At 61.4% G+C, this 56,001-nt stretch carries 57 protein-coding genes and 1 pseudogene (2 of these 58 only partly in view); 35 read left to right on the top strand and 23 right to left on the bottom strand.

Features of this window, described 5'->3' with window-relative positions:
• The 5 genes from RhoBH5_RS24080 to RhoBH5_RS24060 all read right to left on the bottom strand — a co-directional run.
• Window positions 1–560 carry the 5' portion of a PaaI family thioesterase gene (locus RhoBH5_RS24080; protein WP_003940082.1) on the bottom strand. 367 nt of this gene lie to the left of the window's left edge, so 560 of the gene's 927 nt are visible here — the first part of the coding sequence; it begins with the start codon at window positions 558–560; its stop codon lies beyond the left edge, outside the window.
• A gap of 44 nt (window positions 561–604) precedes the next feature.
• Window positions 605–1,387: a pirin family protein gene (locus RhoBH5_RS24075; protein WP_270008877.1), complete on the bottom strand. Its 783-nt coding sequence runs from the start codon at window positions 1,385–1,387 to the stop codon at window positions 605–607.
• 131 nt (window positions 1,388–1,518) lie between these two features.
• Window positions 1,519–2,265, bottom strand: a complete 747-nt coding sequence (locus RhoBH5_RS24070; RefSeq protein WP_270008876.1) for a pirin family protein — start codon at window positions 2,263–2,265, stop codon at window positions 1,519–1,521.
• A 1-nt stretch (window position 2,266) separates the two neighbouring features.
• Window positions 2,267–3,232 (bottom strand): pirin family protein, encoded by a 966-nt coding sequence (locus RhoBH5_RS24065; protein WP_007731415.1) that lies wholly within the window; start codon window positions 3,230–3,232, stop codon window positions 2,267–2,269.
• 114 nt (window positions 3,233–3,346) lie between these two features.
• Window positions 3,347–4,069: an IclR family transcriptional regulator gene (locus RhoBH5_RS24060; protein WP_003939719.1), complete on the bottom strand. Its 723-nt coding sequence runs from the start codon at window positions 4,067–4,069 to the stop codon at window positions 3,347–3,349.
• Between the two features lie 138 nt (window positions 4,070–4,207).
• Between RhoBH5_RS24060 and RhoBH5_RS24055 the strand changes: the two genes are divergently transcribed.
• From RhoBH5_RS24055 to RhoBH5_RS24030, 6 genes are all read left to right on the top strand, one after another.
• Window positions 4,208–4,657 (top strand): nuclear transport factor 2 family protein, encoded by a 450-nt coding sequence (locus RhoBH5_RS24055; protein ID WP_228401302.1) that lies wholly within the window; start codon window positions 4,208–4,210, stop codon window positions 4,655–4,657.
• A gap of 49 nt (window positions 4,658–4,706) precedes the next feature.
• Window positions 4,707–5,543: an SDR family NAD(P)-dependent oxidoreductase gene (locus RhoBH5_RS24050; RefSeq protein ID WP_007731420.1), complete on the top strand. Its 837-nt coding sequence runs from the start codon at window positions 4,707–4,709 to the stop codon at window positions 5,541–5,543.
• Window positions 5,536–6,318: an SDR family NAD(P)-dependent oxidoreductase gene (locus tag RhoBH5_RS24045; RefSeq protein WP_270008875.1), complete on the top strand. Its 783-nt coding sequence runs from the start codon at window positions 5,536–5,538 to the stop codon at window positions 6,316–6,318. Before RhoBH5_RS24050 ends, RhoBH5_RS24045 begins: the two co-directional genes overlap by 8 nt.
• The gene (locus RhoBH5_RS24040; protein WP_270008874.1) at window positions 6,315–7,772 is read left to right on the top strand and encodes an FAD-dependent oxidoreductase; all 1,458 of its coding nucleotides are present in this window, start codon (window positions 6,315–6,317) and stop codon (window positions 7,770–7,772) included. Before RhoBH5_RS24045 ends, RhoBH5_RS24040 begins: the two co-directional genes overlap by 4 nt.
• Window positions 7,773–7,848: 76 nt before the next feature.
• Window positions 7,849–9,162 (top strand): MFS transporter, encoded by a 1,314-nt coding sequence (locus RhoBH5_RS24035; protein WP_270008873.1) that lies wholly within the window; start codon window positions 7,849–7,851, stop codon window positions 9,160–9,162.
• A gap of 26 nt (window positions 9,163–9,188) precedes the next feature.
• Window positions 9,189–9,677 (top strand): nuclear transport factor 2 family protein, encoded by a 489-nt coding sequence (locus RhoBH5_RS24030; RefSeq protein WP_030535188.1) that lies wholly within the window; start codon window positions 9,189–9,191, stop codon window positions 9,675–9,677.
• A 68-nt stretch (window positions 9,678–9,745) separates the two neighbouring features.
• On the opposite strand, the gene RhoBH5_RS24025 is transcribed toward RhoBH5_RS24030, so the two are convergent.
• Window positions 9,746–11,386 (bottom strand): ABC-F family ATP-binding cassette domain-containing protein, encoded by a 1,641-nt coding sequence (locus RhoBH5_RS24025; RefSeq protein WP_058226218.1) that lies wholly within the window; start codon window positions 11,384–11,386, stop codon window positions 9,746–9,748.
• Between the two features lie 208 nt (window positions 11,387–11,594).
• On the bottom strand, window positions 11,595–12,152 hold the full coding sequence (locus RhoBH5_RS24020) for a TetR/AcrR family transcriptional regulator (RefSeq protein WP_003940110.1): 558 nt from the start codon (window positions 12,150–12,152) through the stop codon (window positions 11,595–11,597).
• A gap of 51 nt (window positions 12,153–12,203) precedes the next feature.
• Here RhoBH5_RS24020 and RhoBH5_RS24015 point away from each other — a divergent pair, with 51 nt between their 5' ends.
• The 11 genes from RhoBH5_RS24015 to RhoBH5_RS23965 all read left to right on the top strand — a co-directional run bounded on the left by RhoBH5_RS24015 (window position 12,204) and on the right by RhoBH5_RS23965 (window position 23,697).
• The gene (locus tag RhoBH5_RS24015; RefSeq protein ID WP_228401301.1) at window positions 12,204–13,163 is read left to right on the top strand and encodes a DMT family transporter; all 960 of its coding nucleotides are present in this window, start codon (window positions 12,204–12,206) and stop codon (window positions 13,161–13,163) included.
• Complete coding sequence (locus RhoBH5_RS24010) at window positions 13,160–14,755, top strand: amidohydrolase (RefSeq protein WP_151098190.1); 1,596 nt, start codon at window positions 13,160–13,162, stop codon at window positions 14,753–14,755. Before RhoBH5_RS24015 ends, RhoBH5_RS24010 begins: the two co-directional genes overlap by 4 nt.
• Before the next feature lie 722 nt (window positions 14,756–15,477).
• On the top strand, window positions 15,478–16,419 hold the full coding sequence (locus RhoBH5_RS24005; RefSeq protein ID WP_003939877.1) for an Ig-like domain-containing protein: 942 nt from the start codon (window positions 15,478–15,480) through the stop codon (window positions 16,417–16,419).
• A gap of 218 nt (window positions 16,420–16,637) precedes the next feature.
• Window positions 16,638–17,147 carry an alternate-type signal peptide domain-containing protein gene (locus RhoBH5_RS24000; RefSeq protein ID WP_019745196.1) on the top strand — a complete coding sequence of 170 codons (510 nt, stop codon included), beginning with the start codon at window positions 16,638–16,640 and terminating at the stop codon, window positions 17,145–17,147.
• A 15-nt stretch (window positions 17,148–17,162) separates the two neighbouring features.
• Window positions 17,163–17,705 carry a hypothetical protein gene (locus RhoBH5_RS23995; RefSeq protein WP_019745195.1) on the top strand — a complete coding sequence of 181 codons (543 nt, stop codon included), beginning with the start codon at window positions 17,163–17,165 and terminating at the stop codon, window positions 17,703–17,705.
• 65 nt (window positions 17,706–17,770) lie between these two features.
• On the top strand, window positions 17,771–18,442 hold the full coding sequence (locus RhoBH5_RS23990; RefSeq protein ID WP_223304718.1) for a signal peptidase I: 672 nt from the start codon (window positions 17,771–17,773) through the stop codon (window positions 18,440–18,442).
• Between the two features lie 9 nt (window positions 18,443–18,451).
• Window positions 18,452–19,057: a SipW-dependent-type signal peptide-containing protein gene (locus RhoBH5_RS23985; RefSeq protein WP_021332053.1), complete on the top strand. Its 606-nt coding sequence runs from the start codon at window positions 18,452–18,454 to the stop codon at window positions 19,055–19,057.
• A gap of 8 nt (window positions 19,058–19,065) precedes the next feature.
• Complete coding sequence (locus RhoBH5_RS23980) at window positions 19,066–19,665, top strand: signal peptidase I (protein WP_042453547.1); 600 nt, start codon at window positions 19,066–19,068, stop codon at window positions 19,663–19,665.
• A gap of 1 nt (window position 19,666) precedes the next feature.
• A complete protein-coding gene (locus RhoBH5_RS23975) occupies window positions 19,667–20,731 on the top strand; it encodes a hypothetical protein (RefSeq protein WP_270008872.1) in 1,065 nt (354 codons plus the stop codon).
• Between the two features lie 297 nt (window positions 20,732–21,028).
• The gene (locus RhoBH5_RS23970) at window positions 21,029–22,312 is read left to right on the top strand and encodes a hypothetical protein (protein ID WP_270008871.1); all 1,284 of its coding nucleotides are present in this window, start codon (window positions 21,029–21,031) and stop codon (window positions 22,310–22,312) included.
• A complete protein-coding gene (locus RhoBH5_RS23965; protein WP_442972472.1) occupies window positions 22,312–23,697 on the top strand; it encodes a lipase family protein in 1,386 nt (461 codons plus the stop codon). Before RhoBH5_RS23970 ends, RhoBH5_RS23965 begins: the two co-directional genes overlap by 1 nt.
• A gap of 6 nt (window positions 23,698–23,703) precedes the next feature.
• On the opposite strand, the gene RhoBH5_RS23960 is transcribed toward RhoBH5_RS23965, so the two are convergent.
• Window positions 23,704–24,927, bottom strand: coding sequence for a cytochrome P450 (locus RhoBH5_RS23960; RefSeq protein WP_270008869.1), 1,224 nt, complete (start codon window positions 24,925–24,927; stop codon window positions 23,704–23,706).
• 186 nt (window positions 24,928–25,113) lie between these two features.
• On the opposite strand from RhoBH5_RS23960, the gene RhoBH5_RS23955 reads away from it, so the two are divergent.
• The 4 genes from RhoBH5_RS23955 (at window position 25,114) to RhoBH5_RS23940 (ending at window position 29,186) form a co-directional block, all read left to right on the top strand.
• Window positions 25,114–25,668 (top strand): TetR/AcrR family transcriptional regulator, encoded by a 555-nt coding sequence (locus tag RhoBH5_RS23955; protein WP_270008868.1) that lies wholly within the window; start codon window positions 25,114–25,116, stop codon window positions 25,666–25,668.
• Window positions 25,669–25,790: 122 nt separating this feature from the next.
• Window positions 25,791–26,939 carry a TetR/AcrR family transcriptional regulator gene (locus RhoBH5_RS23950; protein WP_172403437.1) on the top strand — a complete coding sequence of 383 codons (1,149 nt, stop codon included), beginning with the start codon at window positions 25,791–25,793 and terminating at the stop codon, window positions 26,937–26,939.
• A gap of 58 nt (window positions 26,940–26,997) precedes the next feature.
• Window positions 26,998–28,125 (top strand): acyl-CoA dehydrogenase family protein, encoded by a 1,128-nt coding sequence (locus tag RhoBH5_RS23945; protein WP_021332062.1) that lies wholly within the window; start codon window positions 26,998–27,000, stop codon window positions 28,123–28,125.
• A complete protein-coding gene (locus tag RhoBH5_RS23940; protein WP_083056759.1) occupies window positions 28,122–29,186 on the top strand; it encodes an acyl-CoA dehydrogenase family protein in 1,065 nt (354 codons plus the stop codon). The genes RhoBH5_RS23945 and RhoBH5_RS23940 overlap by 4 nt, the downstream gene beginning before the upstream one ends.
• A 19-nt stretch (window positions 29,187–29,205) precedes the next feature.
• Here the strand turns inward: RhoBH5_RS23940 and RhoBH5_RS23935 are convergent, their stop codons facing one another.
• Window positions 29,206–30,744: an acyl-CoA synthetase gene (locus RhoBH5_RS23935; RefSeq protein ID WP_270008867.1), complete on the bottom strand. Its 1,539-nt coding sequence runs from the start codon at window positions 30,742–30,744 to the stop codon at window positions 29,206–29,208.
• Between the two features lie 190 nt (window positions 30,745–30,934).
• Here RhoBH5_RS23935 and RhoBH5_RS23930 point away from each other — a divergent pair, with 190 nt between their 5' ends.
• Window positions 30,935–31,972, top strand: a complete 1,038-nt coding sequence (locus RhoBH5_RS23930) for a phosphatidylinositol-specific phospholipase C domain-containing protein (RefSeq protein ID WP_270008866.1) — start codon at window positions 30,935–30,937, stop codon at window positions 31,970–31,972.
• Between the two features lie 75 nt (window positions 31,973–32,047).
• Window positions 32,048–32,824: a trans-aconitate 2-methyltransferase gene (locus RhoBH5_RS23925; RefSeq protein ID WP_030535206.1), complete on the top strand. Its 777-nt coding sequence runs from the start codon at window positions 32,048–32,050 to the stop codon at window positions 32,822–32,824.
• Between the two features lie 27 nt (window positions 32,825–32,851).
• On the opposite strand, the gene RhoBH5_RS23920 is transcribed toward RhoBH5_RS23925, so the two are convergent.
• From RhoBH5_RS23920 to RhoBH5_RS23900, 5 genes are all read right to left on the bottom strand, one after another.
• Window positions 32,852–33,847 (bottom strand): glycine betaine ABC transporter substrate-binding protein, encoded by a 996-nt coding sequence (locus RhoBH5_RS23920; RefSeq protein ID WP_065455243.1) that lies wholly within the window; start codon window positions 33,845–33,847, stop codon window positions 32,852–32,854.
• Window positions 33,844–34,662, bottom strand: coding sequence for an ABC transporter permease (locus tag RhoBH5_RS23915; protein WP_442972471.1), 819 nt, complete (start codon window positions 34,660–34,662; stop codon window positions 33,844–33,846). Before RhoBH5_RS23915 ends, RhoBH5_RS23920 begins: the two co-directional genes overlap by 4 nt.
• Before the next feature lie 2 nt (window positions 34,663–34,664).
• Complete coding sequence (locus RhoBH5_RS23910) at window positions 34,665–35,876, bottom strand: ATP-binding cassette domain-containing protein (RefSeq protein ID WP_007731456.1); 1,212 nt, start codon at window positions 35,874–35,876, stop codon at window positions 34,665–34,667.
• Entirely contained in the window at window positions 35,873–36,520 is a 648-nt protein-coding gene (locus tag RhoBH5_RS23905; RefSeq protein ID WP_019745160.1) for an ABC transporter permease, read from the bottom strand. The genes RhoBH5_RS23910 and RhoBH5_RS23905 overlap by 4 nt, the downstream gene beginning before the upstream one ends.
• A 300-nt stretch (window positions 36,521–36,820) precedes the next feature.
• Window positions 36,821–37,441 carry a malonic semialdehyde reductase gene (locus RhoBH5_RS23900; protein WP_007731458.1) on the bottom strand — a complete coding sequence of 207 codons (621 nt, stop codon included), beginning with the start codon at window positions 37,439–37,441 and terminating at the stop codon, window positions 36,821–36,823.
• Between the two features lie 109 nt (window positions 37,442–37,550).
• Between RhoBH5_RS23900 and RhoBH5_RS23895 the strand changes: the two genes are divergently transcribed.
• The 6 genes and pseudogenes from RhoBH5_RS23895 to RhoBH5_RS23870 all read left to right on the top strand — a co-directional run bounded on the left by RhoBH5_RS23895 (window position 37,551) and on the right by RhoBH5_RS23870 (window position 41,519).
• Window positions 37,551–37,904, top strand: coding sequence for a winged helix-turn-helix transcriptional regulator (locus RhoBH5_RS23895; RefSeq protein WP_007731459.1), 354 nt, complete (start codon window positions 37,551–37,553; stop codon window positions 37,902–37,904).
• Between the two features lie 155 nt (window positions 37,905–38,059).
• On the top strand, window positions 38,060–38,227 hold the full coding sequence (locus tag RhoBH5_RS23890) for a hypothetical protein (protein ID WP_270008865.1): 168 nt from the start codon (window positions 38,060–38,062) through the stop codon (window positions 38,225–38,227).
• A 23-nt stretch (window positions 38,228–38,250) separates the two neighbouring features.
• A pseudogene (locus tag RhoBH5_RS23885) lies at window positions 38,251–38,595 on the top strand (transposase); the annotation flags it as partial.
• 175 nt (window positions 38,596–38,770) lie between these two features.
• Window positions 38,771–39,733, top strand: a complete 963-nt coding sequence (locus RhoBH5_RS23880) for a DUF389 domain-containing protein (RefSeq protein WP_021332068.1) — start codon at window positions 38,771–38,773, stop codon at window positions 39,731–39,733.
• 543 nt (window positions 39,734–40,276) lie between these two features.
• Complete coding sequence (locus tag RhoBH5_RS23875; RefSeq protein ID WP_020970664.1) at window positions 40,277–41,125, top strand: alpha/beta fold hydrolase; 849 nt, start codon at window positions 40,277–40,279, stop codon at window positions 41,123–41,125.
• Between the two features lie 190 nt (window positions 41,126–41,315).
• Window positions 41,316–41,519 carry a PspC domain-containing protein gene (locus RhoBH5_RS23870; RefSeq protein WP_003939828.1) on the top strand — a complete coding sequence of 68 codons (204 nt, stop codon included), beginning with the start codon at window positions 41,316–41,318 and terminating at the stop codon, window positions 41,517–41,519.
• A 9-nt stretch (window positions 41,520–41,528) separates the two neighbouring features.
• On the opposite strand, the gene RhoBH5_RS23865 is transcribed toward RhoBH5_RS23870, so the two are convergent.
• A complete protein-coding gene (locus RhoBH5_RS23865) occupies window positions 41,529–42,188 on the bottom strand; it encodes a TetR/AcrR family transcriptional regulator (protein WP_080712681.1) in 660 nt (219 codons plus the stop codon).
• 99 nt (window positions 42,189–42,287) lie between these two features.
• Between RhoBH5_RS23865 and RhoBH5_RS23860 the strand changes: the two genes are divergently transcribed.
• Window positions 42,288–43,784, top strand: coding sequence for an MFS transporter (locus tag RhoBH5_RS23860; protein WP_003940566.1), 1,497 nt, complete (start codon window positions 42,288–42,290; stop codon window positions 43,782–43,784).
• Window positions 43,785–43,833: 49 nt separating this feature from the next.
• On the opposite strand, the gene RhoBH5_RS23855 is transcribed toward RhoBH5_RS23860, so the two are convergent.
• A complete protein-coding gene (locus RhoBH5_RS23855) occupies window positions 43,834–44,541 on the bottom strand; it encodes a TetR/AcrR family transcriptional regulator (RefSeq protein ID WP_007731468.1) in 708 nt (235 codons plus the stop codon).
• Between the two features lie 141 nt (window positions 44,542–44,682).
• Here RhoBH5_RS23855 and RhoBH5_RS23850 point away from each other — a divergent pair, with 141 nt between their 5' ends.
• Window positions 44,683–45,120 carry a GtrA family protein gene (locus RhoBH5_RS23850; protein ID WP_020908979.1) on the top strand — a complete coding sequence of 146 codons (438 nt, stop codon included), beginning with the start codon at window positions 44,683–44,685 and terminating at the stop codon, window positions 45,118–45,120.
• A 50-nt stretch (window positions 45,121–45,170) separates the two neighbouring features.
• Entirely contained in the window at window positions 45,171–45,941 is a 771-nt protein-coding gene (locus RhoBH5_RS23845; RefSeq protein ID WP_007731470.1) for an ABC transporter permease, read from the top strand.
• A gap of 523 nt (window positions 45,942–46,464) precedes the next feature.
• Here RhoBH5_RS23845 and RhoBH5_RS23840 read toward each other — a convergent pair.
• Window positions 46,465–47,946, bottom strand: a complete 1,482-nt coding sequence (locus RhoBH5_RS23840) for a flavin-containing monooxygenase (RefSeq protein ID WP_270008864.1) — start codon at window positions 47,944–47,946, stop codon at window positions 46,465–46,467.
• A gap of 76 nt (window positions 47,947–48,022) precedes the next feature.
• Window positions 48,023–48,481 (bottom strand): DUF5990 family protein, encoded by a 459-nt coding sequence (locus RhoBH5_RS23835; RefSeq protein WP_042452701.1) that lies wholly within the window; start codon window positions 48,479–48,481, stop codon window positions 48,023–48,025.
• A 38-nt stretch (window positions 48,482–48,519) separates the two neighbouring features.
• Here RhoBH5_RS23835 and RhoBH5_RS23830 point away from each other — a divergent pair, with 38 nt between their 5' ends.
• Window positions 48,520–49,674 (top strand): alpha/beta hydrolase, encoded by a 1,155-nt coding sequence (locus tag RhoBH5_RS23830; RefSeq protein ID WP_270008863.1) that lies wholly within the window; start codon window positions 48,520–48,522, stop codon window positions 49,672–49,674.
• Between the two features lie 33 nt (window positions 49,675–49,707).
• Here RhoBH5_RS23830 and RhoBH5_RS23825 read toward each other — a convergent pair whose 3' ends face one another.
• The 4 genes from RhoBH5_RS23825 to RhoBH5_RS23810 form a co-directional block, all read right to left on the bottom strand.
• A complete protein-coding gene (locus RhoBH5_RS23825) occupies window positions 49,708–50,040 on the bottom strand; it encodes a CD225/dispanin family protein (protein ID WP_007731480.1) in 333 nt (110 codons plus the stop codon).
• Between the two features lie 180 nt (window positions 50,041–50,220).
• Complete coding sequence (gene msuE, locus RhoBH5_RS23820; protein ID WP_270008862.1) at window positions 50,221–50,787, bottom strand: FMN reductase; 567 nt, start codon at window positions 50,785–50,787, stop codon at window positions 50,221–50,223.
• A gap of 8 nt (window positions 50,788–50,795) precedes the next feature.
• Window positions 50,796–51,854, bottom strand: a complete 1,059-nt coding sequence (locus tag RhoBH5_RS23815; RefSeq protein ID WP_047271106.1) for an LLM class flavin-dependent oxidoreductase — start codon at window positions 51,852–51,854, stop codon at window positions 50,796–50,798.
• 11 nt (window positions 51,855–51,865) lie between these two features.
• Window positions 51,866–52,369: a MarR family winged helix-turn-helix transcriptional regulator gene (locus tag RhoBH5_RS23810; RefSeq protein ID WP_270008861.1), complete on the bottom strand. Its 504-nt coding sequence runs from the start codon at window positions 52,367–52,369 to the stop codon at window positions 51,866–51,868.
• 158 nt (window positions 52,370–52,527) lie between these two features.
• Between RhoBH5_RS23810 and RhoBH5_RS23805 the strand changes: the two genes are divergently transcribed.
• Window positions 52,528–53,832: an HNH endonuclease signature motif containing protein gene (locus tag RhoBH5_RS23805; RefSeq protein WP_270008860.1), complete on the top strand. Its 1,305-nt coding sequence runs from the start codon at window positions 52,528–52,530 to the stop codon at window positions 53,830–53,832.
• A 95-nt stretch (window positions 53,833–53,927) separates the two neighbouring features.
• Here the strand turns inward: RhoBH5_RS23805 and RhoBH5_RS23800 are convergent, their stop codons facing one another.
• A complete protein-coding gene (locus RhoBH5_RS23800) occupies window positions 53,928–54,890 on the bottom strand; it encodes a sensor domain-containing diguanylate cyclase (protein ID WP_030535217.1) in 963 nt (320 codons plus the stop codon).
• A gap of 174 nt (window positions 54,891–55,064) precedes the next feature.
• Here RhoBH5_RS23800 and RhoBH5_RS23795 point away from each other — a divergent pair, with 174 nt between their 5' ends.
• Window positions 55,065–56,001, top strand: the 5' portion of a protein-coding gene (locus RhoBH5_RS23795) for a vWA domain-containing protein (RefSeq protein ID WP_064113501.1). It continues 332 nt past the right edge of the window; the window shows 937 of its 1,269 coding nt (coding positions 1–937); the start codon lies at window positions 55,065–55,067; its stop codon lies beyond the right edge, outside the window.

The following is a 56,001-nucleotide window of genomic DNA, read 5'->3' as shown; positions in this document are numbered from 1 at the left end:
AGGAGACCGGCGAGTGGACCGCGTTCGAGTTTGCCGTCGCGGATTCCTTCGACGACGTCGGACCCGGACAACCCGCTCAGGTCGCTTGTCTTCTCCGGCGTCGGGACGGGCAGCGGCTCGCCCTCCACGTAGTCGTCGATTCCCACGACGGGGGGACGCGAGACCACCATGGCGCGACCGGCCATCACTGCCAGAAGGGTGCCGTTCTCGTCGCGAAGTTGCCCGGATGCGAGTCCGACGCCGTCGTCGAGATGCACGAGTGTTCCGGTGGCACCGACGTCCGCGACGTCGGGGATGTCGGCGCCCGCACTGACCGTGACCTGCGCGAGCACGGACTGATGGCCCGAGGTCAGTCCCGAGTACACCGCGCCACCCATGGCACCGTCGATCATGACTCCGATGGAACCGAGCACGGTCTTGCCACGGTGATCGTGGAATCGCTCGCCGACGGCCTGCGCGAAGGCCAGGTCCCCGGGCTCGACCGAAACGGCGCGCACACCCATCAATGTGTTGAGTGGGTCAAGCTTCTTGACGGGCGCGGCGGAGTTGTCGATGCTCATCCGTCGAGTATCTCCAGCGCGCCGAGTCCTGCCGAGACCGGGTCTCAACCACCGATACGTGAATGCATCTCCCAGACGAGGACTTCGGCCCCGGCGTCGGAGGTCAGCTGCTGGCCACCCGAATCGCTCAACCGGACAGCATCGCCCTCGTACAGTGTGCCGACGCCCTCCATCTCGGCAGTGCCCTGCGCGACGAAGACGTGCAGGAACCGTGCGCCCGGAAGATTCACGGAGGTGCCCGGCAGAATGCGTGCGACATGCATGGCGGCGTTCTTGTTGTTGATGCGAATCGCCGAATGATCCTTGTAGCGCTCCATCCCGGAGGCAACCGGGATCAGACCGCCGCGCAGCAGTTCGTCGTCGATCTCGAGCTGTTCGTAACCGGGGGTCAGTCCACCTTCGTCCGGTACCACCCACATCTGAATGAAATGCACGGGGTCGGAATGCTGTTCGCCGCCGATACGCCACGAATCGTTCTTCTCACTGTGCATGATTCCGGTACCGGCGCTCATGCGCTGGGCGAGTCCCGGATAGATGACGCCGGTGTGGCCGATGGAATCCTGGTGCACGAGTGAACCGCGAAGCGCCCAGGTCACGATTTCCATGTCCTTGTGCGGATGGGTGTCGAAACCGGTTCCCGCCAGTACGGTGTCGTCGTTGTTGACGAGCAGCAATCCGTGATGAGTGTTGTCCGGATCGTAGTGCTGTCCGAACGAGAACGAATGTTTCGAATCCAGCCAGGAGACGCGGGATTTCAAGCGATCGCCGGAGCGGTGCACATCGATGTGCGGTGTCGTCCGTGGGGCCTGTGCTCGACCAGATGCCATGGCTCCTCCTTCTGTACCACCGGGATCCACCACAATCGGGATCCACCACAATCGGGATCCGCCACTACCGGCATCCACCCTACGACGAACCTGCTGTGTAGTCCGAACATTGGGCGTACTCGGTGGTGTCGTCAGTTCGTCGACGCGTGCATCTCCCACACGAGTATCTCCGCATCGCCGATTCCCTCGACTCGTTGACCGCCAGTATCCTTGAGTCGCAACGAATCTCCCGGACCGAGCAATCCGACTCCCTCGATGTCGACAGTGCCACCGGCGATGAAGCCGTGCACGTACGGCGCATCCGGGAGAGATACCGACCCACCGGTCTCGAGGCGAGCAACATGCAGTGCCGCATGTTTGTTGTGCAAGCTGATCGCGCTGTGGTCGCGATGCGCGGGCATCCCCGACGCCAGGGTGATCAGGCCACCGCCGTCGAGTTCGGAGTTGATGTCGAGTTCCTGATAGCTCGGAGTCACTCCGGATTCGTCCGGGGGTATCCACATCTGGACGAGGTGAACGGGCTCGGTGACACGCGAGCCGTCGGCCCGGAAGCGATCGTTGCGCTCGGAGTGCAGGATTCCGGTACCGGCGCTCATTCTCTGCGCGAGTCCGCGATGGATGACCCCGGAGTGCCCAGCGGAATCCTGGTGAACCAGAGATCCGCTGAGCACCCACGTCACGATCTCGGTGTCGCGGTGCTGATGAGTGTCGAAACCGTAGTCGGCTTCGATGATGTCGTCGTTGTTCACCAACAGAAGTCCATGCGCGTACGCGGCGTGATCGAAGTTTCCGGCGAAGGGGAAACTGTGACGCGCCGTGAGCCAGCCGTAGTTGAGATGCGCGCGTTCGTCAGCTCGCTGGACGACTACCGACGACATGTCAGCTCAGCGTCTCGTGTGCCGCCGGGATGGATCCCAGGCGTCCGGCCTGGAAGTCCTCGAAGGCCTGCATGACCTCGGACTTGGTGTTCATGACGAACGGCCCGGCCATCGCGATGGGCTCACGAATCGGTTTGCCGCCGAGGATGAATACCTCGAGAGATTCGGTCCGTGAATCCTGGCGATCGGAGGCGGCGACGGTGATGGAGTCACCGCGTCCGAAGACAGCTGTCTGTCCGACACGAATGGGCCGACGCTCTGCCCCGACCGTGCCTTCGCCGGCGAGCACGTAGACGATCGCGTTGAACTCGGGGTTCCACGGAAGCGTCAGGCTCGCACCCGGGGCCACAGTCGTGTGGGAGAGCGCGATCGGTGTGTACGTCGAACCAGGTCCGGCGTGGCCGGCGATGTCTCCGGCGATGACGCGTACCAAGGCTCCGCCGTCCGGCGAGGAAAGCAGGGCCACCTTGTTACCGGTGATGTCCTGGTACCGCGGAGATGCCATCTTGTTGTCGCGAGGCAGGTTGACCCACAGTTGGACGCCGTGGAAAAGGCCGCCGCTGAGGACGAGGTGCTCCGGCGGAGTTTCGATGTGGAGGATGCCGCCACCCGCGGTCATCCACTGGGTGTCGCCGCCGCCGATAATGCCACCGCCACCATTGGAGTCCTGGTGCTCCATGATGCCGTCGATCATGTAGGTCACGGTTTCGAAGCCGCGGTGCGGGTGCCACGGTGTGCCCTTGGGTTCTCCGGGTGCGTAGTTGACTTCGCCCATCTGGTCCATGTGGATGAAGGGATCGAGGGCGGAGAGGTCGATGCCGGCGAAGGCGCGGTGAACGGGAAAGCCTTCACCTTCGTATCCGACCGGTGCGGTGGTGATGCTCTTGACAGGGCGGTCGACTGCTGACTCTGCCGGCTCGTCGAGACGGGGCAGGGCCAAGATGTTCTCGACTGTCACAGCAGGCATGTCGTACTCCTTGTATCCGTGAAGCTGATGTCAGGTAGTTGATTGTTCAACTATCTCATTCGGAGTCAACAAAGTCGAGCCCCGGGTATTCCCGGGGCTCGACTGGTGTTCGGATCAGCGCAACATGCTGCCGAGGGTTTTTGCCGCTGCCATGACCTCGGCGCCCAGCGCTGCTTGGTCCTCGGAGTCGAAGACGGAAATTCCGAGGCTGGAGATGGCGTCGCGGCGTCGGCCGGGGATCACCGCCGAGATTCCCAGGACCGACGGGATGACCTCGCCGACGGTCACTGCGTAGCCGCGTGCGCGTGCCGCCGTCACTTCCTCTCGTTCCCCGCTCGTCGGCGGGAGTGAGGCAAGGATGGAGAGCCCGGCGGAGCCGCGGTCGATCGGATCGACCTGCCCTGGATGAAACGCGACGTGAACCTTGGCGCTGCGCGGTTCGACCACCATCAGCGCGCGCACTTCGGTATCGCTCTCGCGGACCACCAGGTGCGCTGTCGCCTCGGTGGCCTCGGCAAGTTCTTGAAGTATCGGGCGAGCGAGAGTGCGCAAATCCTGTTCCACCGGTTCGGCGAGGGTGACCAGGCCGGCGCCGAGAGTGACGCGCTTGAAGGAGTCCTTGCGGCACAGGTGATGAGCCTCGAGCGTGCGGATCAACCGATGTGCGACGGTTCGGTGGACTCCCACTCCGTCGGCGATGTCGGTGACCGACAAGCCGTGCGGATAGGACGTCAGGAGTTCCAGGATCTCGAGTCCGTGGTGCAGCGTTTTCGACATGCTGGAGTCCACTTGAACTGCACTTTTGCGCGGTCGGTGTTCCTCGCTCAGCTCTGACATCAAATCCCTTTCTTGACGTTTGTGAGGTATGCCACCTACGCTTTGAATATATCGCACAGTGTGTGCGATTATCGCACACTTTACGGAGCTGCACAACCTTCGGGTGGATGCAGCACAGCGTGTTCGGAGAGAACCTTCATGAGCAACTACAGCGTCGTGGCAACGGAGGATGTTGCCGCAATTCACCAGCTGTACGGCCACCAGAGTCATTGCATAGACTCTGGGCGCCAGCAGGATTGGGCGCAGACATTCACCGATGGCGGTGAGTTTCATTCCCCCAGTTATCCGGAACCTGTGGTCGGTTTCGACGACCTTGCGGCTTTTGCTGCTCGCTTCTTCGCTGCGGCGGAAGCTGCCGACGAGGTGCATCGCCACGTTCTGACCAATCTCGTCGTCGAGGCGGTGGACGAGAGTGCTCTCACAGTGCACGGGTACCTGCAGATCGTTGCCACCGCTCGCGGCGGAGACTCGCGACTGGTGCGGTTGACAACTGTCACAGATCACGTGGTTCGGGTCGGTGAGGGGTGGAAGATCGCCCGCCGCACCGTCTCCCGCGACGACGCGCCCCGAGCGTCCGAACAAGCTTGAAGTACCGAAATGTTTCTTGCACAACAATATTCAGTAGGAGAAGTACATCATGACCGAAAGCTCTGACCAGACGAACCCGGGCCGTACCGTTGTGACGCAGATGTCGGCGGTGTACCCGGAGTTGGCAGGCAAGGTCGCAGTGGTGACCGGCGCGGCTCAGGGTATGGGTGCGACGTTCGCCGAAGGACTGGCAACGCGCGGCGTACATGTCGTCGGCGCCGACATCAACGAAGAGCAGATGCTCGCCACGGCCGCACGAATCAACACGGACCTCGAATCGAATGCACTGGCGGACAAGCCGGGTCGCGTCGTCGGAGCTCGGGTCGACGTCACCAAGCCCGACGAGCATGAATTGCTTGCGCAGTTGGCGTTGAAGGAGTTCGGCCGGGTTGATTTCTGGATCAACAATGCGGGTATCTTCCCGTTTGCGCTGGCCGAGGAGATCACCCCGGAGCAGATCGGCGCAACGCTGAGTGTCAATGTCGAGGGAGTGCTCTACGGTGCTCAGGCGGCGGCACGTCACCTCGGTCCCGGCGGCGCCATCGTCAACATGTCTTCGGTGTCTGCGCTGCGTGTGCGGAAGGGGAGAGGCGCATACTGCACGTCGAAAGCTGCCGTTGCGCACCTCACGGAGTCTCTCGCAGTGGAGTTCGGCGACAAGGGTATTCGGGTCAACTCCATTGCACCCGGCTACATCGACACGGCGATGACGAAGTGGGTCCAGGAAGATCCGATCGCGCTCGCGAACGCACTCGACGCGGTACCACTGCATCGTCTGGGCTCGCCCGAAGAGGTCTTCGGCCCGCTGCTGTTCCTGCTCTCGGACAGCGCGCGTTACGTCACCGGGCACAGCATTGCGGTGGACGGTGGTTCGCGGCATGTCTGAGTCCACGACATATCCCGGCGTCGTTCTCGTTACCGGCGGTGCTGCCGGGATGGGGGCGCATCACGCGCGCACTCTCGCCGCGCGCGGTTCGCATGTCTGCATTGCCGATGTTTCGGATTCATCCGGCGTGGTCGACGACATCGTCGCCGCAGGCGGATCGGCGTCCGCTCATATTCTCGACGTCACCGATGTCGATGCCTGGGACCGGGTTGTCGACGAAATTCGCACCACCCGTGGGGAACTCGGCGGACTGGTCAACAACGCCGGCATCTCGCGTCGGCTCGAATTCATGGACACCCCGATCGACATCTGGGAACTGACCATGAAGATCAACCTCTTCGGCCCGTTCTACGGTATGAAGGCGGTGGCGCCGCTGATGCGCGAGAGTGGTGGCGGATCGATCGTCAACATCTCGTCCATCGCCGGTCAGATCGGATACTTCTCTCCGGCTTACTCGTCGAGCAAGTGGGGTCTGACCGGTCTGTCGAAGTCGGCCGCAGGTAACTTCGCGCAGTGGGGGATTCGCGTCAACTCGGTGCACCCGGGACTGGTCGGTACGGCGCTGCTCGGCGGCGCGAACGACTTCGTCGCCGCGTCACTGAAGTCGGTTCCCTTCGGACGCATGGGAACTCTCGACGAGATCACCGAAGCAGTGCTGTTCCTGCTCTCGAACAGTTCGACCTACACCACCGGTACGGAACTCACTGTCGACGGCGGGTTGGTGTCGAACGGTCTTTACCACCGCATCATCGCGGAGACTGGAGAACTTTCATGACCGAGCACTGGGACGTCGTTGTCATCGGTGGCGGCGGAGCAGGTCTCGCCGCTGCGGTGTCGGCAGCTGAAGAAGGCGCATCCGTTCTGCTGTTCGAATCCGAAACCGAACTCGGTGGATCCACCGCGCTGTCGGCCGGCATCTTCACGGCCGCCGGAACGAGCGTGCAGGCCGGCCTCGGAGTCGACGACTCGGCAGAGAAGTTCTTCCAGCACTACATGGACCTCAACCAGTGGATGCTCTCACCCGGATTGATTCGTGCATTCTGCGAAAACGCCGGTCCGACACTGGAATGGCTCATCGGACTCGGCGTCGAGATTCCGGCGGCGATCTCAGGTAACGCTCACCAGCCGGGACTCGCCCAAGCCGGCGTCGAGGACGTCTGGCGCGGCCACGTGCCCAAGGATCAGGGATACGGACTGATTCAGGTGCTGGACAAGGCTCGTCGTAAGCACGGGATCGAGGTCATCTTCGGAACACGGGTGCAGAAGCTGATCGAGGAAGACGGTCGGGTTGTCGGCGTTGTCGCCGACGACATCGAGGTGCCTGCGGGCGCCGTCGTTGTTGCCTCCGGTGGATTCGCGCAAGATCCGGGTTTGGTGGAACGCCACTTCCCGGACGCGAACAAGGCCGGAGAGGCCTTGTTCGTCGTCGCAGCCGAGGGGAGCCGCGGAGACCATCTTCGTTTTGCCGAAGACCTCGGTGCTTCCCTGGCGGGCGACGGCTGGGGTCTGATGCTGCCCACCGTCTACTTCCAGCAATTCCACCACTGGCAGGCCGGCTTTCCGCCGAAGTCGCGGATCTACGTCAACCAGGACGGCCGTCGTTTCATGGACGAGGACAGCTCGTACGCGGTCTCGACCGGCATCATCGACCATCAGGGTGGATACGGTTGGATGATCTTCGACGAGAACGCTCGCGTGAATCTGGCTCCAGGATATGCGGATTGGAATCCCGAACGCATCGAGGAAGAAGTTGCCGCCGGTGGCACGATTCGTGCGGACACGATCGAAGACCTCGCAGTGGCTACGGGTGTTCCGGTTGCGACGTTGGCGCAAACCCTGCGTCGATGGAACGACCAACTGCCCAGCGGTCACGACGACGACTTCCTCCGCCATCGCACGTTGCGGAACAAGGGTGCCGTCGGCAATCCGGATCCTATTGCGACAGCTCCGTTCTATGCCGCGAAAATCCTTCCGGCAGAGCTCGTCTGTACGCATGCGGGAATGGAGATCAACACCGATGCGGCCGTGCTCGGCAGCACCGGAGTACCTATCGAGGGTCTGTACGCCGCAGGTGAGGCCGGCGCCGGAATCCTCGGACTGAGATACGTGGGCGGCGGCAATGCGGTTGCCAACGCTTTGACCATGGGCCGCGTAGCGGGACGTAATGCGGCGAATTACACCAGGACCAGCGCTGAGAGCGCACCGGTCCATTCCATCGCGCACTCCTGACGTCCGACGTCTGCGCGGCACCGAATCCAGTCAGTATCCAATCCAGGCAGGGAACAACATGTCAGAGAATGAGACCATGGCGAGAGCCGAATCCACCGAGGGCAGCAGCGTGGCAACCGAACGACAGTCGACGACGAAGGTAATTCGCGCGGCCATCGTCGGTACCGTCGTCGAGTACTACGACTTCGGTATCTACGGATACATGGCCACGACGATCGCCGCGCTGTTCTTCGTTTCCCATGACCCGAACGCAGCGCTGCTCGGTACCTTTGCAGCATTCGCCGTGGCCTTCTTCCTACGCGTGCCCGGCGGCATCTTCTTCGGCCACATCGGCGACAAGTACGGCCGCAAGAACGCGCTGTCCTGGACCATCCTCCTGATGGTTCTCGCGACAGCCGGAATGGGCCTGCTGCCGACTTACGCCACGTCGGGTGTGTGGGCGACGTCCATCCTGGTTCTGGCTCGTTGCCTGCAGGGCTTCGCGGCCGGCGGTGAACTCGGCGGCGCCAACGCGTTCGTCTCCGAGTCCGCTCCCAAACGGTGGCGTGCGACGCAGACCTCGATGGTCAATACCGGCACCTACCTGGGTTCGCTGGCAGCTTCGCTCATGGCCCTCGGCCTGACGTCGGTGTTCTCGCAAGAGCAGATCCTCGAATGGGCTTGGCGTATCCCGTTCCTGCTCAGCCTGCTGATCGGTGGCATCGGTATCTGGATCCGCAGCCAGATGGAAGACACTCCTCAGTTCGAAGAACTGCAGGACAAGGGTGAGACCAAGAAGCTTCCCATCCGTGAGTTGCTCAGCACCTCCGGTGGCAGCGTCGTCAAGATCATCCTGCTGGGCGCACTCATCACCGGCGGTTACTACATCGCCTCGGTGTATGCCGCGACGTACCTGCAGACCACCGGCGGTCATTCGTCGCGCGTTGCTTTCCTTTCCACTTCTCTTGCACTGGTTCTCGGCGTCATCACGTTGCCGATCTCGGGATACATGGCAGACAAGTACGGGCGTCGGCCGGTGCTGTTCGCCGGTAGTGCCGCCGCAGTGGTTCTCGGAATCCCGATGTTCATGATGATGGCCGGTTCTGGCATCTGGCAGGCGGTTGTCGGTCAGTCAGTGCTCTTCATCTGCGTTTCCGTTGTCAACGGTGCTTCGTACGTGACCTATGTCGAAATGCTGAAAGCATCTGTGCGGTACAGCGGTCTGGCATTGGGTAACAACGTCACCAACATGTTCCTCGGTGGCACCGCGCCTTTCATCGCCACCTATCTCATCAGCTTGACCGGTAACTCTCTCGCTCCGGCTGGATACTTCGTCTTCTGTGCGGTGATCACCCTCGTCACGGTCTTCTTCATCAAGGAGACCAAGGGTGTTGAACTGCAGGTTGATTGATCATCGGGTAGAACAGGAGCCTGACCGTGTCCCTCGCTGACAAGCAAGAAATCACCGAAGTTCTGTATCGCTACGCTCGGGCCGTCGATCGGAAGGATTTCGACAGCGTGGCCCTCTGCTACTTCGACGACGCGATAGACAACCACGGCGGTTACATCGGAACCGTCGACGGGCTGATCGAAGACATGAAGCTCAGACACAAGACGATCGACTCGTCGATTCACTGCATTTCCAACATACTGATCGACGTCAACGGCGATGTCGCTCAGTGCGAGTCGTACTGTTTGTGCTTTCTGCGGCAAGAGCGTTCCGGTACGGATACGGTGCAGACGCTTGCGACGATCAAATGCCGTTACGTCGACAGGTTCGAAAGGCGCCACGGTGAATGGCGAATCGCCGATCGGATTGTCGTGTTCGACGAATCCCGTGAAGACGTGATCGAGAACATCCTGTCCACGGACTGGGTGACGCAACGTCGATCCTTCGACGATCCGGTGTACACCAGGACGCCTTGACCAGTAGTGCAGACGAAGGCCTTCACACACATCGTGTGTGAAGGCCTTTCGCCTGTTCACTTCTCGTGTCAGCCCACTGCGCCTGGTGCGGCGACCTCGGTCAAACGGCCGTCCGAGAGCCTGAGCCAGCGTTCGACCTTGACCTCGGCCAGGAATCTCTCGTCGTGGCTGACCACCACGAACGCCCCCTGATATGCATTCAGGGCACTTTCGAGTTGAGCAACGCTCACCAAGTCGAGGTTGTTGGTCGGCTCGTCGAGAAGAAGCAGCTGCGGGGCCGGATCGGCGAAGAGAACGCACGCCAATGTAGCCCGCAGTCGTTCACCGCCCGAGAGTGCAGCGACGGGAAGATGAGCACCCGCACCCCGAAAGAGGAAGCGCGCCAGGATGTTCATGCGTTCCGGTGCCGGTAGGCCTGGAGCAGACAAGGCAAAGTTCTCTGCGACGGTGCGTGCGGGGTCGAGTAGGTCGAGCCTCTGCGACAGGTATGCCACTCGACCGTCGGCTCGCGTGATCTCACCGGAAGTCGGCGCCACATCCCCGTTGACGATGCGTAGCAACGTCGACTTTCCGACGCCGTTCGGCCCGGTCAACGCGATACGCTCCGGTCCTCGAATGGCCAGGTCGATTCCGGAGTCGGCGAAGATCGCATGATCACCGAACGCGAATTGCATTCGCTCACCGAGGAACACCGTCCGGCCGGCGGGTACATGTGTGCCAGGCAATTCGAGTGAAATCGTCTGGTCGTCTCGAAGAGCGCGGCCCGCTTTGTCGAGTCGTTCCTTCGCCGCGTCGACCCGGGCGAGGTGTGTCTCGTTGGCCTTGCCGGCCGACTCCTGAGCATTGCGCTTCATGGTCCCCGCAAAGATCTTGGGCAAGCCCGCGTTCCCGAGATTGCGGGCAGCGTTACTTGCGCGTCGCGAAGCACGTTCTCGGGCCTGCTGCAGTTCGCGCTTCTCGCGCTTGACCTCTTGCTCGGCGTTGCGGATGTTCTTCTCCGCCACTTCGCGAGCCGAGCGTGCCGCGGCTTCGTAGTCGGTGAAATTGCCACCGTAGAAGCTGATCTCGCCGCTGTGAAGTTCGGCGATGCGGTCCATGCGGTCGAGTAGGCCTCGATCGTGACTGACCACCAACAGACAACCACTCCAGTCGTCGAGAACGTCGTAAAGCCTGCGGCGCGCGTCCAGGTCGAGGTTGTTGGTGGGTTCGTCGAGGAGAAGGACATCGGGGCGTCGCAGGAGTTGCGCCGCCAGTCCGAGCGAGACGACCTGCCCGCCGCTCAGAGTGTCGAGGCGACGATCGAACGTCATGTCGCCCAAACCGAGTCGACCGAGTTGGGCTCGCGTTCGTTCCTCGATATCCCAGTCGGACCCGATTGTCGTGAAGTGTTCTTCTCGTGTGTCCCCGGATTCGACAGCGTCCAGCGCGTCAAGAATCGGGGCGATGCCCAAGACCTCGGCAATGGTCAGATCGCCCGTCAGTGGCAGGTCCTGCGGAAGGTATCCGAGAACGCCGTCGACGGACACACTGCCGGCGCGCGGCCGCAACTGGCCGGCGATCAATCTGAGCAGAGTGCTTTTCCCGACGCCGTTCTGGGCCACCAGCCCGGTTCGGCCGCCGGGCACGGTGAATGACAATTCGTCGAAGACCGGAGTGTCGTCCGGCCAGGCAAAAGACAGATTCGAGCAAACGATGTAGGTATCGGACATGAATAGACCTCAGGTGTTGTGCGGGCGCGGCAACGCTGCTCCGCGAAGAGTCGGGTAAGTGAACGACAACATGGCCACGACGGCAGCGCTCCGAGGCGTCTGCCGGTGGCCGTCATGCCCGGTTTTATCCGGAGATGTCGAGTTCACCAACCATGTCTGATCCTTTTTGGTCTGTGTTGTTTCATCCGACGATAACAGGAGCCGGTATCTACATACGAGCAATACCGGCGCAGAGAAGTTCGACCAGTCGTCGATACACCCGATCCGGGTCGGTGCCGGCCGGTTGTCCCTCTACCGATTCGAGGATGCAGAAGCCGTGCAGCGCACTGCGAAGAGACCACGCCGCCTGCTCCGAATCATCCGGGCTCAGACCGTATCCCGCGATCACCTTGTTGATGACGTCGACCACCTCGCCGACGGCGGAGACCAGATCGGGATGCGGTGCAGTGGGGTAGCGGTCGGTGATGGCGTAGAGCCCGGGGTGTACTCGGACGAACGCACGCCATGCGTCCGCGAGCGCCATGACGGCGTCGTCGCGCGAGAGACCGACCGCGGCGGCACGCAGTTGTTCGGCGAGAAGGTTGCGTGCGAGGAGGCTGAGTTGATGGTGGACGTCGTCGACCCCGTCGACGTGTTTGTACAGGGCTGACTGCCGGACGTCGAGGGTCTCGGCGAGTTGACTCAGTACCAGAGCGTCGGCGCCTTTGCTGTCGACGAGATCGGCTGCGGCAGCGATCACGCGTTCACGGGTAACCGGAGTTCTCATGCACGCATCTTCCCTGTATGACAGGCTTCGCGTCGGTGATACATTATCACCATGAGTGATGAAGTATCGCCACGCGAGCCGTCCGGCGATCAACTACGCCGTCGTGACCTGCGCGTAGTCGTCACCGGTGCATGCATCCTCGGGTTGACCTCGGTGCTCTACGAACTCTCAGGAGTGTCTCCGTCGACGGGTGCATTCTTTCGGTGTCTCTATGCGCTCATCCCTCTCGGCATGCTCGTGCTCGTTCAGCGTCGTCGGTCACCCCGGCCTTCGATCTCGGCGCCCTGGATCGTGAAGTCTCTACTTGCCGGCGCGTTCCTCGGAATCGATCTGGTGCTCTGGCACGAGTCGATTCATTCGATCGGGGCAGGTCTTTCGACTGTGATCCTGAATTTGCAGGTGCTGTTCGTCGCAATCCTCGGCTACGTTGTTCTGCGCCAACGGATCGGCCGGGAACTGGTCGCCAGCCTTCCGTTGCTCTTTGTCGGAGTTGCTCTGGTAGCCGGGGCGAGCACAACGCTCACCGGGTCGAATCCTGCTGTCGGAGTGTCGTTTGCCGTGATCGCCGCAGGCGCGTACGCGGTCTACATCTTCCTGATGGGTCTGGCTACTCGGGCGGCGGGCAGAACGGCGTTGCCGATGTTCGTCTCGACGGGAGCCACTGCCCTTACGGCAGGTGCATACGGCCTCGTGAGTGGAACTTTGGATCTGACCCCTTCACTCGTAGCTCAAGGCTGGCTTGTGCTGCTCGCGTTGGTATCTCAGGTGATCGGGTGGCTGCTGGTAGCCAGCGCCAGTCAGCGTCTGCCTGCCAGTGCAGTCGCCGCCAGCCTCGTGTTGCAATCGGCGTCAGCACTGTTGTTCGGCGCGGTGATGCTTGCGCAGACCCCAACTCTCGTCCAACTTGCGGGTGCCGGAATGATTTTGGCCGGAGTGGTTGTGGCGACGCGGATACCCGCGAAGAAATCCTCGACGACTGTTGTCGGAAAACGAATGGAGACAAGCGTATGACCACGGCGGCTGACCACATCTACATCAACGGCGACATCAGGGCCATGGACGGTGCGGTCGGCGATAACGCCACCGCTGTGGCAGTCAAGGACGGCAGATTTGTCGCCCTCGGAACTGACGCCGAGATCTCGGCGCTGACCGATTCCGAAACCTCCGTTGTCGATCTCGCCGGAGCGGTGGTTGTGCCGGGGTTCATCGAGACGCACCTTCATCCGATGATGTGGGGTTTGATGCTCAGTGGGGTCGACGCAACGACGAATACGTGCCCGACCATCGAGAAGTTGATCACGGCGTTGGCCGCGCGGGCCGCGATCACACCAGTTGGCGAGCCCATCGAAGCGTGGGGCTTCGACGACAGCCTCGTGGCGGAAGATCGAGGCCTGACCGTAGCTGATCTGGACAAAGCTTCCACCGAGCATCCGATCCTGGTGCGGCACTTGTCTGCTCACGGGATCTATGTCAACTCGGTCGCACTGGAGAAGGCCGGAATCGATGCCACCACGGTCGATCCGGAAGGTGGTGTCATCGTTCGGGACAGCGACGGTGTACCCACCGGTGAACTGTGCGAGGTTCCGGCGATGTCTCTGGTTCACGGACTTGTTCCGGATATGAACCCGGACGCGTCCAAGATCGCGATGCTGCGGGCGCAGGAAGTCATGGCGTCGGTGGGCGTGACGAGTTTCCACGACATGTACGTCACGGCCGAGATGTACGAGGCGTACCGGCAACTCGACGCCGATGGTGACTTGAGGCTGCGTGCGCGCCTCTATCTCGGCCACGGGGTGCACGATCAGTTGGGTGAACTCGCCGATTCGACAGACCGAGTTCGTGTGGGCGGCGTCAAACTCATTTCGGACGGGTCGATTCAGTTGCACACCGCTGCGCTGACCGCGCCGTACCACGATCTGGGCGGATGCCACTGCGGCGGAATGGCAATCCCGGCAGGTGCGCTCGGGGCACTCGTCGAGGAACATCACGCCGCCGGCCGACAGGTTGCGATTCATACCAACGGTGATCAGGCCATCGATTTTGCATTGGACGCAATTGCAGCGGCACGGACGGCGCACCCGGACATCGAAGTCTCGCATCGCCTCGAGCACGTTCAGACGTTGCGGGAAGATCAGATCGCGCGGATGGTCGAACTCGGGGTGGTGGCGTCGATCTTCGTGAACCACGTCTACTACTGGGGTGACCGGCACCGCGATCGTTTTCTCGGACCGGGCCGCGGCGAGCGGATCAGCCCCGTGGCGTCGGTCGTGGCGGCGGGGCTTGCCTACGCGCTGCATTGCGACTGCCCTGTCACTCCAGTGAACCCGCTCTTCACGATGAACACCGCCGTACATCGTGTGACGCGAGAAGGTCATGTTCTGGGTGCGGAGCAACGGGTTTCCGCGTCCGAGGCGCTGGCCGGCTACACAAGCGCAGCCGCTCGTCTCACCGGTGAGTCATCGGACAAAGGTCGGATAGCGGTGGGACTTTTGGCGGATTTTGTTGTGCTCGACGGAGATCCGCTGCGCAGCGAATCGACAGACTTGAATGAACTGTCGGTCCTGCGCACGGTTGTCGGAGGTGAGACCGTCTTCGGGGCGTAGATGCTCGTCGTTTTACCTTGGGGTTGGGTGCCGGTAGTCAACTCCTTACCGGCTTCGCAACTGTAGATGCACGTGGGCCGGGGAGCGAATTTGCTTCCCGGCCCACAGCTTTGGATGCAGAACGGGCAGTCGCGATTCGATGGTCGGACAAAGTTATTGGTGGAGTGCTGGTTTCGGAGCGCGCGAGAGTTTGTCCTGGCCGGCCGATCCGGCGGGGCGCAGCGATCGATGGCGCCCGTGTCCGTGGCGCTAGTGGACGAAATGCGGGGGTCTCGAAACGGCTCGATCCTTCTGTTTGCTCGAGGGTCGCTGTTCTCGGCGAGTTCGTTCGTGGATTCCCGGACATACCAAGAGTATCTAGAACTTGTTCTTGTTTGGATCGGAATGAATCGCCCGTTCGATCGCAGAACACTTTTTGGTAAATAGTTGCGATGCACAGCTAACTATTTCTAACGGTACTGGTCAGGGTGCAGAATTAGCCCTTGAGGGATGTCGAAATTCCTTCTGAACGTTTGACCAGTAAAACCGCCACAAAAGCTGATACGTGTGATAAAAATTGATCCGAAGCGGAGCGGTTGCTATGTATGAGCGAGGGCATGCACAGCGTCACGGTTCGGCTCGCAAGCTTTCTGCAACATGTTTGGCACCGATGGCGGATGTACCTCGTTCCGCCATCTCTTCACCCAATGCCCGGCAACGGGACAGACGAAATGAGTCTTCACATGCCTCGATTTTTCCCGGTCGGGGACGGACGAGAATCCCGTCTCCCCCGGCGCGCCACTGCTGTGTTGGCGGCTCTGCCGGCTGCACTGCTCCTCGCGACCTCGGGTGCGCTGCTTGCACCTGGTAGCGCCGCGGCCGCCCCGGGCGACGACATCACTGACCAGTGCCTGGAGATGTCCCAGAACGGTGGACCCTGGGTGAAGCCGGCGGCCTTCGATCCCAGTGGAACCGACTACATCCCGATCCCCGGTGACGAGGGCACGCAGTTGGCCTTCAACGTTCGTAATGTCTGCGACCTTCCTGCCACGCTCACTCTTTTCAGTGAGAGCTGGTCCGTCTCGGGCGGCGGCACTGCGACAGTGCGGGGCAAGCTCGACGGCCAGGTCGGCCAGCAGTTCGTGATCGGGCCGAATGCGAATTCGTCGACGCGGATCGAGCTGGTGAAAACGCCTCTCGCACAGAACGCCAACGTGATGGCTGGTTTCATGATTGGCATCCCTGCCGGCGAAGTTTTGCAGGGATACGAGATCAACCCCGGCTGGGGTCTCGTCCTGGTGGAGGGCGAGCCCGTCGTTGTTGCTCCCAGTGCGCCGACCGGTTTGACTCTGGGTTCGGCCGAAGTAGAGGCGGGCACACCCGTCAAGGTCTCCGGCAAGGCAGAGCCGAACAGTACCGTCACCGTGACCGGAGGCGGCGCCACCTGCACCGCCACCGCGGATACGAGTGGGAACTTCAGCTGCAACCTGACGATCACCACGCCCGGCAGTCATCCGATCACCGCCACTGCGACAAATGAGGGTGGGACCAGCCCGGCCTCTACCGCGGTGACGGTGAAGGTCACGGCGAAAACCACCGATCCAGGTGGCAGCAGCAGCGGTTCGCTCGGAAGCAGCACCGGTTCGCTCGGAAGTCTCGACCTGTTCGGCAGCCTCGGCGGATAACCACTCCGGCCCAACCGGCCACTTAGACCTCGCGATGCGCGGGGCGATCTCGACCATCTCCGCGCATCGCCAACCTTCTCGGTCACCGAATTCAATTCGGCGGCTTCATTTCCCATGCCCCTTCCTGGGGCTGTTTCACCGGAGTGCACATCCGCACGGCCCGGGCTCAACCAAGCGCGTCGGATGTCCCGCCGCGAACTGCACAGGAGGAATACCAGATGAACAAGACCACAAAGGGTGCCATCGCCGCTGGTGCGGCTGCCGTTCTGCTCGCAGGCGGTGCCGGAACCATGGCCGCTTGGAACTCGTCTACCAACGGTGGCGCTCCGCAGACGGTTGGCGCCGGTTCGCTGTCGGTCGAGCAGGTCGGCGCCGGCGTGTGGAAGTGGGCAAACGGCAGTACCTTCAATCCCGCGAGCGACCTGATTGTGCCCGGTGATGTCGTCACCTACACCGCGAACTACAGCATCGACCTCGTTGGCACGAACCTGAAGGCGAAGTTGACGCCTTCGCTCACGGGGGTCACCGGAGACCTCGTCACGCTGAATCAGCTGACCGTGGCCCCGGCTAGTGGCACCGTGACTACATACACCGCCGGCCTGGATCAGGCGGCAACGTTCACGACCACCATCACATTCAACGCGGGGGCCGCGGGCGACAACACCGGTCAGACGAAGACCGCCAGCCTCGCCGGCGGCGCGGTCACCCTCGAGCAGACGCTCAACTAAGCCAAAGAAGGTCACGTGAAGACCCAGTACAAATGGGCGATCGCAGCGTCGTCGGTTCTGCTCATCGGGTTCGTCTCGGTGCAGCAGACCGGCGCGCTGTGGCGCGATACCGCAGAATCGACCGGCGGCACTATCCAGGCAGGCATGCTCGATATCTCTGCCGGCGGTGAAGGGGTCAAGCAGTTCAACCTCGATGGGTTCAAGTTGGACAACAAGGGCCCGGGCGACAGCATTCAGATGCCTCTGCCGGTGATCAACTCCGGCAACGTGCAGATGAACTACGTGCTTTCCGATGTTGTACTCAACGGCGCCACCCCACCGCCGCTGAGCCTGCGCGTGGCCAAGGTAGCCAACGAGGCGGCCTGCACCGCCACTGGCGACGTGGGCACTGAGCTCTACAACGGTGCCATGGACGGCGCGGCCTTTTCCGAACAGCTGGTTCCGGCCGGGCAGATGCAGGTGTTGTGCCTGCGGGCCACGCTGGGCCAGGGCGCGGCAGCGAGCCAGCAGTCCAACGCGACGTTCACTTTCGACGCAAGCTCAGTGAGCCAGTCATGACCGTCACCGCGAGAAGCCGGCGTGCAGGCGAACGTGCCGAGTATCGACCCCGGCACAGCGCACACGTGGAAACATCTGAGCGGCAACATGATCCCGAACAAGGCGGAGACGACAAGACCACCCTATGGTGGTGGACTCGCACCATCGTCTCGTGGGTACTGCTGCTGCTGATGGTCGGCATTCTCGCGGTGATGGTCGTTATCCCTCGACTCACCGGCTCCACCGCGTACACGGTTCTCACCGGTTCGATGGAACCGACCATGCCCCCTGGCACGCTCATCGTGGTCAAGCCGACCCCCAACGAGGATCTGACCACCGGGGACGTGATCACGTTCCAGCCCGTCTCCGGCGATCCAGCGGTGGTCACCCACCGCATCGAAGGCATCTATTACACGGGGGAAGGGGAGCGTCGCATCCACACTCGCGGCGACAACAACCCCGTCGCCGACTCGTGGTCGCTGGTGCCCGAGCAGATCCGTGGTCGGGTCATCTACTCGGTGCCGTATCTGGGCCGGGTGAACTCGGTGATCAACGGGCAATCGCGTTCGATTCTCACCACAGGCGTAGCTGCGGGCCTGGCTGTATATGCCGTGTGGATGGTCGTCAGTGGCATCCGCGACAAGCGGGGCAAGGCCGGTGACGACGAAAGTGGCACAGACCCGACTCTTTCCGGCCCTGAACTCGGCGCGCCGGTATTGCCCGCCGATCCATCGGCACCAACCTCCGAATCGAAATAGGACAGCAGAATGTCTACAGAACAGAAATCGGGCGGCGACGCGCGTCTCGGGGCGCGGATGCGAAGCCGTCTGGGCGAGACCGGTTGGATACGGACCCGGGCCGTGCTCTCACTGGGCATGGTCCTGGGCCTCGGAGCGGTCGGCACGATGGCGGCGTGGTCCGACAGCGCTACTGCGACCACCGGCATGTTCAGCACTTCGTCGGTCCAGCTGAAAGTCGACAACCAGCGGCCCGCACACCAATTCACCGAACTCAAGCGCAACAGCATGCTGCCAGGCCAGAGTGAGGCTGGGGCATTGACGGTTCAGAACACCGGAACTGCCAACTTCCAGTGGGCGGTATCGGCAACGGCCACGGGTTCGTCCGCGCTGATCGGGAAGCTCAAGGTTTCCCTACATCAGACCGGCGCCAACGACGGCAGTACCTGTTCAGGACCGATCATCGGGACGCAGCAAGCGTTCTCCGGGAACCCGACACTCGTCTCTGGCCGATCACTCGCTGCCGGTGTTTCGGAGCAGGTGTGCATCAAGGTGACCGTCGATTCGACCGCGGGTCAGACGGAGCAGTTCAAGATCGCCGATCTGGGCTTCAACTTCACCGCAACGGGGCAGTGATCATCGCGATGGACAGCACCGATGAGGAGGTGAGCGTGGGACGCAGTCGTGGCAAGGAAATTGCCTTGAATGTGGCTGCGGTCGCCGGGCTCATCTGCATAATCGCCACTCTCGCGTCCCTGATATTCGGGATCAAACCACTGGTGTTTCGCTCGGGTTCGATGGAACCTGCAATTTCCACCGGTGCGCTGGCGCTGGCGAAGACCGTGCCTGCAACTGAATTGGCTGTCGGCGACGTGATCAGCGTCGACAACGACCAAGGCGTGCGCATCACCCACCGCGTGGTCGAACTCGAATCGGCAGGAGCGGACACCGTGCTCGCCACGCTCAAGGGCGATGCCAACAATGTGGCTGATCGACTGCCCTACACCATCACCGAGGCCGACCGAGTGTTCATCAGCGTCGGCGGGCTCGGCTATGTCGTTGCTTGGCTTTCCAGCCCGCTCGCAACCTTCCTTGGCGGCGGATTGGTAGGCGCGGTGCTGGTCATCGCATTTGGACGAACTAAAGACCGGCGTCTGGAGAATGCCCGCGCCGCCACTACAAATGACGCCCGCGTCGATGCTGACGAAACCTGCGGGGAGCTTCAGGAGGCTCATAATGATTGAAATGCGACGGGCTAGCACCCGCATGAAGTCGCTGCGGTCGTTGATCGCTGTCGGCGGCGCTGCTGCAATGGCTTTCGGTCTGGCTCAGGCCACTGGGACGTTGGCAAATCCAACTGACGTGGTCAATTCGACTGGCGCACAGGTGGCGACGGGCAACTTCTATCCGACTCCGCTGACCTCGTCAGTGACCTGCACCACCTACTGGGGAACTTGGGACTGGGATCCTCGGGGAGATATCGCATGGGCGGCGGTGCCGGGAGCGACGGGCTACTACGTCGAGGTGATGAACAGGTCGAATAACACAGTCAAAACCTCGAAAACCTTCTCTAGTACTGATGCCCGCACTTGGCGGTTGGCCGATGACGGGCGCACCGGGCTGTATGTCCGCGTCTACACCCTCAACGGGCCGGCTAAGTCGTCCGGTTTTGCTGTCGCGCCCAACGGACAGGGGATGTCGTTCAAGAACTGGGTCAACAGCAAAACCCAATGCGAAGGCGGAGCCGGGACAGGCGTTGGCAACCAGGCATGGGAGAACGTCTCCACTTGGGATCCGAGCACCCCTGCACCGAACGGGGCGAACCCTCTGAGCAGGATGCAGGCCGAAGCGATGGTGCCGAACGAGCCTGATGCGTTGGAGACGACCACCACCCAAGCTCCGTCCACGAGCGAGACCGCCAATCCGACAACGTCTACCGAGCCGACCAGCACAACGGAGGCCACGACCACGACGGCACCGAGCACGACAACTCCGGCACCGACCACCCCGGAAACCACGTCGCCGGAGACCACCCCCTCGGCTGATCCGAAGCCGGTTCTGACGGACACAGTCGAGAGTGGCGGCCTCACCGGCGGCTGGACTGCGGGTGGTAACAAGGTTGCAGTGGTCGACGCCGACGGCAACGAACTCGCAAGTGGCCGTGTCGAATCGGGTTCCACTCTGCACTGGTACGACGGCCAGTTGTGGATTGTCGGGGCAACCGAGGTCTACCGCATCATGGAGTCACCGCAGGACGGCACATGGAAGTTCTACAAGGACAGCGGGCAGAACATGCCTGACTTCGGGTAGCGGCCAATCACTCGACGTCTGGACTGTGCCCCCGAGTTTCCGGACCCGGGGGCACAGTCGTAGCTGCGCATGTTCCGACGGTGTCGGGCAATCAGGTAACCGGCTGGTCGCCCGCTGGAGAGGTTTCGGCCGCCCGTGAACTGGATAAACCAACTGCAGACGACAACGACGTGTAGAGATGCCTGAAGCGTTCGCAGTGGATTGGCACTTATTCGGGGCTCGAGTTATCTTACTGCAAAGTAAGTGTTTGGTGTCGGAGTCGATTGGGGCTATGCCGACCTGAGTACAGGGATCGATATGCGGATGAACCTGGGGGCAGGTGTTCGGCGACGTCGTTGGGCGCGCGACGTATTCGCAGCCGCGACGGCATGTGCGCTGGCGATGTCCGCGTTGCTCTCGGTACAGATTTCAGCGTCGGCGTCCGAGCTGGACGAGTACGTGAATTTGCCCTTGGTGAATCGGAATGCCGAACACGGTCCGGGCGGTGTCCATCCCGCGTTGCCGACTGATCTCGGCACCTTGCAAGCCCTTGTGGAAGAAGCCCGCGCCAGTGGTCGCAGTCCGGAATCCTATGCGGCCTTGCTGTTTCAGTATCGATTGGTCGCTGCCACGGAAGCCGCCGGAATCGATCTCTCATCGTGGAATCCGCGCGCCGGAGTGTCGGCTAATCGCACGAACCTGGTGAAGTCGTACCGCTACTACGAGGATCTGCAACTCGGTCACCCGGAATTGCAGTGGGCGGGCATGGGCGGACAGGTTGGTGCGGACTTCGGCGGGGGACTGATCGACTTCGAACTGATGGCGGACATGTACTCGTTTCCGAATCTGCAATATGTTGCCAATTCGATAGTTTCTCAGGTCACGGATCAGGTTGGCGTGCAAGCGCTGAACCAATTGCCGGCAGGGCTGCGCGCACTCGCCGCGGTGGGCAGGAACGTCACGGCGGACGACTTGGATTATGTGCTGGGGATGATCCTGGTGATGCAGAAGAACATCTTCTCGGATCTGATGCCGATGCATCAGGCATACGTGGATGAAGGACTTCCCGCGCTGGAGGAAATGCAGAGTGCCGGATTGTTCGGTCAGGATGTCATGGACGCCTGGCGTGATGTAGCCTCCGGCGATTCGAATCGGATTGCACGTGGGAACGTAGCACTGCTCCAACGTGAGCAAGGGATGGTCATCCGCGACCAGTGGGATACCGTGAGCGCCTACAAAGGTGATGTGGGAGAGGCGATCACTTACGCATCGACTGTCGCCGGTTCACCTTCGGTCGCCGGCGTCGTACCGCCTCGCTCGTTTCGGTCTCTCGAGTTCGCGACGACACTGGCGGACGGACGCACCGCGACAGTGACACTGCCCCTCCCGGATTGGAACTGGTCGGTGTACGAGGACCGGTGGGACTACATCACCTCGCAGCTCTTGCCGAAGTACCGAGCGATGGTCGAAGAAGATTGGCCACGGCTCGTAGCCACATTGAGTGTTCCCTACGAAATTCAATTGGAGAGTCACCGCCCGATGATGAGCCTCCCACAAACTCTCGAATCGGCCCTCTCCAGTTTGAAAGTGACGGTTCAGTGATGTCGGGTGCCAGATTTCGAAGGTTTGCCCCGCTGGTAGCGCTGACCGTTGCGCTGGTTCTGCCTGCGACTGCTGGGGCCGAGGCCCCAGGCAGTGGTGTTCCAGACGATGCGCAAGCTCCGGCATCCCAGGAGTTTCGGACCGATACTCCCACTCTGGGAGAGATTTTCAACGGGTTCACGGTCGGTGCGCTCAGGTCGGGGGAGTTCGCGTCGGAAGACGAGATCTTCACTGCACTCACCGCGGAGGATCTGTTTTACGACGAGCCGGTGTTGACCGGCGCCGAGCGTCCCGGTGACCTCCTGAAGTCGAAGAAGGTGGATGTACTGTTCACGGGATACAAACCGGGACAGCTCGACGCCTACAAGATCATGTACGTCACAACCGGAATCGACGGTTCGACGCCGGTAGTGAGCACTGGAATCATGATGATCCCGATCGACGGAACACCGGCATCGGAGAAGAAAGTCATCAGCTACCAGGAGGCCAACGACAGCGTCGGCGGCTACTGTCATCCGAGTTCGCACTGGACGGGCGGCGATCCGCTGGACGGCGCCTCCTGGTCGGCGTTGGGTCCGCTGGCACTGATGTTCGGAAAAGGCTATGCCGTAGTGATATCCGACGTCGGGAACAACGGAGACCGTGATCCCCACGGCGTCTTCGCGGGTAAGTTCGCGGGGCACGCGCAGTTGGATGCTGTGCGCGCAGCATTTCAGCTGCAGGATTCCGAGCTGAATCCGGATGCGGAGATTGCGTTGTTCGGAATCGCTGGTGGTGGAGTCGGTACTGCATTCGCCGCCGAATCTGCGCAGTCCTACGCACCGGAACTCGACATCGTCTCGACAGTCCTCGAGGGCATGGTGATCAAGCCCCGAACATTCATGGAGACAACAGATTCCTCGGTCGGTGCCGGCTTCGGATTTGCGACGCTCCTTGGCCTCGAACCCTGGTACCCCGAGATGAAATTGAACGACAAGCTCAATCCCGTGGGCCGAGCGATTGCCGACGCGTACCGGGATGAGTGCCAGATGCCGGCGTACTTCACACTTCCGTTCGTACCGCTGGCGAGCCTTTTCGAGCCGGGGATCGATCCGATCACAGAACCCAGTTTCCAGCGCGCGTACGACGACAACGTACTGGGCCACGGTGCTCCGGCGTCGAAGGTATTGATAACGTCGTGCGCAAAGGACGACTCCCCGATGTCACTTGTACCGGCAGCTGATGCGCGAGAACTGGCGGACACGTACAGGAGTGGAGGGACCGACGTGAGCTACCAGCCCACCGACTGCAGTATGGACCGCGCATTCACGGATCCATACGGTTGGGGAACTGATCTGTTCGGAATGCAGACGATCGACTGGATAGCCCACAATTTCGACAACTGAGTGAAACTATCCGGTGACAGCGAGACGCAAACTCTGATGTCGGCGTACGAACATGCTGGGGACCCAACGGGGTGGGGATTCGGAATCGATTGTGAAGTGCGCACTGTTTTCGAGAAGGACTGCGATCGCGGTCTTTGCTTCCAGGCGAGCCAGCGCGGCCCCGACACAAAAATGGGCTCCTTTGCCGAAGGCGAAATGCGCTCGGGGATTGACTCTGTCGAGGTTCATCACCTGTGGTTCGACGAACGACTCGGGGTCGCGGTTCGCCGAACCCCACAGCAGTATGAGATGACTGCCGGCGGGTAGTGCCAATCCACCGAGTGTCGTGTCCGCGTTGACATGTCGGTGATGTCCGCGAAAGGGTGACTCGAGCCTGAGCGTTTCTTCCAGGAACGCGCCCACGAGTAGAGGGTCCTCGCGCAGCTGCGTCTGAATCTCAGGGCGCTCGGCGAGCAACCGTGCAGAGTTGGCGATCAGTCCGGCGGTCGATTCGCCACCCGCACCGACGAGTTGCACCAACATCAGCACGGCCACGTCTTCGCTGAGTTCGCCTGCGTCACAGCAACGGACGAGGTCTCCGAGTAGATCATCCACCGGGTGAGCCCGTGCCTCACGAAACTTGCTGTAGAGGTACCCGGTGAGTTCGGCCGCCGAGGTGACGACGCCTGTCAACCGTTCTGCGGTCACGATGCCGCTGAGAAGTTCGGTGCTGTCGTACGACCACGCCAGCAATTGGGGGACGTCGTGTGCCGGCAGGCCGATCAGCGTGGCAACCATCTGCAGCGGCAGCGTGTCCGCTATCGACGTGACCCATTCGATCCGTCGACCGTCGAAGCCGTTGTCCCACAACTGCTGCGTGTACTCGGTCATCACCGGCTCGAGTGCTCGTATACGTTTGGCGACCAGTGTCGGCAAGACAAGTTTGCGCTGGTGTTGATGGTCGGGCTCGTCGGCAGTCGCGAGAACGTGAACAGCTTGGCCGCCGCCGTTCATGTCGAAGGTCATTGCCGAACCGTCCGGTGTACGAACCAGCACGCCGGTGAGGTTGTTGGAGAAGTCGTCGGTACGGGAAACGGCTTCGGTGACCAATTCCCACGTGGACACCAGATAGAAGTCGGTATCAGGAATGCGGTACACGGGGTGCTCGCGCCGGAGTACGGCGTATAGCGGGTACGGGTCGTCGATGTTCGACGGCAGGAAAGGGTTGATGTCGAGCGTCGATGGTGTCACGAAGGGAAGATTTCACGGCCGTCGAGGAGAAGTCAACAGGTGGAAAATGCCTCTGAACTGGCATTTTGAGAAAATCTCACGCACTTCAACCCCCCTCGTACTTCTCCCAGTTCAGAGGCTCGCGGCCTTCCGTAGCCTTGAGATTTCTGATTGAATCTGTCTCAGAGTGAGACGAGGTTACGGAGAGTGGCCGGTGCAAACGAGCGTCGCGCCGCCGACTGGTTGGCCGGCGGTAACCGCCGTGAACTCGCAACCGAGCGCATCTTCGCGGCTGCGGCGGAGCTGATTCGAGAACAGGGATTCGATCGGTTCAATGCCGACGACGTCGCTGCCCGCGCAGGCTGTTCGAGGGCAACGCTCTACCGCTACGTAGGTGGCAAGTCCGCGATCCGCGAGGGGTTGTTGTCACGAGGCGCGGCATCCGTGGCGAGCCAGGTCGCGACTGCCGTCGAATCACTGCACGGCGACGAGCGCATCGTGGAGTCGATCCTCGTCGCCGTCGACGCGATCAGATCCGACGCTGCCATGAGCCACGGCCTTGCGGCGGCGCGGGCCAACGGAATCGACGAGTATCTCGTGTCCTCGCCGTTGCTGCCGCGTACTGCGCTGGAACTTGCGGGCTTGGATCCTGAAGGTCAAGAGTCGCAGTGGGTGGTTCGGATCGTGTTGATGCTCTTGGCATGGCCTCTCGCAGACAGGGCCGCCGAACGACGGATGGTCGAGTCGTTCATCTACTCCTGAGCGGGATTCCGTGTTCGTGAACGGTGCATCGGATCGTCGCTGCTGTAGACGGTTCGGTTCATTGCTTCATTCCTCGGCTCGGTACTCTGAGCTTGTCCGCTGCCGCGAAGGAGAGAGTCACGATGGTCGTACGCAGGCCCCGCGACCGTAAGCAGCAGATTCTTGCGGCTGCAGGTGAGCTTTTCCGTGAGCACGGTTATCACAACGTGTCTGTCGCTCAGGTGGCTGCTGCAGTTGGAATCACGGCACCTGCGCTCTATAGGCACTTCAAGAACAAGCCGGATCTCCTTTACGCCGCGGTCAACGCAGGCATCGAATCGCTCTACGATCGGGTCGCAGGTGCCGAGGATCTGAAAACACTGATCACCGAACTTGCGGCATCGGTGTCCAAACGTCGGGGTCTGTCGCTCCTGTGGCAGCGAGAGGCACGCTATCTGCCTGACAAGCAACGTGAGGAAATGCGTTCGACCCTCAAGAGTGCAGCTTCGCGCGATGCAGCGCTGATCCGAATTGAGCGTCCCGACCTCGACGAGGAAGACAGCTATCTGCTCGCCTGGGCTGTCATCGCAGTCTTCAACAGTGTGTCTTCGCATCGAGTGTCCTTGCCGAGGCGTCAGATGGAACTGCTGCTTGTCGAGTTGGCAGACCGCGCTGCATACGCGGAACTGGGTCGCTCAGAAGTGAAAGTCGTGGCGGCAACGGGTCACCTGCCCGTTGTGATACCCAGACGTGAACTCTTGTTGACCGAAGCAATTCGGCTGTTCGACGAGCGTGGATATCAAGCAGTCAATACCGAGGACATCGGTGAGGCTGCAGGGACGACAGGCCCGAATGTGTACAACCACTTCGATGCCAAGATCGACCTGCTGATCTCTGCGGTCTCGAGGGGCGGCGAGCGTCGCCGGCTCGGCGTTGCACAGGCTCTCGGCGCCGCAACCGGCCCGGAGGACGCGCTGTCCGGATTGCTTGCCGCACATATCGATTTCGCGATCAACGAGCGTCATTTGATCGGGTTGTTGATCAGCGAACTCGACCAATTACCGGACAAGTTCCGCCGCACGTGTGAACAGAATCAACGTGAGTACGTCGCGCTATGGGTCAAGATGCTCGAAGAAGTCCGTCCGGGCCTCGAGTCCGCCACCGCCAGGATCACCGTCAATGCCACTTTGACAGTTGTGGAGAACGCCGTCCGAATCGGCCGGCTTCGCCGTCGCGACGACCTGTCGGACAGACTCTTCGAGATCGGCTGCGCCCTGCTGCTGGGCGCATGAAAAATTCGGGTAAGCGCCACGGGCGGCGGATCGACTCACGAAACTGATCGGAGACGTCATGCGTTTCGACGCAACAGAACTGACGATCGAGGAGCTTGCTCTTCAGGCTGAAGTGCGGGAGTACCTCGACAAGCGACTCACCCCCGGTACCTACTCGCTCGGACTCGGGATGGCCGGAGCGGTGGATCCGGTGTTCTCGCGAGATCTGGGTCGACGTGGGTGGCTCGGCATGTCGCTGCCGAAGGAATACGGCGGGGGCGGACGGTCAGCAGTGGATCGACTGGTCGTCGTCGAAGAACTTCTCGCGCGGGGAGCGCCGGTCGGCTATCACTGGATCGGAGACAGACAGTCGGGTCCGAGCATCGCCGCCAACGGCACGGAAGAACAGAAGCGGTACTTCCTTCCCGGTATCGCGAGCGGTGAGTTCTCGTTCTCGATCGGGATGAGTGAGCCCGACTCGGGTTCGGACCTGGCATCGGTGCGCACTCGCGCCGAACGTGTCGATGGTGGCTGGAAAGTCAACGGCACCAAGATCTGGACCACCGGCGCCTTCCATGCCACACACATACTCGCCCTGCTTCGAACCTCGGCAGACAAGCACAACGGACTCACTCAGCTGATCGTCGATCGCGACAGCGAGGGTCTGACCGTCTCACCCATTCCGTTCATCGACGGTAGTGAGGACTTCTGCGAGGTGTCGTTCCAGGATGTTTTCGTGCCGGATTCGCGTCGCCTCGGAGACGTCGGAGCGGGCTGGGGACAAAACACCGGTGAACTCGCACTCGAGCGAGGTGGCGTCGACCGTTGGATGTCGCTGATGCCGGTCCTCGAGAACTTCGCGGCCAACCAAGCAGCGCAAGGCGGTCCAGCTGCTCTCGCCGATCTGGGCTCGATTACCGCACGCTGCTGGGCTTTTCGCGGGATGTCGCTGTCCATCGCACGGATGGTCGACGCCGGTCGCTCGCCGGTCACGGAGGCCGCGCTGATCAAGGAGATGGCAACACGCTTCGAACAGGACTGTGTTGCGACCGTCGCGCGGCACCTCGGCCGGGCTCCGGACCTTGCATCCGACGATCCGTACGAGTCGCTGCTCGCCCGGGCCGTGCTGGTGGCGCCGTCGTGGTCGATTCGCGGCGGTACCAACGAAATTCTCCGCACCGTGATCATGAAAGGGTTGGACCGATGAATTCGGGGTCACAGATCAACGCGAACACATTCGACGCCGACCTCGAATCGATGGTCGAGCAATTTTTCGCCGAGAAGTCCGGCATCGAGGTGGTAGCGCAGGCGGAGATCGGCGGTCTGCCCGCCGGATTATGGAGCGCGGCAGTCGAACTAGGGTTACCTCTGGTCGGTCTTCCCGAATCGGTTGGTGGTTCCGGTGGCTCGCTCCTCGACGCCGTGACTGTCCAGCGCGCGGCGGCGAGGCACGCTGCGCCGCTGCCGCTCGCCGAGACGTACCTCGCGGGCAGGCTGGCAACAGCGGGCGGGTTACCCGTGCCCTCCGGAATCGCAACGGTCGCCCCGGGTTCGCCGCGCGACGATGTGCGCCGGACCGACGACGGTGTCCTCTCGGGAACCTTTCACGACGTGCCGTGGGGTAGCGCTGCATCAGTGCTGGCAGCAGTTCTCGGTGATCGCGTCGTACTCCTTGACATCTCCGACGCCGAGATCGGTGGCGGGACGGATCTTGCGGGGCAACCGCGTGAGAGCCTGACGTTCTCCGAAGCGCGGACCATTGACGGCGACAACCCGGTCGATGCCCGGATTCTCAGCAAGCTCGGCGCGTTCTTGCGCTCGGTGCAGATGTCGGGAGCGATGGAGTCGGCGTCGACGTTGACCCGGCGCTATGTGTCCGACCGGGTGCAATTCGGTAGGCCCGTCGCGCAGTTTCAAGCAGTCCAGCAGCATATCGTGACGCTTGCTCAGATGGCTTCGATGTCCACGCTGGCCGTCGATCGCACTGCACATGCACTCATCAGAGGCGACGCCGACTTCGAAGTGAGCGCAACCAAATTGGTGGTTTCGCAGAATGCGCTCGTGAGCGTCCGCGCCGCCCACCAGGCACACGGTGCAATCGGCATGACCCGCGAATACCGATTGCAACAACTGACGCGTCGACTGCACGCCTGGCGATCGGAGTTCGGCGACGAAATCGCGAGTGCGACGCAACTAGGAGAGGCCGTAGCGGCGTCGCCGTCACTGCACCGCTTGATCACCGACCCAGAACCGACATTGAAGCTGTAATCCTGACCGTCGTAAAGGATTACGTTGCGTTGCAACGAAGATCGCGCTTCAGCACCTTGCCTGCTGCCGACAGCGGCAATGCATCGACGAATTGGAAGGTGCGCGGAGATTTGTATCCGGCTATCAGCGTTTTCACGTGAGCGCGCAGTTCGTCGGCGTCGGCGTCGAAACCATGCCGAAGGACGACCACGGCATGGACACGCTCGCCCCACTGGGCATCGGGCAGACCGATCACGGAACAGGCAGCGACGGATTCGTGTTGTGCCAGAGCGTTTTCGACCTCGGTGGAGTAGACGTTCTCGCCACCGGTGACGATCATGTCCTTGATGCGATCGACGATGAACAGGTAACCGCGGGCGTCGAGGTATCCGGCGTCGCCGGTATGCATCCACCCGTCGCGGAGCACTTCTGCGGTCTCCTTCGGTTTGTTCCAGTATCCGCGCATGACGTGGCTGCCGAACGTGACGATTTCGCCCACCTTGCCGGGTGGGAGTTCCGAGCCGGCCGGGTCGACGATTTTCACCTCGCAATGAGGGAGCGCGCGACCAGCGCTGCGGAGGAGATCACCACCTTCGAGGTGATCGGCTGGACTCAGCATGCTGATGTGCGCGGTTTCAGTCATCCCGTAGCCCTGAGCGAAGGAACTGTTGGGGAACATTTGCATGACCTGTCCGAGAAGCGTCGGAGATATGGGCGAGGCGCCGTATCTCAGGATCCTGACGCTGGACAGATCGTAGGTGGTTGCGTCTTCGCCCGTTTCGTTTTTGTGGGCGACCAACATCTGGAGCATTGTCGGCACCAGATCCACGGTTGTCGGGCGATAGCGGTCCACGGCCTCGAGGAACGTCCGTGGGCTGAAGTTCGGTACGAAGACCTGGGTTCCACCCATCAGCGACTGAGCCAACCATCCGACTATCCCGGCAATGTGAAACAGAGGGTTCACCGCGAGGTTCGTTCCGTTGCTGATTGCCACGCCGCCTGCCGCGAGAGTGCCCAGCGCCGAGGTCATCAGCGCTTGATGGCTGATCATCACGCCCTTCGGCACTCCGGTGGTCCCGCCGGTGTAGAGAAGTAGTGCAAGCGTGTCGCCGCCGACGCGCAGATCGTCGACCGGAATCGCCTCCGCGATCACCCGTTCGTAGTCGAGCATTCCGTCCGGAACTCGGTCGTTGCCGCAGTAGACGACAGTGGTCAGGCCTGGACACGCCTCGCGAAGGGTAGATCCGACGGAAGCAAAATTCTCGTCCACGAGTAATACCGTCGACCCTGAATCTTCCAGGGCGTACCTGATTTCCGCCGTGCTCCAGCGAGAATTGACCGGACTGGCCACTGCTCCGAACCACCAGCAGGCCAGGAGCGCCTCGTGGTAGTAGTCGGAGTTCGATGCCAAGATCGCGACTCTGTCACCGGTGCGCAGGCCTAACGTCTCCAGCCCGCCCGCGAGCCTCTTGATCCGCTCGACCGATTCGCGAGACGTGCGCACTCGGCCATCGGAGATCGTCATCACCGCTTCGGGCGACGCTCGTAGGGATCGGTGAACGAATTGAGTCAGCTGCATGCGATTCCTCCTGCGAGTGTGCGGCGAGTGCTCTGACTCGGATCAGTTCCGGCACTGATGCTATTGGCCTGACAATTGCCCTCACCCACCGCCTGAAATCATGCCCCACTCCGGTGCAATCTAGACGATTGTCCAGTTAACTCTGACGATTCCATCCTGCCGTGGGGTGATTTCTGCGAGAGTGTCGAACATGCGAGCAATCCTGGTAGCCGGTATGAGTGCGTTCGTGGCGGTCGTCTCGGCGCCCTCTGCCGGCGCCGAAACGACTACGAACCAAGTGCGCTCGTTTTCCGAGACCACGTCAGTCGGGGTCCACAATTCCTACGAGAAGGCGACGTTTCCGTACTTCGCCGACGCTTTGGATTCCGGGGCGTCGTTGCTCGAGCTGGACCTGTGGACCAACGGGGGCGGTCCGGACTGGCTTGTGTCGCACATGAATCCGGTGGCGAGCGAGAGCAACTGCGTCGGCGCTCAGGACGCATCCGGGTTGCGAAGCGGTCTACGAGATCAGGGATTCCGTGGATGCCTGGCAGATATGCGGGCGTGGCACGAGGCCAATCCCGAGCACCCGCCGGTGATGATCAAGTTGGAAATCAAGGACGGGTTCACTGCCGGGTACGGACGTGGGCCCGCGGATCTCGACGCCCTGATTCTCGGGACACTCGGAGACGCGGTTTTCACGCCGGCCGATTTGATGGGGGAGTCCTACTCCACCCCGGATGCCGCCGTCACCGAGCGTGGATGGCCGAGCAATTCCGAAATGACCGGGAAATTTCTGTTCGAGCTGATACCGGGAACGATCGAGGAGGGAAACCCTCTCGATACGGAGTGGACGGACCGGCAGTATGCGACGCACCTGCGAGATCTGTCCTCCGCCGGGCTCGCCGAACTCGGCGCCGCCTTTCCCGCTGTTCACCGTGCATCACCGGGAGACCCACGTCTCGACCGCTATACCGACCCGGGGATCCGTCCGTGGTTCGTGATTTTCGACGGCGACGCTCTCGACTACACCGCCGGAGTCGTGGATCCGAGTTGGTACCACGATCGCGGCTACCTGCTCGTCATGACCGACGCGCACAAGGTCGCTCCGCAGATCGACGGAACCCATGCCACCGAAACCGAGGCGAGCGAGCGTCTCGACCTGTTGGCCGGGCAGCACGCAAGTTACATCACCGCGGACTGGTCGAGGTTGCCGAACGTACTGTCCACCGTGGTGCCGCGTCGGTGATTTTCGAATGGCCGGATCGTGAAGAGCGAGATCTGACGGGCGGCAATTCTCAGGAACAGGGTGCAGGATGGGTTCATGCGCACTGTCACGTGGAATCCCGAAGTCTACGGCCGCTATTCGGGTGAGCGGTCACGCCCGTTCGTGGACCTGGTGTCACGGGTGGCCACCGAAGACCCGACGCGGGTAGCCGACCTCGGCTGCGGATCAGGCACCCTGACCGCGATGCTCGGGGAAAGATGGCCGGACGCCTCGGTATCCGGATTCGACTCGTCTCCCGAAATGGTCGCGCAGGCCCCGACAGACCTACCGGGAAACGTCACCGTCGAGTTGGGGGACATCATGTCCTTCGACGCCACCGGTTACGACGTGGTCGTCAGTAACGCTGCATTGCAGTGGGTTCCGAGCCATCGCGAGCTGATCGACCAGTGGGCGGACACCCTGGAATCCGGATCGTGGCTGGCGTGGCAGGTGCCGGGTAACTTCGATGCTCCGTCCCATGCGCTCATGCGAGATCTCGCGGAATCAGCGGAATGGAGTGAGCGACTGGGTGGCGTCCTACGCGGCCCGGAAGGCGTCGACAGTCCAGTTCAGTACGCGCAGCGTCTCCAAGAACACGGATTCGACGTCGACGCCTGGGAGACGACGTACGTACACGTGCTGGCAGGTGCCGACCCGGTGCTCGGATGGGTACGGGGGACGGGGTTACGGCCCGTGCTCGACGTTCTCGGCGAAGCTGACGCTCCGGAGTTCGAGCGTCAGTATTCCGATCTGCTGCGGGAGGCCTACCCCGCAACAGCCGCCGGAACGCTCTTTCCGTTCCGGCGAGTGTTCTGCGTCGGACGCAAGCGGTAACTACTCGGCTGGGTTGCGGTCAGCCGATCACTGCGCGGTGACAAAGCCTTCCGAGACCAGCCAGTCGCGGGCCACGTCCGCCGGCTCCTTGCCGTCGACGTCGACCTGCCGGTTGAGTTCGGTCATCACCTCGTTGGTCAGTCGCTCCGAGATCGGTGCCATGACTTCTGCTACCTGCGGATGTGCTTCCGCGAAGTCCTTTTTCATTACCAGTGCCGGATTGTATTTCGGGAAGAACTGGAGATCGTCGTCGAGCAGAACGAGATCGAGTGCGATGATGCGACCGTCGGTGGTGAACACCTCGCCGAACTTGCACTGATCGCCATCGGCTGTCGCCTGGTAGATGATGCCGGTCTGCAGGATCTGGCGTTGGGCACGAGAGGCGTCGAAACCGTATTTCGCTGCCAGGCCGGGATATCCGTCCTGGCGGACGTTGAACTCGGTCTCGACGCATGTCACCGCAGCTCCGGGATCGGATTCGACCAACTTCGCGTAGTCGGAAACGGTCTTGACACCGGTCTTCTCAGCGGTCTCCTTGCTCATCGCCAATGCATACGTATTGTTCATCGGCGCCGGATCGGTCCACACCATGTCGTTCGCAGCAAGGTCCGCATCGCGGACGGCCTCGAACTGCGCCTGCGAATCGGGAAGCGGTGTCTCGTTGCCGAGGTAGTTGATCCAGCCGGTTCCGGTGTATTCGTACGCAAGATCGATCTGGCCGTTCAACTGTGCGTCACGGGTGCTGTTCGAGCCCTGGATGTTCGTGAGGTCTCGAACATCCGCGCCCGCAGCGGCCATCGCGAATTCGATGACGTACCCGAGCACGATCTGCTCGGTGAAGTCCTTGGAGCCGACGGTCATCTTCACACCCTCGAGCTCCGGAACCGGCGCGATGCTGCCGGGGCCGACGGCCAGGGGCAGTGCGCCACCGGACTCGAGACCACACGAAGCGACAAGTGTGAGGCCGATCGTGGCAACCGCGAGTTTCCAGCCCCACGTTCTGGTGATCGAAGTCTTGGTCATCGCAATCCCTTGGGCCCGAGATAAGTTTCGGCGAGCGCGCCGAGCCAGTCGATCAGCAAGGCCAACGACACCGCCAGTACGGCACCGACCACGAGGGTGACGTTGTCGCGGAGCTTGTATCCGGTGTCGATCAGAATGCCGAGTCCGCCGGCACTGACCAGGAAGCACAGCGTCGCGGTACCGACGGCCAGAACGAGCGAAGTACGCAGTCCTGCAAGGATGTACGGGACGGCCATCGGGAATTCGAGTTGACGCAAAACCGTGAGCGAAGACATTCCCTGCCCGCGCCCCGCATCGATAAAGGTCTTGTCCACTTGCTGGTAGCCGAGGATGGTGTTGCGCAGCACCGGGAGCAACGAATAGAACGCGATGGGAAACACGCCGATCCAGAAGCCCGTCGTTCTTGTCGCGAGATAGAACAGCACGAGCAGGCCGATAGCAGGCGCTGCGGCTCCGATGTTGGCTATCCCCACGAAGAACGGTGCCAGGCGGGTGAATTTCGGCCTGGTCAGCAGGGTTCCCAGTGGAACCGCGATGGCGACGACGATGATGACCACGGCGGCCGTGATCAGTACGTGCTGCCAGGTCAGTGTGACGATGTTGTCGAGGTTGATGCTCGCCTTCTGCGTCGCGTTGAGATCTCGGCTGAATGCCCAGATCAACACGCCCGCAACCAGGATCAGGACGATGACCGGCTGCACATACAGTCGCATCCGTTCCGCACGGCGCGTGGCGGCGTTCTCGGCCGCACCCAGATCGGGGGCGTCCGGTTCCATCTCAGGCGCGGAGACGCGCTCCTCTGTCGTGGCAGTCATGTTCAACCCTCGACGTTCTCGGTGTCTGGCTCTTCGTCGTGGTCGTGCGCATGCTCCTCGCGCATCTCGGAGAGATGGCTGACCAGTGTGTCGATGGTGATGAGACCGACGTACTCGCCACGCCGTCCGGTGACCACGGTGGACGCATTGCTCTCTGCGAGAAGAGCTTCCAACGCATCCTGCAGGGTGGACTGGATGGACACGGCTTCGCCGATCTCGTTACCGACACCTCGAAGAGTCGACGCATGGGCGAGGTGGCCGGGCGAGACCCAGCGAAGCGGCCGTCCGCGCTGATCGAGAATCAGGGCCCACTTCCACTTACGCGCTGCGAGTGCGGTTCTCAAATCATCGACCGAATCGGTTTCGCGGGCGGTGAGGCACTGCTTGAGTTTGATCTGGCGCACGCGTGTCAGGGTCAGTTGCTTGAGCGAGGCGTCCGCCCCGACAAATCCGGCGACCATGTCGTTTGCGGGATTGGCGAGAATCGCTTCCGGAGTGTCGTACTGCATGATGCTGGACTGATTGCCCAGCACGGCAATACGGTCACCGAGTTTGACTGCCTCGTTGAAATCGTGCGTGACGAAGACAATGGTCTTACCCAACTCCGACTGCAGACGCATCAGTTCGTCCTGGAGCAGGCCGCGGGTGATCGGATCGACGGCACCGAAAGGTTCGTCCATCAACAGCACCGGAGGATCGGCAGCCAGCGCCCGCGCCACGCCCACACGCTGTTGCTGCCCACCGGACAATTGGCGAGGGTAGCGGTCCCTATAGGTATCGGGATCGAGGCCTACGAGGTCGAGCATCTCGTCGGTGCGCGCTGCGATACGTTTCTTGTCCCAACCGATCAGACCCGGGACGGTCGCGACGTTCTTCGCAATCGTGAAGTGCGGGAACAAGCCTGCCTGCTGGATCGAGTACCCGATGCCACGGCGGAGCTTGTCCGGGTCGATCGACAGCGCGTCCTTGCCGTCGATGGTGATCTTGCCGGAGGTAGGTTCGATCAGTCGGTTGATCATGCGCATCGTCGTTGTTTTGCCGCAACCCGAAGGTCCGACGAAGACCACGATTTCACCGGCCGGAACAGTCAGCGAAACATTGTCCACCGCTGCAGCTTTCTGGCCCGGGTACCGCTTGGTGACGGACTCCAGGACGATCTCGACCCCGGATACCTTCTGATCTGTGGATACGTCAGACGGAATGGTTTCAGTCATTGCAGCCCCTTCGAAGTAGTGAGACGACCGATGACGACGTAGATTCCGTCGAGAATCAGAGCGAGAATGACGATCAGTACGGTGCCGACCAGCGCTTGCGGAACAGCATTCGGGCTACCGACACGCGAGAGTCCGGAGAAGATCAGGTTTCCCAGACCAGGACCTTTGGCGTACGCCGCGATGGCGAGGATGCCCATGAGCATCTGTGTACTGACCCGCATGCCGGTGAGGATCGACGGCCACGCGATCGGTAGCTCGATTCGACTCAGTACGTGCATGCGATTCATTCCGACACCGCGGGCTGCGTCCGTGATCGCCGGGTTGACTGCATCCAGACCGATGATCGTGTTCCGAATGATCGGGAGCAGGGCATACAAGATCAACGCGGTGATCGTGGGAGCGACGCCGAGACCGAGAATCGGAATGAGCAGTCCGAGGAGGGCGAATGAAGGAACCGTCAGGATCGTGCTGGCCAACGCCGTAGCGATGGAGGATCCCGCCGGGCTCCGGTAGACGAGAATGCCGATGATCACGGCGGCAATCGTCGCGATGATCACGGACTGGATAACTGCTGAAACATGTAGGTACGAGTCGGTCATCAATTGTTGTCGTCGTGCAACGACAAAATCCCATAGGGCGCCCATATTTCCGAACCCACTTTCTTCGGACTTCTGCTCGCTCGAACGTCTTCCCTCGACACCGACCGGCGCACAAGGGCTTTCCCCGCAGCCTCCGTAGGCCGAGGGGTTTCCCTCGACTGTCGTCCAAAAACTGAGATACTGCAACTAATTCCGATTGCAGCGTGTCGGATGTTGTTCTGGACGTGAGATTTTGCGAGACGCGGGTATGTACCCACTGCGAGCAGAGTTGAAACGCGCTGGAGATGGCAAAGCGGGAGAGTTCCGCAGAACTCTCCCGCATTGCTTGATTTGTCCGAATTGGCCTCAGGCCCAGCTGAGCGCATCCTCATCGGAGAGGCGCGGCAGACGATCGAACCAGGGGTTCTCACCGGGATGGCCGATGTTCACCACGAGGATCGTCTTGAAACGTCCGTCTGCGAAGAATTCGCCGTCGATGCCGTCGGCGTCGAACCCGGCCATCGGGCCGGCGACCAGACCCTGTGCGCGAATCGCGAGGATCACATAGCCGGCCTGAAGTGCGGCATTGAACCGACTCGTCGAACTGGCGGCAGCCTCGTCGGATTCGAAGTAGTCCTTCATCTCCGGGCGAATGGGGAACAGGTTGGGGATGTGCTTGTAGAACTCGGTGTCCACCGCCAGTACGGCAACTGCCGGAGCGGCCTCGGTCTTGGCTTTGTTGCCGTCTGCCATGTGCTCGACGAGGCGTGCTTTGCCTTCCTCGGTACGGACGAACAGCACACGTAGCGGATTGGTGTTGGCCGCGGTCGGTGCCCACTTCGCGAGCTCCCAGATCGCAGTCAGTTCGTCGTCGGTCACAGGTTCGTTCGAGAAGGAGTTGGCGGTGCGAGCCGCAGTGAAGAGGAGCTCGCGGCCGGCTTCGTCGAGTTGCTGGGCGGTGAATGGGGTGGCTGCGTCGAGAGACATCGGGGGTTTCCGTTCCGTGGTAGCTCGACCGAGCATCACCCGGTAAAGCTAGTTGCTAGTAAAAAAATAGTGCCTACGGATACGTTAGCACTGTGGCTAGGATGGTGGGGTGGCAAGCAAGAGCGAAGCGGGACACGAGCCCCGCGCATGTGACGGGGCTCTGGCCCGCGCGTTCGGCTTCCTGGGCAAACGGTGGAACGGCGTCATTCTCGGCACGCTGCTGAACGGGCCGGCGGGATTCTCCGAACTCAAGCGCGCGGTGGGCGGGATCAGTGATTCGGTGCTCTCGGAACGCCTGACGGAGTTGGCAGGGGCAGGCCTGGTGACGAGGAGCGTCGATGCAGGTCCGCCCATCGCCGTGGAGTACGAACTCACAGCGTCGGGGCAGGCGCTGCTCCCCGCTCTCAGTGAACTGACAACGTGGGCCGCCGAAAATCTGCCACCCGAGAGTTGCTCGAACTGAGCGCTAGCTCGAACGGCAGTTCAGCGACTGCGCGGGTCCTGTTTCTGCCAGTTGTTATTTCCTTACCGTTTTTCCCGGGCGATACTGGCCGAACATTTGTCGGTTCGGGGCTGCCTGGGGACGCCGGGTATGGCTCTTTTTGTGCTGCTGTTCGCATGGATGAAGGAGAACGGCCGCCCGGTGTTCTCGACGACTCGACCTATCAATCGCCTGACGGACTTCGAAAATTCGGCCGGACGAAGTCGGAAGTGTGGTTCCGGAACAAGAAGGCATACAACGCCTCTCGGATTGACGACGCCGCGGTCGAGGCCGCAAACGGGTAGTTGGTGCGGGTGGCTGGGCAGATGTCGCCGCCACGGGTGGTGACGTGTCTGCGTTCGGAAGCGCAGACAGATTGGCCGGCATCTCAGGGTCTAGCGCCTGTGCCGCGAGATTCGGGCCGAGTCAGTGGAAATCTGCGCCGGCCGCGCAGGTACGACCGCAGGCTGTTGCGGGCCTTCTATCTGTCCGCGCAGCACAGTATCCGGCACAACGCTCAGTCGTAGGCTTTTTGTACCCGCAAACGGGCCGAGGGGCAGTGTCATACGCAGGCGGTTCTTGCGTTGGGAGGCGGAGACTGAACGTGTGGTGGGCGCTCCTCCGCGATAACGCGATCTATCAACTTGGACCGACTACCGTCGCGGCTGCGTGAGCGCCCTAGCGACTAACGCAGTGCGGTAGATGTATGTGCGCCGGGGGAGTGTGGCTCGTAGCGCTGAGAATCCACGGTGTTGAGACATGTCCGAGCCCGCTATGGTTTCCGGTGATGGACCGGCCGTCGATGCTGCCTGCACCCGAGGCCACCGCCGGCTGAAGGAGACAGAACTGTGCTGCATCTGCGTGTCATCTCGCCGAGTGAGCGGACCGGAGATGTGCTGAACATGTTGGCCGCCGAACCTGGGGCTACTCATGTGACACTCGCACTCAGAGCCGCTGTCGATCCGCCGGGAGATGTGATCGAGGCCGATGTAGCCCGCGCATGCGCGAACGACGTGCTTGCCGCGTTGACTGCTCTGGACCTGGTGAGGGCTGGCGGTATTTCGTTCGAGCCGGCGGGAACCATGCTGTCCTTCTCCGCAGAACGGGCGGACACTGCGGCCCCGAGAAGACCCGACGAGACAGTGGTGTGGGAGCAGTTGCTCGGTCAGGTGCGCGAAGGTGCCCGACTGACTCCGGCGTTCCTGGCCTTCCTGGTGATCGCGTTTTTGCTCTCGGCAGTCGGTGTTGCCACGGCGTCGCCGCTGACCCTGGTCGGTGCAATGGTGGTGGGGCCGGAGTTCCGGCCGCTGGCAGCGCTTTCAGTGGGTCTGGTACGTCGAGACAAAGATCTCGTGCGAAATTCGATTCGTACCCTCGCGATCTCGTTTCCGGCCGCGATGGCCCTCACCGGCCTGGCTACCTTGCTGTGGATTCGTCTGGGCTGGGTCGGAATCGGCGATGTCGAGAACGCCCGCGCATTCGACTTCATCTACGAGGTGGGGCCGTTCTCACTGGTGGTAGCACTGCTGGCGGGAGCGGCTGGCATGCTGGCAACGGTCACCTCTACCTCTACGGTCCTGGTGGGGGTGTTCATCTCGGTGACGACGGTGCCAGCTGCGGGATTGGCGGTCGTTGCGGTCTTCGCAGGTAAGTGGAATGTCGTGCTGAGTTCGCTGGCTCAGCTCGGTGTCAATCTGATCGGTATCGTGCTCGCTGGAGTAGTTGTGCTGCTGCTGTTCTCGTTGCCCCGATCCGGTCGCCAATGGAAATCAGTCACGCGCCGGGACGCCAGGCCTGGCACATCGCCGTAGGCGCCTGACCCACTGCCGGAACTGGACTTTCGAGGCTTCAGGCTGACAGCTGTCTTGCGGATCGGTGGGAATGTCTGCGCCGACAAACGTCGCGACAAACAGATCCGGCATGCGAACTGTCGGATCTGGGTACCGCTGTCTGTACCGATCATGGCTTCCAGGCTGGTTGCAGCGACTGGAAAAGGGGATCAATCGAGCCGCAACCGATTGGCAGCGTGACTTCACTCAGACCCTTCGGACCTGCAGCGCCGGCGGCTCTGCCGGAGGAAACGGCCTGCCGCAGTGCTTGACAAGACTTGTCGAGATTCTCCTTGGTAGCGACGAAACATCTACGCAACGTAGATGCAACGTAACCAAAACTAGTGTTCTGGATCACACAGTGTTCGTGTGGTCGAGAGGCCTTTGGTCACGAATCTGTGGGCAGAACGGGTCCTGGTTCGCTACCGGTGGTGGATGAGGACAAGGTTCCGCGGGTTGAGCACACAGCTCGCGGAACCGCCCCACCACACGCCCCGACGAGGGCACCGGCCGACAGGAGTTCAGGTGTCCGTAGTTGCGGAAGTCTCGGCGATCGATTTCGCGGAGACCGAATTCGATTGGGCGCAGCGATCGACGCTGATTCGTGAAGTCGACCCACTCGTTCCGGGGCCACCATCCTTGGCGATGTGTCTGAGCGAGCCGACGCGCGGACTGGTCGACATCGCTTCACTGCTTCTCGCGGCTCCTTGGTTGCTTCGATCGCCGCGTGGGGACGGGCATCCGGTCCTCGTTCTCCCCGGATTGCTGACTTCGGACGTTTCGACTCTCGCCTTGAGGACATACCTCAGCTTTCTCGGATACCGGGTTCACGGTTGGAATCTGGGTCTGAACACCGGTCCGACGGCGACGGTGGTCGACGGACTGCCTGCCGCATTGGCCGAGGTAGCAGATCGATACGAGCAGAAGGTGTCGGTAATTGGCTGGAGTCTGGGCGGTATCTACGCTCGAAAGCTGGCGAGGGACCTGCCGGATTCGGTGCGTCAGGTAGTGACACTGGGAAGTCCTTTCGGTCTCACCAGTCTGGAGCAGACGAGAGTCGGATCTCTCTACGCTCGTTTGTCCGGCAATCACGCGATACTGCCTCCGGTCGACGGCATCGAATCCGAACAGGGATCGCCTATTTCCGTTCCCGCCACGTCGGTCTACTCCAGGCACGACGGTATCGTTCCATGGCAAGCGTGCTGTGAAACCTCGGCAGGCCTGTCGGAAAGCATTGCGGTGCAAGGCAGTCACATGGGGTTGACCCACAACCCGTCGGCGTTGTGGACCGTTGCCGATCGTCTGGCGCAGGACGTCGACAACTGGCAACCTTTTGCGGCTCCGAAACGGCTTCGACGCATGTTTCCCTGCTGAGGTGCGAGGCTGAGGTCCGAGGCCGGGGTGTGGGGGAGAACCCTGAGTCTGACGCGGGGACGGACTCGTACCTGAGGACACACCGCGTCGGAAAAGATGGGTCCATGGCCTGATGCGCACAGGTGGATCGGCAGCGGATAGTGGAGGTCGACGCGGATGAACCGCGAGTTCCGTTGAAAGGAAACAACACATGACCTCCCCGATGAATACCCGCAAGCTCACCCGCGCCCGCTCGGGAGCAATGTTCGGTGGGGTGTGCGCCGGAATCGCTCGGTACTTCGGTTGGAAGTCGTCGACAGTCCGCTTGCTGTTCGTACTCTCGTGCCTGCTGCCCGGCCCGCAGTTTCTGATCTACATCGTGATGTGGATTTTCATTCCTCGTGAGCAGATCTGACCGAACCGCTCAACGGCGGCGGTCTTTCAGGCATTGCTTGGCCTCGTGCAATTCCTCCGAACTCAGTGGAGGAAGGGGCAGTGCGTCACGGTGCAAGCCCTCCGTGCGTAGGCCGTCGAGCATTACCGAGAGGTATCGACGCCACACGGTCGGGTTGACGGGCTGAGCAAATTCGGTGACTGCGCCCACCATGAAGATGAGGCCGAACAGGTCCGTCGGTACGGCGTCGGTGCGCAGCATCCCGGCCTCCTGGGCCCGGTAGAAGATCCTCTCGACCGACGGTTCGATGATGGATCGTTGGCATGCGACTTGCTCGCATCCCTCGTCGGTTCCGTTCAGGACGTCTTTGAGTCCGCGGTTGACCGACATACGGCTGCAGGCGAATTCGGCAAAGGTGACAAGTCCGTCCCACGGATCCGGATTGGCAAGTGACGCGTCCGCGGCCGCTGCCATGTCGGCGAAGTTCTGCTGGAAGACTCCGTCGATCAATTCTTCTTTGCTGGCGAACCGCCGATAGACCGTTCCGACGCCGACCCCCGCGCGCCGGGCGACGTCGTCGAGTGTGACGTCGATCCCTTCTTCGGCGAACAATTCACGTGCGGCGTCGATGATCAACTGCCGATTACGTGCAGCATCGGCGCGAAGGGGGCGCTCCATTGCGGTACTCATGTCCCCACTCTACCCGCCAAGTGGAGACAGCCTCTCCGTTTTCGTGTAGCGTTTTTGCTAACCGGAGAAGCCATCTCCGCATAGGTTGGGCGAGGGACTATGTCAGACATTGCTGAACGGACTGAATTCGAGCAGTCCTCAGCGCCTTCAGGGGACAACCACGCAAAGCGGTGGCTGGTTCTCGCGGTTCTGGGAATTGCGCAGCTGATGGTGGTCTTGGATGCCACCATCGTCAACATCGCGCTGCCTGCTGCGCAGCGCTCACTGGAGTTCGGTGATTCGGACCGCCAGTGGATCATCACGGCATACGCATTGGCGTTCGGCAGTTTGCTGCTACTCGGCGGTCGATTGAGCGACTTGTTCGGGCGCAGGCGAACTTTCATCGTCGGCCTGATCGGCTTCGCAGTCGCTTCCGCCATCGGTGGCGCAGCCGTCAACTTCGAAATGCTTGTTGCCGCTCGTGCCGGCCAAGGCGTATTCGGTGCGCTCCTTGCCCCGGCAGCCCTGTCGCTGCTGTCCGTGACATTCACGGATCCAGGTGAGCGTGCCAAGGCGTTCGGTATCTTCGGTGCCGTTGCCGGCGGTGGTGGCGCCATCGGACTGCTGCTCGGCGGCGCACTCACCGAGTGGGTCGACTGGCGCTGGTGCCTCTTCGTGAATCTCTTCTTCGCGGCGATCGCCCTGGTCGGAGCAGTCCTGTTGCTCGCGCCGCACACCAGTGACTCGCGACCCAAACTCGACATCCCCGGAACGATCCTGGTGTCGATCAGCTTGTTCAGCATCGTCTTCGGATTCTCGAAGGCCGAGTCGGACGGGTGGAGTGCAACTCCCACTATCTCGTGGCTCGTTGCCGGCGTCGTGTTCATGGCGGCGTTCATCTACTGGCAGACCAAGTCCGAGCACCCACTTCTTCCGCTGCGGGTGGTCCTCGACCGAATCCGGGCTGGCTCGTACCTGGCGATCTTCCTTTCCGGCGCAGGCATGTTCGCAGTCTTCCTGTTCCTGACGTACTACATGCAGCTGATCCTCGGGTACAGCCCGATCATGACCGGCCTCGCATTCATGCCGATGGTGTTCGGAATCGTGACAGCGGCAACGCTTTCGACAGCGGTTTTGCTGCCGCGCGTCGGTCCGCGAGTGCTGATCGTGAGCGGAATGGTCATCGCGGCGATCGGAATGACGCTGCTGGCCCAGATTTCCGTGGACAGCACCTATGCAGTACACATTCTGCCGGGGCTCGTCGTCACCGGACTCGGCATGGGCAGCATTTTCGCCCCGTCGATGCAGGGAGCAACTTCAGGCGTGCATCACGAAGATGCCGGCGTCGCATCTGCCACGGTCAACACGATGCAGCAGGTGGGCGGCTCGATCGGAACTGCACTGCTCAGCACGATTGCCGCCTCGGCTTCCACCAACTACCTGGTGGGCCGCGAGATGAATCCGCTGACTCAGGCGCAGGCCGCCGTCGAGAGTTACACCACGACGTTCTATTGGGCCGCAGGCATATTCGCGGTCGGTGCGGTCTTGACCGGACTGGTTCTTCGGAGTGGACTGCTTCCGGATTCGCCGGAAGGTGAACCGGTAATCGCCCACTGACAGCAAATTTCGGGGTCGACGCCGCAATGGCGTCGACCCCGAAATCGACTCAGCAGTTCTTCCCGGGCGTTGCCTGAAACCGATGAAGGACGTGATCGAGTTGCTCGGAGGACAGCGCCGGCACGGGCAGTTCCCGATGGTCGGTGCGGGACGCGCAGAGTCCGTCGATCATGAACCCGAGTGCGCGGCGGTAAGCCTGAGGGGCCTCGTCGCCACCGAACTTCTGGGCCATCTTGACGACCTGCATGAGAAGCGGAATGTCGTTGACTTCGAAGTCGCTGCGCAGGGTGCCCTGTTCCTTGGCTCGATTGACAAGTACCGCGGTGTGTCGAGCGATCCCGGCGCGCGCGCGAGCGAAGGTGTCGGACGTGAAGCGTCCGTCCATCAGGAGATCGCCGAATCCGCGGTTGTCTGCCATGCGAAGAGAGATCACGTCGAGAAAGTAGACAAGACCTTCCCAGGCGTCGGGCATCTCTCGGGCGGTGGCGGCGATCGTTTCGATCTCGGAACACCGCGTGTCGAACAGTGCCTGGATCAGTTCGTCCTTGCTGGCGAACCGGCGATAGACGGTGCCGACGCCGACGCCGGCGTGCTTCGCGACGTCCGCCAGCGTGGCGTCGAGTCCTTGGGCAGCGAACACCTCGCGAGCGGAGTTGAGGATGCGCTCGAGGTTGGCCTTGGCGTCGGACCGAAGGCGCGGCTGTGAGCAGTCGGCCGAGGTCCCCGCATGAGAAGCGTCGGGGTGTGTTGTCGGCATCCTCACAGTCTACGGCACTAAGCGGAATGATCGATTCCGTTAGTGCTATATTACTAAGCGGAACGTGTGGTTCCGATTGTCCGTATGAGAGAAGCCGATATGAGCACGTCTGACATCTGGGTCGGGAGCAATCCGATCTCGATGGTGGGTACGCGGAGTGCAGGTTTCGCGGCAACGAGGCTTCGCGCCCTTGCCGGCGACGGCGCCTTTGCTCAGCTCGTTCGTTTTGCCCTCGTCGGCGGAGCCAGCAACATCTTGTACTTTGCCGCTTTTCTGGCGCTGCGCGGTGACGGAGCGCTGGTCGCCAACGCAGTTGGTGCGGTCTTGAGCACCATTCTGGCCAATGAGCTGCATCGCCGGCTCACCTTCCACGCCGCGGATCGCGTCAACTGGTTCACCGCGCAGTGGGAAGGCGGTGGACTCGCACTGGTCGGGTTGATCGCCAGTTCTGCCGCCATCAGTGCGCTCGGCTTCCTTCTCCCAGGCGCCGACGGGCTTCTTCAAGCCGGGCTTGTGATCGCCGTGAGCGGAATTGTCGGTGGCCTGCGATTCGTCGCCCTTCGCGGTTGGGTGTTCTGAGCGGTTCTCGAATTCGGATCGGACTCGGCTCGTAGGGAACACTGAGACCCATGAGCCTTTCGATAGCCGACTCCGGCATCCGTCTGGCTGTGCTCTGCATCGTCATGGCACTTGTCGCCACGCTCGTCTACCGATTCACCTATCTCGGTAGCGTTCGGGTGGTCCCCGGTGCCCTCGCTCGTGGCGCTCTTCAGCTGGCTGCGATTTCGTTGATCCTTGCCGCCGCCTTGGCCCACATCTGGTCGGCGCTCCTCGTGCTCGCCGGCATGTTCGTTGCGGCGTCTTTCACCGCGGCACGACGCTCGAACGCGGGGACGTCCGGAGTTTGGCTGACCATCGCGTTGGCGTCGGGAATCGGTGTGGTTCTGCCACTGATGCTGCTGTCCGGAGTGGTTCCGCTGCAAGGCGTCGCTCTGGTGCCGATCGGCGGCATTGTTCTGGGTGGCGCGATGACTGCAACATCGATGGCAGCCAAACGCGGACTCGACGCCGTCGACGACCGGTACGGGGAAGTGGAAGCAGCACTGAGCCTTGGATTTTCCCAACGCGATGCGCGGTGGGAGGTAGCCCGCACCGCTGCCTCCGATGCTCTGCTGCCTGGAGTCGACCAGACACGCACCGTCGGCCTCGTGACATTGCCCGGAGCCTTTGTCGGTGTGTTGCTCGCGACGGGATCGGCCGTTCAGGCCGGTGCTGTGCAAATTCTTGTATTGGCAGGGTTGTTGTTGGCACAAACCTGCTCGGTGGCCGTGGCGTTGGAACTCGTCGCCCGCGGTTTCGTCTTTCGAGGTCAAGCTGTCAGGCCTGCGCGAGTTCGTTGATCTTGTCGCTGCGAAGGACGCGGCCGGGAAGATCGGGGGTGTTTGCCGCGAGGGTGATCATTGCCCTGCCGATGTTTTCGCTGGTGGTCACGCTGCTGGGCCACACCCTGCGTAAGAGTGGGTGGAGAGGCACGGAGATTTGATACGACCGTTTCGATTCGTGAATCGTCCATGTATTCGACCAGCACTCTGTTGCCGACCATCACAACGGAACGGACTGGAGATCATCCGGCCGGAATGGCCAACTGAACGCTTGACCTGCAATTATGAGTCCATTTTGATCCGACTCGCGACTAAAGTCCCTACAAACCGGCTGGACGGTTGGCTGAAAATAGTTTTATGGACGAAGGAGTTGATGAAATACACGTTCTCGGATCGGAGTCCGCCGGTCGAATGGTAGAGGCGTCGGCGATCATCGTTCTCGGTGCGCTCTGTGCAGTAGTCGCAGGTTCGGGTGTGTTCTTTGTCGTCGGATCGATTGGTGGCTTCGCCCGATTGCTCTACCTGGTTGTTCGTGGTCCGCTCAACTCTTGCTCGGTACCGGTGTCGAATGTCGAGCTGGCGCCTTCGAGAACGTCATGTGGTCGTTGATGCTCCCGAACGTCGAGTGAAGACGATCAAGGATGTAGTTCTGACGCATGTTCCACGGTGACTTCGATCCCTGCTTCGGGAACTGTTCCACAGCACGCATGACGTACCCCGACGCCAGGTCCAGGATCGGCCGCTGGTCCATCTCTTCGCTCGCGTGCGGCACGCACTTCGAATAGCCGCGCTTGTCCATCTCCGTCAGCAGTCGGCAGACGTACATCGACGTGAGATCTGCTCGCAGAGTCCACGAGGCGTTGGTGTAGCCGACGCACATCGCGAAGTTCGGTACGTCGCTGATCATCATGCCCTTGTAGACGTAACGATCACCGAGGGTGACGGGTTCGCCGTCCACTTCGATCGACATCCCGCCGCACGCTTCCATCTTCAATCCTGTTGCAGTGACGATGATGTCAGCTTCGAGTTCGCGACCTGACGCGAGACGAATTCCGGTCTCGGTGAAAGTGTCGATGCGATCGGTCTCGATCGAGGCCTTGCCGGATCGGAGGGCTTTGAACAAATCGCCGTCCGGTACGACGCACAAGCGTTGATCCCAGGGATCGTAGGTGGGTGTGAAGTGAGGATCGAGTGGGATCTCTTCCGGGAGTTGGCGACTGATCGCGAGGTTCAGCAACCGCTTTGCGCGCGCTGGACTGCGCCGGCACAGTTGGTAGAAACTCAGGTTCACTACGATGCTCTTCCATCGAGCGATGCTGTGCGCGAGCTGATTCGGCAGTACTGCGCGAATGGTGTCCGATAATTTGTCGCTGGACGGCAGAGCCAGAATGTATGTCGGTGATCGCTGGAGCATGGTGACATGGCTCGCGTCGCGCGACATCGTGGGGACCAAAGTGACTGCGGTGGCGCCGCTTCCGATCACAACGATCTTCTTGTCGGAGTAATCGAGATCCTCGGGCCAGAACTGCGGGTGCACTACGTCGCCGCTGAATGATTCACGTCCAGGGAAGTCGGGGGTGTATCCGCCTTCGTAGCTGTAGTAACCACTGCACAGATAGAGGAAGTTGCAGGTCAGGGTTTCATCTTCGTCACCGGTCGTGACAGTGACCGTCCACGTCGAGTCAGCTGACGACCATGATGCGGCCGTCACCTTCCGGTTGTACCGAATCTTCTTGTCGATCCCGTTCTCTCGCGCGGTGTCGCGCACGTACCGGAGGATCGAATCACCGTCGGCGATTGCTTTGGCATCTGTCCACGGCCGAAACGGGTAGCCGAGCGTGAACATGTCGGAATCCGACCGGATGCCAGGGTATTTGAAGAGGTCCCAGGTTCCGCCACTGTTCGCGCGGGCCTCGAGGATTGCGTACGACTTGCCGGGAAGCTCGGTCTGGAGTCGATACGCAGCACCGATGCCGGACAAGCCGGCGCCGACGATCAGGACATCGAGGTGTTCGGTGCTCATCAGTTCGGACTCCGTATCGATCGTGTGGGGCCACCGGGCAGGCTAAGTGTTCGATCTCCACACTACTGAACGATGCTCAGTAAGGCGAGGATGACCATGTGATCGTCGGCGGTCGGATAGCCGCACACAGTGGTTTACCTGCGGCGTCGGTGAGGCCGAGGTCTCCGTGGAGCATGCCGGAAGCGTCGGCCTCCTCGGCGATGTGCTCGGGGATCGCGTCGAGCATCAGCTTTGCGCGCCGAAACATCTCGAACGTCTGGTCATCGGATACCGTCACCCAGGACAGGTAGATGAAGCGTCCGCGAGGTGGACCCTGGATGTATGGACCGAGTAAGTCCCAGGCACCGGACTTTCGCTCCAGACTCGCTGTCAGTTCCCATCGCACTGTCTCGGTATCTCCCGGTACGAGGTCGAGGATTTCGTGTGGCTTGCCTCGGCGCTGAACGCCGACGTGGATGTTGCTGCGCTCTTCGAAGGTTGCGGTTTCGGAACACTCACGTCCGGGCAGGCTGTGACCGGTGATGATGATCTGCATATCGACATCATGCTCTGCACAGGTCGGGAGGGGTTGGCGTGGTGAGTCGTTCGGGTAGAACCTCTGTTGCGGCCGTGGTGGCGAGCATTCTGTTGTCGGGTCTCGGGTGGGGGTCAGGTGTTGCAGTGGCGACGGCGGACGAACCGGAAGTCGCGGGCGCGCTGGAGTCCTATGGCGAACTCTCGGCCGCAGTGTTTCCGGTCGGCGCCGGTGAGACGCAGCGGGTCGTCTATCGAACTCTGCGTACCGCTGACAGATGGGGAGAGTCGTCAGGGTCCGTGTTTCTGCCGGAAGGCGCCCCACCGGCGGGCGGTTGGCCCGTCATCTCCTATGCCCACGGAACTTTGGGCAGTGCGGATCAGTGTGCACCCTCGTCGACCGGATTCGGTCCGGGCGAGATCGAACCGATCGAACGCTGGTTGGAGCAGGGGTACGCGGTGGTCGCTACCGACTACTCGGGAGTTGGTACCGACGGGGTGCTGGCCTATCTCGACGGACATGCCGCCGGCGCGAATGCCGTCGACATCGTGCGGGCCGCGCACGAGTTGTACGGCAATGTGCTGAGTCCGCGGTGGATGGTCGCGGGTTTGTCCGAAGGTGGTCATGCGGCCTACTTCGCGGGACACGATGCCACCACTCGTGCGCCGGAATTGGATTTCCGTGGCTCGGTTGTCGTCGCAGGCCCCACACACATGGAAGGGCTGTTTCCGTTGGGCGGCCCGCTGTTTCCCGACATCGGTATCACCGGGCTGGTGGGATATGCGCTGTACGTCCTGGCTGGGATCGACGATCAACGACCCGAAGAGAACATTCGCGAGGTTCTCTCGCCGCAGGGGATCGAGTGGATGGAAAAGGCTCGGACACTGTGCGCCGGAGATCTCGGCCGACACATTCGAGCCGAACGAATCCAGTTGAACTCGTTGTTTTCTCGGTCGGTATGGACGCCGCGCATGTACGACCTGTTCCGCGAGATGATGCAGGTGCCGGTCGACGGCTACGACCGTCCACTGCGCGTGGTGCAGAGCGTGTCGGACACAACGGTTCCTGTCGCCCTTACCTGGGCGCAACTGGTCGACATGCGTTCGCGGGGAACGCAGTTCGAGTATCAAGAACTCGCCGGAATCAGCCACGGTCAAACGACGGTCGCTTCGATGGACCAGACCATGGAGTTCGTCGATCGATTGATGAGGTGATGTCCTGGTGGTGTGGTTGTCCAGGGTGGCTGTTCAGCGCATACGCCGCGGACCGTAATCGTGGCCACCGTTGGCGAACCACACGATTGCCGCAATCGCGTACAGGATGCAGACCAGGAGTAGTAGGCCGCCTGCGATCCACAGCGAGATCTGACCGAGCCGTTTCACTCGATCGGACGCATACCGCGACCCGGCCACATCGCCGTCAGCCCACAGCGGATACACGTTGAAGGCGTGCGTGAAAGCGGAGAAGGAAAGCGGCCAGAAGAACAGCAGCGAGACCACTGCCCAGCCCGCATTGACGGGTGGTCGAATCGGGTGCTGAGGAACGGATTGCTGGACAGTGGGTTGATCCGGGGTGGTCATGGGGGGCTCCTGACATGAGGTGGCCCTTTCGACGCTACTGCGATGGAGCTGAAGAATCACTGAAAAACGGTGTTCGGTGATGCGATGTGGATCAGCGGCGTAAGTGTGCTGGATCAGCCGCATTGCCAGTCGGGACCGCTGGTGGTGGTTCCGGGTCATTGTTGTGCAGACGAGGGGCGTTCACGTCAGCGCAACTCGATGCCGCTCCGCGAGCATCCTGGCTACCGGCAGGACGTCCTTTGCTGCCATCTCGATACGTTCGAATACCTCGGGATTGAGGATGGTCGTTCCGTCGAAATCACCTGAGCTGAGATAGATTCCGACCGGAGCGGTCAGCGCTTGGAAGAAAGCGAACAGTGGCCGCAGGGCATGATCCAACACGAGAGCATGGCGGTTGCTACCACCTGTAGCGGCAAGAATCACCGGAGTGTTGGCAAGCGCGTACTGGTCGACGAGATCGAAAAAATGCTTGAACATTCCCGTGTACGAACCGCGGAACACCGGTGACGCCGCGATGACGATATCGGCAGACTCGACTGCTGCCAGCGCTTCGGCGGTCACTGAGTCGACGTGATCGCGATCCAGAGCAGTTGCAAGACCTGGAATCAGATCCACGATCTCGAAAACTCGTCTGTCGATCTGCTCGAAGTCTCCCAAGGTTTCGACGATCAGGTCGACGAGGGCACGAGTCTTGGAGGGTTTTTGGAGGTTACCGACAACGGCAACAATTTTGAGCGGTGTGCTCATCGAAACTCCTATTCTTGGGACGACTTCAGTGATTCGATTTCCTTACGCACAACGGGGGCTACTTCGGTGCCGAGGATCTCGATCGCACGCAGCATGTCCTTCTGTGGCACGTTGCCGAACCCCATCTGGATCATGATGCGGTCATGATGGAACAGTTCGTACTGCGCCATCGTCTTGTCGATGATTTCCTGCGGGCCGCCGAGGAAGAACGCACCCGCGGTGGTTGCCTGCGCTTCATATGCCCTGCGCGGCATGGGAACTCCGTTTCCGCGCTGATGATGATTCTGCATCCACCCGGCCTGGAAGTACGGGTACGACGTGTCGAGTGCTGTTTGCTTCGAGGTATCGACAAATCCTGGCGAAGCAATCGAGACAGCCAGTTTCTTCGGATCGTGTCCGAACTCCGCTGCAGCCCTGCGGTATAGATCGACGAACGGTTCGAACTGTTGGTAACTTCCACCGATGATGGCCAGTGAGAGGGGCAGGCCCAGTTTCGCGGCACGGACGACAGAGGCCGGAGTACCTCCGACTGCGATCCACACCGGAATCTGACGGTCCGGGCGGGGCGTCACGTCACCGTCGATCAGTGGTGGGCGAAGTTGTCCTTCCCAGTTGATCGGGTTCTCGTCGCGCAGTTTCAGTAGTAGATCAAGCTTTTCGGCGAAGAGTTCGTTGTACTGGGACAAGTCGTACCCGAAGAGCGGAAATGACTCCGTGTACGAACCTCGGCCGGCAATGATCTCGGCACGGCCTTCGGAAAGCAGGTCGACTGTCGCGAACTGTTGGAACACACGGACGGGATCGTCGGAACTGAGTACAGTTACGGCGCTGGACAGCTTGATGTTGTCGGTAGCCTGAGCCATTGCCGCGAGCACAACTGCCGGGGCTGAGACTGCGAAGTCGGTGCGATGGTGCTCGCCGACGCCGAAGACATCGAGTCCAACCTGATCGGCAACGGTTGCCTGCTCCACCAAATGGCGAAGGTGGACACCGGGATTCATCATCGCGCCGGTAGTGGGATCTGGGGTGAGTTCACCGAAATGGTAGACGCCCAATTCGAAAGCCATGTTGCTTCTCGCTATCTGTTCGTGGGGGTGATGGAAAGCTGTCCTACGTGCGCATCGCATGCGCCGCCTTGATTGGTGTGATGTGTGGCAAGTCGGGAGAAGAAGCGTTCGAGTACCGGAAGCTCCTCGGTTTCAATGAGATCGGAGAAGTATTCGGCGATCCCTCGCGTGTGTATGGCGGACGCATTTCGAAGCGTCTTCTTGCCTGCAGGCGTCATCGATACCGTCACGACGCGTCGATCGTTGTCCGGTCTAACGCGCTCCACTAATCCCGCCTCGACCAATCGATCGACGACGCGCGTCACGCCACTGGTGGTGACCAGGACCAGTTCGGCCAGATCGCCCATTCGGATCGTGTTTCCCGGAGCTTCGTGCAGTCGGAGCAGAACGTCGTACTGGCCAAGGGTGAGTCCGGTGGTGGTTCGAAGGTCCGCCTCCATCTTGCCGAGGATGACGCTGTGGGAGACGACGAGGTCGCGCCACACACGACCACGTACGTGTTCATCAGTTGTCATCGGTGACGCCCTCCATTTATTTGCGACCGTAAGTATTGCTTACTCAAATAATACGCGTGTGACGGTCGAACTATTCCCTGCTCTTATTTGCGCTGGTAGCGAGGTATTGACTCGAACGCATGTTCGAGTATGATTTGGGGAGGGGATTGGGGGATTCAATGAGTGTCTTGTTGTCGGACGTGGTGTCGGGTTCTGCGGTGGGGTTACGCGGACGCCTGTGGCAGTTGACTGCTGCCGAGTTGCGCGCTGCTGCGGTGTCGGCGCGTGCGGAGATTCTGCGTCTCGAAGCCGTTCGAGTGGCCGTGGTGGACGAGTTGTCGTTGCGCCCGGATGATCAGGTGATCGCGAGCCGCGGGGTGGGGTCCTGGTTGGCGGCGAACACGATGCTGCAGGTTCGGGACGGGAAGAAGATCGCCGCGCTGGGTGCAGCTTTGCGGCCGTTTCCGGCGGTGGGAGCTCGGTTCGATGGCGGGGATTGCTCGTTCGAGCATGCCGTGTTGATCGTGGCGTTCTGCGAGTCGCCACCTAAAGGCATGCCGGAGGAGGCGCTACCGAAGTGCATCGATTTGTTGCTCGCTGCCGCGTCGGGGGTGGAGGCGACAACGACGAAGGTGCGGAACGTGATCGCGACCTTGGAGCGGTTGTTCGAATCGGATGAGATTCCGCCCGCCGAAGACGTCGACCGGAACGAGTTGCGGATCGCGTCGACGTTGAACGGTCGAGTGGTGGTGCGTGGGGATTTCGACGCCCTGACCGGGGAAATGTTGTTGTCGGCGTTGTCGAATCTGACGATGCCCACCCCGGCGCCGGATGGAACCCCGGATTCTCGGTCGGCAGCGAAACGAACTGCCGACGGGTTCACCGAACTGATCCGCCGCTATCTGGACTGCGCCAAGACCGGTACCGATGGTGGCCAACGCCCGCACGTGAACGTGCACATCAACGCTCGGGATCTGGCGGAGCACCGTGACTGCGCCGCAGCACCCTCCACTGCTGATGACGGAATGGCTGTGTCGGATCTTGATGTCGGGCACATGCCCTGGCTCGGACCGCTGTCGGTGTCGCAGACCAGGCTTCTCGGGTGTGATCGTTTCCTGTCGACCGTTCTGCTCGACGATCATGGGGCACCGCTCGATGCGCAACCAGGAAAACGGTTGGTCACCGCCGAACAGCGAGTGGCGTTGATTGCCCGAGACAGAGGCTGCGCGTTCCCGGGCTGCACATGCGTGCCCGCGTGGACTGATGCGCACCATATCCGGCACTGGGCCAACGGTGGCCCGACGGTGATGAACAACCTGGTCCTGCTGTGCCGTTCACATCACCGGCTGATGCACCGCAAATCCGGGTTCGTCGGGAAATGGGAAATCCGAATAGGAGTCGACAACAAACCCTGGTTCATCCCGCCGCCCTCGATCGACCCCGGACAGCAACCCAGGCCGGCGAACACCACCTTCAAAACCTGAGAGGTCAAACCTCTTTGGCGACAACAGAACACGGACCGAGCACCGCATCGAAGGGATCCTCCGATGCGGTGCCAACCGGCCGTGGAGGAGTCGAATCAGTGCTTCGAGCGCTTGTGGCGGTACATCTCCGCATCGGCCGTATCCCAAGTCTCGGAAAGGCTTTGGGTCATGGAAAAGTCGGCTCGACCGATCGAACAACAGACGTCGGCATTCCGGAACGCCTTCTCCAAACACTCGAGCAGGTAGTCGACGGCGCGCGGCTGTGTATCGGGCAGAGCGATTCCGAACTCGTCTCCGCCCAACCGTGAAACCACCGCACCAGGGTGCGCGCACGCTGCCAAGATCTTGCCGGCCCTTTGAACGTATTCGTCGCCCGCGGCGTGGCCGAGTTCGTCGTTGATGGTCTTCATGCCGTCCAGATCGACGATGATGATAGCTCCCGGATCGGCGAATTGGCGGTACCGAGTTTGCTCGGCCTCGAGGATGCGATTCCACCCGCGCCGATTGAGAAGACCTGTCAACGGGTCGGTCTCGGCATCGAGTTGCGCAGTTTCGGCCAGTCGGACTGACTGCGCGCGCTGATAGTCGACATCGAGAATGGTTCCGAGAAGTCGGCACAGGAGATTGAGGAGGGCTAGGTTGTCCTCGAGTGCGGAGTCGCCCGCACTCGGGTCGGCGCCACACAGAGTGCCGAAGAGACTGCCGTCGTTGTGGAGGATTGGGATGCTGACGTATGCGCCAATGCCTTCCCACCTGCCATCGCGGGACAGTGCGCGCACGAGCGCGCGATTCGATGAGACTGGCGGCGCATTTCCGAGTACCACCTCGCTGCACATGGTGTTTGGCCAAGCCCGGGTCTCGCCGACTTCGATGTGAAGTGGGTTGGGTGAGACGGTGAGAAAGATTTGATTGGACCCGTCGAACCGCGTGATCGACCACAGTGCCAGCGGAAGATATTCGTCGAGGTAGGACACGACCGAGCGACTTGCGTCGTCGAAATTCGTCAGAGGTGGCAAGAGTGGCAACATCGGGATGGTGCGCGCCTGGCCGTGCGGCATTTTTGACCTCCTGATCGACCCTAGGATTCTGTCGATGTTCAGGCTCTTGGTCCCGCGTGCGACAAATCTTCCACGAACAGTCTGCCTCGAGAATCCTCGCGATTGCTGAAAGTGTGCTGTGATTCTTCCGACCGCGGGGCCGTGGATTCTTTGGTGGCCAGCTAATCTTCCGGTATGGAGCTGGCGCGTGGAGCGAACACAGTCGTTGAGGGAACTTCGCTGAAGGTGGCGGTGAACGGTAGCGCCCCGGGCACGGTAGACCTGATGGTGTTCCAGCTCGACGAACGGAACAAAGTACGGGACGACGCAGATTTTGTCTTCTTCAATCAGCCGGTCTCACCCGAAGGCGCGGTGCGCTTGGAGTCCGGCGGCGTCATCGAAATCGACATTGCGAGGTTGCCCGCTGACATCCATCAGCTGAGTGTTGCCGTGGCACTTGATGCGGCGGCAAACGGAACCCTGTCTGCTGTCGGGGGCCTTGGTGTCGTGGTGGAGCAGGTTGGTTCCACCGCCATCGTGGCTCAGGCTTTGGGGTTGACGAGTGAGAGGGCAGCGGTTCTCGTCGAGATCTATCGCCGCGGCGCGGGCTGGAAGCTGCGAAACGTGTCAGCTGGCTGGGACAGCGGATTGGCGGACCTGGTAACAGCATTCGGAGTGTCGGTCGACGAGGAACCGCAGGCTCGACCCGCCGGCTCTGCTGAAACGACAGACGGCATTCGGACCGTGCCCGACGAAGCCAAACTCTCCATGGTGAAGCGGGAGAAGCTGGACCTCCGAAAGCGCGAAGTGGCCAAGGTCCTGCTGACGAAGGGTGGCAACGGAATTCGGGCACGGGTGGTCCTGGTGATCGACAAAACCGGAAGTATGGCCAAGCAGTACCGCACCAGAGTGGTGCATCGTGTTGTCGAACGCATGATTCCCGTTGCGATCCAACTCGATGACGACGGCAAGCTGGAGCCGTACTTGTATGCAGTCAGCTTCGTCAAACTCCCCGAGATCTCTGTCCATGACGCGGAAGAGTGGTCGGATACCTACCTGCACTTGCGCGGCTCGCACGGCGGATTCAACTACGACAAGATCGGCGCCGCAAATCGTGAAGTGCCGATCATGA

Origin of the sequence: Rhodococcus sp. BH5, from assembly GCF_027583855.1 — a bacterium.
In the GTDB taxonomy this organism is placed as follows: Bacteria; Actinomycetota; Actinomycetes; order Mycobacteriales; family Mycobacteriaceae; genus Rhodococcus_F; species Rhodococcus_F qingshengii.
The sequence above is the reverse complement of the archived record's forward strand: the minus strand, read 5'-3'. Positions and strand labels throughout refer to the sequence as shown.

Coding starts and splice junctions, on each gene's coding strand:
- RhoBH5_RS24075 (WP_270008877.1), bottom strand. CDS start 1,387: ATGGCATCTGGTCGAGCACAGGCCCCACGGACGACACCGCACATCGAT.
- RhoBH5_RS24070 (WP_270008876.1), bottom strand. CDS start 2,265: ATGTCGTCGGTAGTCGTCCAGCGAGCTGACGAACGCGCGCATCTCAAC.
- RhoBH5_RS24065 (WP_007731415.1), bottom strand. CDS start 3,232: ATGCCTGCTGTGACAGTCGAGAACATCTTGGCCCTGCCCCGTCTCGAC.
- RhoBH5_RS24060 (WP_003939719.1), bottom strand. CDS start 4,069: ATGTCAGAGCTGAGCGAGGAACACCGACCGCGCAAAAGTGCAGTTCAA.
- RhoBH5_RS24055 (WP_228401302.1), top strand. CDS start 4,208: ATGAGCAACTACAGCGTCGTGGCAACGGAGGATGTTGCCGCAATTCAC.
- RhoBH5_RS24050 (WP_007731420.1), top strand. CDS start 4,707: ATGACCGAAAGCTCTGACCAGACGAACCCGGGCCGTACCGTTGTGACG.
- RhoBH5_RS24045 (WP_270008875.1), top strand. CDS start 5,536: ATGTCTGAGTCCACGACATATCCCGGCGTCGTTCTCGTTACCGGCGGT.
- RhoBH5_RS24040 (WP_270008874.1), top strand. CDS start 6,315: ATGACCGAGCACTGGGACGTCGTTGTCATCGGTGGCGGCGGAGCAGGT.
- RhoBH5_RS24035 (WP_270008873.1), top strand. CDS start 7,849: ATGGCGAGAGCCGAATCCACCGAGGGCAGCAGCGTGGCAACCGAACGA.
- RhoBH5_RS24025 (WP_058226218.1), bottom strand. CDS start 11,386: ATGTCCGATACCTACATCGTTTGCTCGAATCTGTCTTTTGCCTGGCCG.
- RhoBH5_RS24020 (WP_003940110.1), bottom strand. CDS start 12,152: ATGAGAACTCCGGTTACCCGTGAACGCGTGATCGCTGCCGCAGCCGAT.
- RhoBH5_RS24015 (WP_228401301.1), top strand. CDS start 12,204: ATGAGTGATGAAGTATCGCCACGCGAGCCGTCCGGCGATCAACTACGC.
- RhoBH5_RS24010 (WP_151098190.1), top strand. CDS start 13,160: ATGACCACGGCGGCTGACCACATCTACATCAACGGCGACATCAGGGCC.
- RhoBH5_RS24005 (WP_003939877.1), top strand. CDS start 15,478: ATGCCTCGATTTTTCCCGGTCGGGGACGGACGAGAATCCCGTCTCCCC.
- RhoBH5_RS24000 (WP_019745196.1), top strand. CDS start 16,638: ATGAACAAGACCACAAAGGGTGCCATCGCCGCTGGTGCGGCTGCCGTT.
- RhoBH5_RS23985 (WP_021332053.1), top strand. CDS start 18,452: ATGTCTACAGAACAGAAATCGGGCGGCGACGCGCGTCTCGGGGCGCGG.
- RhoBH5_RS23980 (WP_042453547.1), top strand. CDS start 19,066: ATGGACAGCACCGATGAGGAGGTGAGCGTGGGACGCAGTCGTGGCAAG.
- RhoBH5_RS23975 (WP_270008872.1), top strand. CDS start 19,667: ATGCGACGGGCTAGCACCCGCATGAAGTCGCTGCGGTCGTTGATCGCT.
- RhoBH5_RS23970 (WP_270008871.1), top strand. CDS start 21,029: ATGCGGATGAACCTGGGGGCAGGTGTTCGGCGACGTCGTTGGGCGCGC.
- RhoBH5_RS23965 (WP_442972472.1), top strand. CDS start 22,312: ATGTCGGGTGCCAGATTTCGAAGGTTTGCCCCGCTGGTAGCGCTGACC.
- RhoBH5_RS23950 (WP_172403437.1), top strand. CDS start 25,791: ATGGTCGTACGCAGGCCCCGCGACCGTAAGCAGCAGATTCTTGCGGCT.
- RhoBH5_RS23945 (WP_021332062.1), top strand. CDS start 26,998: ATGCGTTTCGACGCAACAGAACTGACGATCGAGGAGCTTGCTCTTCAG.
- RhoBH5_RS23940 (WP_083056759.1), top strand. CDS start 28,122: ATGAATTCGGGGTCACAGATCAACGCGAACACATTCGACGCCGACCTC.
- RhoBH5_RS23935 (WP_270008867.1), bottom strand. CDS start 30,744: ATGCAGCTGACTCAATTCGTTCACCGATCCCTACGAGCGTCGCCCGAA.
- RhoBH5_RS23930 (WP_270008866.1), top strand. CDS start 30,935: ATGCGAGCAATCCTGGTAGCCGGTATGAGTGCGTTCGTGGCGGTCGTC.
- RhoBH5_RS23925 (WP_030535206.1), top strand. CDS start 32,048: ATGCGCACTGTCACGTGGAATCCCGAAGTCTACGGCCGCTATTCGGGT.
- RhoBH5_RS23920 (WP_065455243.1), bottom strand. CDS start 33,847: ATGACCAAGACTTCGATCACCAGAACGTGGGGCTGGAAACTCGCGGTT.
- RhoBH5_RS23915 (WP_442972471.1), bottom strand. CDS start 34,662: ATGACTGCCACGACAGAGGAGCGCGTCTCCGCGCCTGAGATGGAACCG.
- RhoBH5_RS23910 (WP_007731456.1), bottom strand. CDS start 35,876: ATGACTGAAACCATTCCGTCTGACGTATCCACAGATCAGAAGGTATCC.
- RhoBH5_RS23905 (WP_019745160.1), bottom strand. CDS start 36,520: ATGGGCGCCCTATGGGATTTTGTCGTTGCACGACGACAACAATTGATG.
- RhoBH5_RS23900 (WP_007731458.1), bottom strand. CDS start 37,441: ATGTCTCTCGACGCAGCCACCCCATTCACCGCCCAGCAACTCGACGAA.
- RhoBH5_RS23890 (WP_270008865.1), top strand. CDS start 38,060: ATGGATGAAGGAGAACGGCCGCCCGGTGTTCTCGACGACTCGACCTAT.
- RhoBH5_RS23870 (WP_003939828.1), top strand. CDS start 41,316: ATGACCTCCCCGATGAATACCCGCAAGCTCACCCGCGCCCGCTCGGGA.
- RhoBH5_RS23865 (WP_080712681.1), bottom strand. CDS start 42,188: ATGAGTACCGCAATGGAGCGCCCCCTTCGCGCCGATGCTGCACGTAAT.
- RhoBH5_RS23860 (WP_003940566.1), top strand. CDS start 42,288: ATGTCAGACATTGCTGAACGGACTGAATTCGAGCAGTCCTCAGCGCCT.
- RhoBH5_RS23855 (WP_007731468.1), bottom strand. CDS start 44,541: ATGCCGACAACACACCCCGACGCTTCTCATGCGGGGACCTCGGCCGAC.
- RhoBH5_RS23850 (WP_020908979.1), top strand. CDS start 44,683: ATGGTGGGTACGCGGAGTGCAGGTTTCGCGGCAACGAGGCTTCGCGCC.
- RhoBH5_RS23845 (WP_007731470.1), top strand. CDS start 45,171: ATGAGCCTTTCGATAGCCGACTCCGGCATCCGTCTGGCTGTGCTCTGC.
- RhoBH5_RS23840 (WP_270008864.1), bottom strand. CDS start 47,946: ATGAGCACCGAACACCTCGATGTCCTGATCGTCGGCGCCGGCTTGTCC.
- RhoBH5_RS23835 (WP_042452701.1), bottom strand. CDS start 48,481: ATGCAGATCATCATCACCGGTCACAGCCTGCCCGGACGTGAGTGTTCC.
- RhoBH5_RS23825 (WP_007731480.1), bottom strand. CDS start 50,040: ATGACCACCCCGGATCAACCCACTGTCCAGCAATCCGTTCCTCAGCAC.
- msuE (WP_270008862.1), bottom strand. CDS start 50,787: ATGAGCACACCGCTCAAAATTGTTGCCGTTGTCGGTAACCTCCAAAAA.
- RhoBH5_RS23815 (WP_047271106.1), bottom strand. CDS start 51,854: ATGGCTTTCGAATTGGGCGTCTACCATTTCGGTGAACTCACCCCAGAT.
- RhoBH5_RS23810 (WP_270008861.1), bottom strand. CDS start 52,369: ATGACAACTGATGAACACGTACGTGGTCGTGTGTGGCGCGACCTCGTC.
- RhoBH5_RS23805 (WP_270008860.1), top strand. CDS start 52,528: ATGAGTGTCTTGTTGTCGGACGTGGTGTCGGGTTCTGCGGTGGGGTTA.
- RhoBH5_RS23800 (WP_030535217.1), bottom strand. CDS start 54,890: ATGCCGCACGGCCAGGCGCGCACCATCCCGATGTTGCCACTCTTGCCA.